This window comes from Pseudophaeobacter sp. 1A16562 (genome assembly GCF_041008785.1).
In the GTDB taxonomy this organism is placed as follows: Bacteria; Pseudomonadota; Alphaproteobacteria; order Rhodobacterales; family Rhodobacteraceae; genus Phycobacter; species Phycobacter gallaeciensis_A.
In genome coordinates this window covers 1-56680 of record NZ_JAXGFT010000019.1, presented here as the reverse complement: position 1 = coordinate 56680, position 56680 = coordinate 1, and the positions used below count along the sequence as shown (strand labels likewise).

Genomic DNA, 56680 nt, shown 5'->3' with positions numbered 1-56680 from the left:
ATCGATACCGCCGGACGCTATACCACGCAGGAAAGCGATGCGGATGCGGATAATGCCGCCTGGCTGGGCTTTCTTGGCCTGCTGAAAAAGTACCGCAAACGCCAGCCGATCAACGGGGCGATCATCGCGATTTCCCTGTCGGACCTGTCCCTGCAGGATGAGATCACCCAGAAATCCCACGCCCAAGCCGTACGCCGCCGCCTGTCCGAGCTGCGTGAAAAGCTTGGCGTGCGCTTTCCCGTCTATGTGCTGTTCACCAAGGCTGATCTGATCGCGGGGTTTCAGGAGTATTTCGATGCCCTGGGCAAGGAAGAGCGCGAACAGGTCTGGGGTTTCACCCTGCCGCTGCCCAAGGGCAAGAAAGAGGCTGCCCCGATTGCAGGCTTTGACGAGGAATTTGCAGCCCTTCTGGGGCAGTTGAACGCGCAGCTGTTGGAGAAGATGCAGGGCGAAAGCGATCACCAGCGGCGGGCGCTGGTGGCGGGTTTTCCGGGGCAGGTGGCCTCGATGCGCCGGGTGGCGCGCGATTTCCTGACCGAAGTCTTTCAGGATAACCGCTATGATCAGCGCCAGATGCTGCGCGGGGTCTATTTCACATCGGGCACTCAGGAAGGCACGCCGATCGACCGGCTGATGCTGGGTATGGCGCAGACCTTCGGCATTGGCCGTCAGGCCATCGGAACCGGGCAGGGCAGTGGGCGGTCCTACTTTCTGACCCGCCTGTTCGAAGGAGTGATGTTCCCGGAGGCCGGGCTTGTCTCTGCCGATGACAAGGTTGAGCGCCGCTACCGCTGGACCCGCCGCGCCGCCATCGCCGCCACGGTGATCTTTGCCTCGGTGACTGGGGCGCTTTGGGTGAATTCGTACCTGAAGAACGCCGCCTTGATCGAACAGGCCGCCGGGCAGGCCGCAGCCTATCAGGCGGCCGCGGCAGAACTGCCGCCCAGCCCGGTGGGCGATACCGACCTGGTCCCGGTGGCTGCTGCGCTGAACCTGCTGCGTGACATGCCCGGCAACCCGGTTCTGTCGGATCCGGAGCCGGAGCGCGCCATGACCTATGGTCTTTATCAGGGTGAGGTGATCGGAACAGAGGCGGCGCAGACCTATCGCGCCGCGCTGAACCAGCGGCTGCTGCCACGCCTTCTGGTCCGGCTGGAAGAGCAGATCAGCGCCAATATGAACAATCCGGATGTTCTCTATGAGGCGCTGAAGATCTACCTGATGCTGGGGCTTCAGGGGCCGATGAATCCCGATCTGGTCAAGGAGTGGATGCAGCTTGACTGGGAATCTGTGGCCTACCCCGGAACCGTGCGGGCGCAGCTGCGGGCGGATCTGATGGATCACCTGACGGCGATGCTGTCCCAGCCGATGACAGAAATCGCGCTGAATGGTCCGCTGGTGGAGCAGGCCCAGAATATCCTGTCGGAAATGCCGCTGGCGCAACGGGTCTACAATGGCATCATCAATTCGAACACTGCCACCAGCCTGCCGAAATGGCGGCTGACCGATATCGGCGGGCCTTCGGTGAAACGGGTGCTGGTGCGCAGCTCCGGCAAGCCGCTGAACGAGGGTGTCGAGGGCATCTTTACCTATGACGGATTTCACAACGTCTTCCTGCCCGAAGCGGTGAGCGTGTCGGAACGTGTCCAGCGCGAAGTCTGGGTGCTGGGCGACCGCGGTGGTGAGCAGATCCAGAGCGAAGCCGCGCTTCTTGCGCTCAGCCGGGATGTGCTCGACCTTTATTACAACGACTATATCACCCGGTATGATCAGGTGCTGGGGGACGTGGACATCGTGCCGCTGGAAAGCCTCAGCCATGCGGTCGAGGTGACCAATGTGCTGTCCGGGCCGACCTCTCCGATCACCAATATCCTGACGGCGGTCAGCCAGGAGACCAGCCTGGCGGAGGACCGCTCGCAACTGAACACGGAATCCCTGGGCGAAGGCGTGTCGCAGGTGGCAGCCATCGAAACCCGGTCAAGCCTGTCTATCCAAGGACAAATCCTGCTTGAGGCACTTGTCAGCTCGGCATCGACCGCCTCGGGCGAGCCGCCAAAGCCACCGGGTGCCTATGTGCAGGACCGATTCCAGTGGCTGCACGATCTGGTGGACCGCCCCGAAGGGCAGCCCTCGCGGCTGGACGACCTCATGGTCTCTCTGCAACTCGTGTATCAGGAGCTGAACAAGATGTCGTTCAGCGGCGTGACCTCGGGCGAAAGCGGGCAGGCCCTACTGCAGTTCCAGCAAACGGCCTCGCGGATCGACGGGCCGGTGCAACGCTGGGCCATGCAGATCTCGACGGGCTCTTCCGGCATTACCTCGGAAGGAACCCGCGCCTCGATCAATGCCCGTTGGCAGGCCTCGGTTCTGCCCTTCTGCGAAAAGGCGCTGGACAACCGGTATCCCTTCAACCGGCGCGCCCGTGCCGATGTGGCGATGGTGGATTTTGCAAAACTGTTTGCGCCGGGCGGGCTGATCGACAGTTTCTTTGACGAGAACCTGCTGAAATATGTCGATACCCGCAGCCGTCCGTGGACCTGGAAACGCGTCAATGATGTCGATCTGGGGATCAGTCAGGCGGTGCTGGAACAGATGCAGTATGCCGCTGAAATACGTGATGCCTTCTTTGCCGGGGGCGACACGCCGGTGGTCCAGTTCCAGATCACCCCCAAGGCGCTGGATTCAAAGGCCAAGGAGGTTCTTCTGGAGATCGACGGCACGCAGGTGTCCTATAATCACCGGATGGGCCAGCCCACGCCGGTTGCAGTGACCTGGCCGGGGACGGTCGGCCTGGCGCGGATCACCCTTTTGCCGGACAAGCGCAATATCGAGAACGTTCTGTCGCGGGATGGGCCCTGGGCCTGGTTCCGGTTGCTGGACGCCGCCGAGGTACGCCGGACCAACGTCACCGACCGGCGGCGGGTGAACTTCCGGGTTGGTGGGCGTCTGGCCCTGTTCGAGCTGCAATCGGGATCGGTCGTCAATCCCTTTGCCCTGCCGGCGATGGCAAAATTCAGCTGCCCGAAGTCGATGTGATGGAGGCAGGGTTCGGAGCCTTCGGCAAGATGCCCTCGGTCGGAGATTTTTTCCGGATCAACATGCCGGGCGGTTTTGTCCGCCTGTGGGATGGCTGGCTGCAGCAGGTGCTGCTGGCCGGGCAAAGCGCCTATGGCACGGCCTTTGATCGCAGCTATATGTCGGCGCCGATCTGGCGGTTTTCATTACCTGCGGGCCTTGCCGGGCCGGAAAAGCTGACGGGGGTTCTGATGCCCTCGGTTGACCGGGTTGGCCGCCGGTTTCCGCTGACACTGGTGGCGCCTCTGGCCACGCCGGGGCCTGCGGCGCTGGATCATTTCACCGACACAAAGCTGTTTGAGCAGCTTGAGGCGATTGCCCTGGATGCATTGGAGGACAGCATGACACAGGACAAATTATCCGCAGCCCTCGGCGCGGTGCAGCCGCCCGCCATGCGCGCGGTGGCGCCGCTGCGCACATCGGGCAACACGCTGGTGCTGACCGGCGCTGGTCAGACGGAGGATCTACCAAACACCGTGGCGGCGGCCCTGCTGGACAGCCGGGCTGCTGATACCAGCATCTGGACTGCGGTTCTGGACAGCGGCCCGCGGATGATGATGTGCCCGGGCCTGCCGCAAGGCGGGGCTGCAATGGGACTGTTCGATCTTACGGCTCCCATCTGGCAGGAGGCCCGGCCGCTATGAATCCGATGCACCCCTATCGCTATGCCGTTCAGACCCATGTCGGCCTGCAACGCAAGGTCAACGAAGACGCGGTGCTGGCGCTGCCGGACCATGACATCTGGCTGGTTGCAGATGGGATGGGGGGCCATGATGCCGGCGATTATGCCAGCCGCCTGATCGCGGACTCCGCCGCGATGATCCCCGGTGGGCTGGACCCGGCGGCCAAGATGCACGCGTTGCGCGATGCCTTGCAAGGCGCCCACCGCGCCATCCAGGCCGAAGCGACGGCGCGGGGCGGCGGCACCATTGGCGCAACCGTTGCCGCCCTGATCATGGCACAGGGCCATTTCGCCGGTATCTGGGCCGGCGACAGCCGTATCTACCGGCTCCATGGCGGGCAGATCGACATGCTGACGGCAGATCATTCCGTGGTCGCCGAATACGTCCACTCCGGCAAGATGAGCTGGGATGAAGCGGATCAGCATCCGCAATCCAACGCCATCACCCGCGCGGTTGGGGTCGGGGAGGATCTGGAGCTCGACAAGGTGCGCGGCACCGCTGAAAGCGGCGACAGGTTCCTGATCTGCTCGGATGGGCTGACGAAATATGCCACCTTCTCCATGCTGGAGGATATTCTGTCGAGCACGCCCTTGGAAACCGTCGCCGAGCGGCTGGTGCAGGTCGCACTGACCGGGGGCGGGGCTGACAATATCTCGGTGATCGTCGTCGACGTGCTCTGACGGACGCAGGTCCGACAGGCCGCAATCAGGGACGGGCTGTCACCAATATACGGCTGTCCAGCGACAGGATCCGGCTCGCATCCTCTGCCGCGCTTTGCTGCAGCGCTTCGGCAAAACCAACCGCGCTTTCCGATGTGGGACGCATGCCCGCGAACAGCGGTTCCGAGGAATGCAGGACCAGGATACGGCTTTTGCCCAGGGTGCTATCATCCACCTTGAACGCCAGCCCGCCGGTTTCTGCTGCATTCTGCAAATCAAAGGCGACGCGCACGGAAAACGGCCCGATCTCACCATCTCTGAGGTCCGCAATCGCATTCTCGGGACGTCCGATATTGGGCAACAGATGAAAGACGTTGCCAGAGACATCCAAGATTGAAACGGTCAGAAAGCCGTCGGTCATGTCTTCCGGCAGGATCACGTCGATGACCGGATTTTCCCCGACGAAGAACCGCCCCGATGGGTTCGGCGTGCCTTCCCCACCAAGGGTATAGCTGACTTTTGCCCCGCCCGCAGGCGCCTTGGGCAGGCGCTGCTCTACAACGCAAAGGGCGGGGTTCAGTACTTCGGCATCCAGAACCACCTTGCGATCACCCGCGATGGCGCGCAGCGCATCGAACAGAGCAACCCGGGTTGATGTTTCCGCCAGCCGCCCGGTGATCACGATGGAATCCTCGGGCGCAAAGCCGCCGGTTCCATCTGTGCCGGACAGTTGCAACGGGCCGCAGTCCTGATGATCAGCGATCACCGACAGGACCTCTTCCCGCGCCAGAACAGGCAGTTTGAAAACGATATCGACCGCGCCGTCCAGTGCTCCCGGCAGCCCATCTGCAAACCGCGCGTTCAACGACGCCGCCAGTTCGGCATCCTGCGTCACGCCGCTCAGTCTGCCCTGATTGTTGCTGACGGCAAGGCGCCATTCACCGAGTTGATCCAGCGGCGCAATGGTTGCCAGTACATCGTCGCCCCAGCTGTCGGCGATTGCCCCCGACGCCAGCGTGACATCCGTGGTTTCAACCATGTCCTGCAGCGCGGTGAGGCTCGCCTCAGACGGCATGTTCCCGGTTGCCCGGGCCGGGGCGCCTGCGGATTTTTCAATAATCAGCGTGAAAGGTTCGGCAACCGGCAGGGATGGTCCAGTGAGATTGCCAAACAGCCCGGCAAAATAGCCGCCAACGCCCAGACCCAGCACACTTATAAGGAGGATAACCGCCACGAGGCCACCGCGCCCTTTTGCCGGTTTTTCGTCTACCGGAGGCGTCGAGGGCGCAGGTTTTGCTGTTGGCGCGGCCGTCTTGGGAACAATGATCGTGGCTTCTTCCGCCGGGGGGGGAGCGTCGGCCTTGGGCGGCGTATCAGCAGGGCGGGGGTCCGGGTCATCGATATAGGCCAGAACCTCTGCTGCGTTTTGAAACCGGTCCGCAGGATCCGGCGCGCACATGCGGTCGATCAGCCCCTTCAAGGGTTCGGGCACACCCGAGGTATCCAGTGGCTTCTGCTTGTTTTCCACCACTTCCATGGGGTTTGCGCCCAGTGACGGCGGCGCGCCGCGAAAATTCGCCAGCAGCAAGGCGCCAAGCGAGTAGATATCCGACCGGGCGTCGGTTTGCCCGCTCATCTGCTCGGGCGCGGCATAAGAATATTTGCCGGCGAATTCATTACCGACAATCGTCTGTGCACCTGGGTTCGTATCCTTGGCGATGCCGAAATCGATGATCACGGCCTCGGCCGGGTCACCGCCGCGCAGGATGATATTGTCCGGGCTCAGATCCCGATGCACGATCTTGCGCGCATGGGCGGCTTGCAGACCCTGCGCCACGCGTTTGCAGATGATCATCAGATCATCGGCAGACATCGGTCCCTGTTTCAGCTTACGGTCCAGCCCCGGCCCGTCGACGTAATCCATCAGCAGGTAGATATGCCCATCCGGGGTGCGGTGATTTTCCGAATAGCGCACCACCGCGTCATGGCGGATTTCGCGGATGTTTTCCTCGCGGGCCATCAGGACCTGAAAGTCCTCGTTGGCAGAGAGTTCCTGTTTGAGAACCTTGATCGCCACCAGATTGCCGGAGATTTCCGAGCGCGCCTTGTAAACGTCCGAAGTGCCACCGCGACCCAGCAGCATCTCGATCCGGTAGGTGTTGTTCAGCAGATCACCGGGTTGAAAAATATCACCGGGGCGGGATTCGATCATCTGTCATGTCCCGCCTTGTACCCGCCCGAAGCGACGTTCATCCCTCAGCCCAGAGCCTGGAACTCGACACGGCGGTTTTCATCGGCCCGCGGATCGTTTTCATCAAAGGGTGCGGTTTCCCCCATGCCGATCGCTTTCAGCATGTCCTCGGGAATGCCGCAGGAGCCGATCAGATGGCGCCGAACTTCCTGCGCCCGCAGAAGAGACAGGCGTTCATTGTATTCGGCCGAGCCTGAACTGTCGGTGTGACCAATGATCTGGAACACGGTGCCCTGCATCAGCTTCATCGACTCGCACATATTGGCCAGCTTCGGCTCCTGATCCGCGCGCAGGGCCGCACTGTCGAAATCAAAGGAAATCTGGACGTTGATCTGCGATTGCCGCTCAACCGGGTTATATTCTTCCGCAGCAGCGGCAACGGTGGCCGTTTCCGCAGTGTCGTCGCTCTGCGCCGCAGAGGACGTCGCCGCGTTCGGCACGATGACCAGACCGCGGGTTTTTTGCTTCTTGAAGGCTTGGGTGATTTCTTCGACCGAGGGGCCGTCATCGGCAGACTGGGCCATAGCGTCAGGCGCCTGCAACACACCCAAACTCAGAATACAGGCAGAAATAATGCGAAACCGGACCATAACCTGTCCCTTACGTTGAAAACATATACTGAATAAAAGCCTATACCACACTTGTTGATCTGCCAATGGGCCGCCGCAAACAGCGCTGTAAAAACCCCTAAACTCTGCCCTATCCGCGACGGATGGAATTGAGGGCTTTACGAAGGCTGGCTCAGGGCATTCAATAGGGGCGTAGTATGTTGAGGGTTCTATGCGCGTCGTTTCGGCAGTTATCATCGCGACAGGCATCGTCCTGGCGCCCGTTGTCTGGTTCGGCCTGAGCTGGCTCATGTCTGATGAAGACTATGCAGGCGGGGCCGTCGATTCCACGGCGCGGATCGAACTGGAAATGCTCCGTCAGCAGATCGAGGATCTGCAACTCCGGATGAGTGACCTTCAGACAGAGATTGCGCGCCTGCCCGCGGGAGGAGCAGGCTCCAACGCCCCTTTTCTCCCGGACGCTGACGGCGAACGTCAGATCTGGGAGCAGACCGAAGGCACAGACCTTGATTATGCGCAGGTGGTACTGATCGCAGACCGGTTGAATGTAAATCGGGGCCTGAACGTGGCCGGGGGCAGGTATCTGTCCGAAAAACTGGGGCGCCCGCGTGAGGATCTGAGCGACAGCTGCCAGCCCATGACCAACCCGGAGCTGAAGGAAAAACTCGTAACCGAGCAGGTTGGTCCGATCCGTGTCAGCATGCTGCAGCCCGCGATCGAGAGCCTGCGGATCGTGTTCGAAAACATCCGCAGCGTCGACCCCGACCTCTATTCCCGGATCAACACCGCCGGCGCCCTTTGCGTGCGGCGGATCCGCGGCACGGTGAATTCCCTGTCGACGCACAGCTACGGGCTGGCGGTGGATCTCAATATCGACGGCAAGTTGGATAATTTCACCGATGGCAAAACGCAGCTGGGGCTGACGATCATGGCCGATTTCTTCTTTGATGAAGGCTGGGTCTGGGGGGCTGGTTTTGGCCGCGAAGACAGCATGCATTTCGAAATCAGCCGCCGCCAGCTGGACACCTGGATCGCAGAGGGGCGACTGTAATCAGCCCCGACGGCATCACAGTGAGCGTAGCAGGACCTTGTTGGAGCCAAGCGCCGCAGCGATTTGCTGGTATTGCACAGCTCGGGCGGTCGATTGGGCGGCGGATCTGAGCAGGATCGTCTCCGCCTCCTCAAGCGCAGAAACGGCTGCGGCAGCCGCCTGCCGCTTGCGGGTGGATGCCAACGCCACCAGCGGGCGGGAGGATTTCGTATTGGTATCCGAGTGTTGCACCACTGCGCGCGGGGCCTGCGGATCGCGGTTATCACGCGCGATCTTGCGCAGATTGGCAGCCGTCTCACCTATCGTTTTGCGCGCGTCCTGATACCCGGACAGACCGGACATGCCCTCAGCCAGCTGTTCCATGCGTTCTGCCATGCAATCGACAAGATAGGCCCCGCTGCTGCTGCAGAACTCGGGAATGGCATTCAGCCGCATAACCACTTGCTGCGGCGTCGCCACACGGTTTGCCACCGACAGGCCCGGACTGGTTGTACCCTCACCACCGTAGCTACCCTCACTGCCACCATAGGTGCCTTCGCCTGTGCCCCCGGTTTCCTGCGCCGCAACCGGGCCGACCAGAACAAGCGTCAGGATAACCAGATATCGCAGTACCCGCATGACGTCCTCCCGCTTCCGTTGATTACCCGTCCAACCCATAGGCCCGCCGGATGCCGCGCTGCGTGCCGGGACCGAAATCCCCATCGATCGAGCCTTGGTAAAAATCATTATCTTTCAGCTTGGCCTGCAAAGCCTTGCGCGTTTGATCGGTGAACATCGTCGGCCGCTCGCTGAGCAGTTTCAGAACATCCGAACTGCCGGACCGCAAAGCCGCGTAAAGATACTGCGCCGCGTCTTCGGGGTCCTTGTTGGGGATCAGACCGTCATCGATCAGGGCTGCAAAATTGAACTGGGCCTGCGGATGACGCAGATCCGCGGCCCGCTCAAAGAAGGTCAGGGCCTTTTGCGGATTGGCCGGCAGACCCAGCCCGCCCTGGTAATGCAGGAACCCAAGATCATTGATCGCATCGGCAAAATTCTGATCCGCCGCCGCCCGGTAAAGCGCCAAAGCCTTGGCCGGATCCGGTTCAACACCCGTGCCCCGCTCGTACAGCTTTGCCAGTTCAAACTGCGCTTCGGGAGAACCCGCATCCGCAGCCCGCTGCAAAAATTCAATCGCGGCGGCCGGATCAAACCGGTCCTGGTTTGGGTTGAGCCGGATATAGGCCAGCCCCAGCATCGACCGGGTGTCTCCAAGCTCGGCAAGGGCGAGAAGCTGTTCCTCCTGATCCGGTTTCAGCGCCGCCCAGGCATCAGTGCTACCCGCGCTCTCATTTCCGCCAGCCAGATAGAACGGCACCCCGGTAAGCGAACCATAGGTATGTGGTTCCTGCAGGTTTCCGGTTTTCTGAAGCACAAGATCGCGGACCTGCCGAAACATCAGGCTGATCTCCAGACCGGGCTGAACCATCTTTTCCATCAGCGCCAGCGCATAGGGGCTGTTCTCTCCCCGGCCATCCAGCGCGACCTGTCCATCCTTGGCCGCAAAAGCCACCAGCGTTCCGCGATCCGGGTTTGCCGGGGCCAGCCCTGCACGTTCGGGTGCCGTCGATGCATTCGTTGTTTCCGAAGTGTCTCCCGCCAATGCATCGCCAAGGGGGTTATCGCGGCAGCTGTCCAGGATCACGATGCGCATCTTTCGCGCCTTCTCAACAGCCGCCAACAGCCGCTTCAGCGAGGCGGACTGGCGCTCTACATCCCTGTTGCTTTGCACTTGAACATCAACCGGGATCAGGAAATTCTCACCCTGCACCTCGACCCCGTGACCGGCAAAATAGATCAGGGCCAGATCCGCAACCTCGGCACGAAAGGCAAAGCCTTCGAGCATGCGGGTCATGTCTTCGGCACCGACGTCGATGCCAAGGGTCACGTCAAACCCGATCCCTTCCAGGGTTTCCGCCATCCGCAGGGCATCGTTGCGGGTGTTGTCCAGCTTTGGCAGATACTGGTAATCAGCCATCCCCAAGACCAGCGCCGCACGATCAGTCGCGGCCACGCTCGCCACAGGCAGCATTATGGTGGCCAATGTCAAAAGTACTCGAAACACAAAGCTCATGATCGCACCGGGCAAAACTGATTACACATCTTGAGTGTAGCCGTTGCAGACGGTGAAGCAAACGATCAATCCGGAGCCTGCGCGATCTTCGTCCTGATGGATGATATTATCGCGCGGCTCAAACGGGAAACGCCGCCTGGGGCAGGCGGCGTCTTTGTTGTTCAGGCGTTTTGCAAACCGCCGGGAGAGAGTAGTCTTTCCCGCAGACGTTCCAGGGTGACCCCTTTGGCGGCAGCAGGCAGATCGGCCGGTCCGGATTTTTCCACCTGGTCCTGGACGCGCTCATAGAATCCCGACAGCCCGGCGAGTGTCTGGATTACCAGATCGAAATCCTGCAATGCACGCAGTTCCGCACTGGTAGGGCGGGTACCACGTTCCATGACCGTGAGAGCAACATCCTCCAGCTCTTGAATTTTGACTTTCAGCTGGTGCATTTCCCAAGATGAAATGGTGCAGAGATCTTTCAGGGCTTTGTCAGGATGGTCCATATCAGAGCCGCCCAACCACTTGTTCGATCGCCTGCTTCATCGTTGCAACCGTGAAGGGTTTGCGGATGATGTTGTTCAGGCCGAGTTTCTTGCCGACCTCGATGATCTCAGGAGTCGGTTTGCCCGTCACCAGGATAAACCCGACACGCTGGGTCACCTGATGGCCACGGACCGCTTGCAGCAGGCCAAGACCATCCATGCCGGGCATGTTGTAGTCGGACAAGACCAGGTGCACCGGAGTCTTCGTGATCTTCTGGAACGCGGATTGTCCGTTGTTTTCCACCATGTAGTTCTTGACGCCAAGCTCATCCAAGCATTGCGTCAGAATCCCGCGGCTCGTTGACATGTCGTCCACGACCATGACGCGAAGAGAGTCTTTCAAGCTCATTTGTTTTCCTCGTGTTTCTTCATACTGCTCAGACTATCGGGCATCCCCACCCGATGGTGTGTGAATGTAGGTGGTTATTCCTGCCGTTTTCATATGTTGGGCAGCCGGTCCGGACATTCGTTCGGAATGTCCGATAAACAGGTAGCCTCCGGGAACCAGTGATCGCTGAAACGCCTGCCAGACCTTTTGCTGCGTTGCTGTATCAAAGTAGATGGCCACATTCCGACAGAAAATCGCATCGAATTTTCCCTTAAACGGAAAGGGTTCAATGAGATTCAGCACACCAAGTGTCACCATCGACCGGATGCTTTCAGGTAGACGGCCATCGGCATCAAGTTTTGGCAGGTATTTGCGGTATTCCGCAGGGATCTGCGCAATCTCGTCCGCCGGATATTTGGCAGCCGTTGCCGTTTGCACGACAACCGGATCGATATCAGTGCCCAGGATCTTGAAATCCAGACGGTTCACTTCCGGACACATGTCCTGGATGATCATCGCCAGCGTGTAGGGCTCCTGTCCGTTGGAACATCCTGCCGACCAGATGCGCACCCGTCCGCCTTCTCGTGCCTTCTTGATGAGGTCCGGAAGAACGTCTTTGCGCATCGTTTCAAAATGATGCGGTTCCCGGAAGAACTGCGTCACATTGGTGGTCAGCAGAGACAGCAGGTTGCTGCGCTCCTTGTCGGAATTCGGCCCATTCAGGCGTGCAAGATAATCCTTGAAGTTCAAGACGTTCTGCTTTCGCAGACGACGAGCCAGGCGGGCCGAAACCAGAGGTTTCTTGCTGCTCGACATCGCCAACCCAAAATGCTTGTAGGCGAACTGGGCGATGGCTTCGAAATCCTGATCTGTCAGGGTGAAACCATCTGCCTTGGACTCTATGGGACTTCTTGCGTTCACATCAGCACCTGTTCCGGAACGGAGATAACCGCATCCAAGTTGATGATCCGGACCATGGTGTCATCATGCGAGATGATGCCTTGGATATATTCCATGGTGAATCGGCTATCGACCGGCGGCGTGTCCTGAATATCATCGGGGTTGATCGAGATGATTTCCGAAACGGATTCCGCCAGCAGGCCAACCGGCTTGCCACCGACCGCCACGACGATCACCACGTTACGCTCACTGGCCTCGGTCTGCTCAAGACCGAACCGCGCCGACAGATCATAGATCGGGATCACCGCACCGCGCAGGTTCATGACACCCAGCACGTCCGAGGGCGCGTGCGGCAGGATTGTCACCGGCGACCAACGACGGATCTCACGGATCTGGGTGATTTTGAGACAGAAAGCCTGCCCCGCCACAGTGAAGCTCACGAACTCACTGAACTGGGCGTGCTTTACTTCCTGATCGCCAGGCTTGGCTTCAACTTGCGACTGCATTGTTCATTCTCCGATCTGTGTCAAAGGCGGCTGCTGATGGCGAGGCCGCAATAATGCTTTCCGGATCCAGGATCATGGCAATCTTGCCATCTCCGAGAATGGTGGCAGCAGCCACCCCGGCAATCTCCCCACAGACTCCATCCAGGCTCTTGATGACCACCTGCCGCTGGTCGTGGATATCGTCCACCGCCAGGGCGCTGCGCTGTCCCGTTTCCGTTTCAACCAGGAGATAGACTCCGGGCGGTTGGTCATCCTGCTTGCTCAGCCCAAGGGCGCCAGCAACGTCGCAGATCGGGACGAAGTTTCCACGGATCGAAAGCAATGTGCCATCGGCGCCAAGGTTGTTGATCATGTCGTCGCTGCCGCGCATCGTCTCGACGATTGAGGTGATCGGAACCACCATCGTCTGATCCGCAACCGAGACCACCATGCCGTCCATCACTGCCAGCGTCAGTGGCAGAATGATGGTAAAGGTCGAGCCTTTGCCCGGGGTCGAGGTGATGTTGATCCGGCCACCAAGGCCCGTCACGGCGTTCTTGACCACATCCATCCCGACACCGCGGCCGGACAGGTTCGAAACCTCCTTGGCGGTGGAAAAACCGGGCAGGAACAGGAGGTTGTCAATCTCACTGTCGGTCAGATCGGCGTTTTCGGGGATCAGGCCCTTGTCGATCGCGATTTGTTTCACACGGGGGCGGTTTACGCCGGCACCATCGTCCTTGATTTCGATGCAGACACTACCGGACCGGTGCGACGCCGACAGACGGATTTCACCGACCCTGTCCTTGCCGCCACCCTCACGGTCATCCGGTTTCTCGATCCCGTGGTCCACCGCGTTGCGCAGAATATGCGTCAATGGGTCTGACAGGCGTTCGATGACTGTCTTGTCGACTTCGGTGTTTTCTCCCTCGGTGACAAGCTTGCAGGATTTTCCGGTGGCGCTGGAGGCTTCGCGCACAATCCGGGCCATACGCTGGAACAGCGGTTTGACCGGCTGTGCACGGATCGACATAACGCCTTCCTGGATATCCCGCGCCAGGTTCTTAAACCCTTCCAGCTCGGTCTCCACATCACGCACGTCCGCAACATCAAGATTGGCAATCTGCTGCGCCAGCATCGAATGGTTGATGATCAGCTCGCCGACCGCGTTGATAAGCCGGTCCACCCGCTCAAGCTCCACACGCAGAGTCGGCTTGGGACCCCGCTGCTCCGATTTCGCGGCCTCGGCCTTTGGAGATGGTGCCTTGTCACCCGCAGGCGCAGAGTCCGCCTCCGGTGTCAGAGCAGGGGCCGGCTGTTCAAAAGGGGCAGGCGTCGTCTCCCCGTCCTCAATGGACGGAGCAACACCGAATGCAGCGTCCAGCGCGGCAAGGGCCTGCGCATCCGCTTCGGCGTCACCATCGCCTTCGATCGACAGCTCGCACAGACCTTCGACGAATTCGAAAACGGCTTCCACCTTGTCGCGCGGCTCCGAGGTGATCAGAACCAGATCCCAGGCGATATAGCTTTCGGCGACGTCGATGGCGTCAAAACCGGGCAATTCAGTGTCGTCCAGCTTGACCTCAAGCTCACCCAGTTCCTTGAGTGCCTGGAACAGGAAGATGGGCTCGTTGCCGGTGCCGTACATCTCCTTCATGGGATGGAAACGGATCCGGTAGGTTTCTTCCTGAGGCACCACGGGAAGATCGATCGCTGCAGGCGCAAAGCCTGCCCCGCCCAGGCCCATCGGCTCGAACGTCAGATCTTCTTCCTCTTCGGGAATATATTCGTCCAGCGCCGCGATCAGCACGTTGTGATGCGCTTCGTCGGTTTCGCCGCCATCCCGCGCCGTCGCCACCAGATCACACAGATGGTCACTGGCACGCAGCAGAAGCTGAACAAGCTTTTCGCCCAGCTCCAGACGATTGGTTCGCACCTCGTCGAAAACGGTTTCGAACCTGTGGGCAAAGGCCACCAGTTCATCCAAGCCAAACGCCCCGGCGCCACCCTTGATCGAGTGAACAGCGCGGAAAACGGCGTTGACCACCTCTGGATCACGATCGCCACCTTCGATGGCGGTCAGACCCTCATCCGTCGCTTCAAGGAGCTCTTCGCACTCCTCAAAGAAGGTATCCTGAATCGACCCTGACATCTTACGCCGCAGCTCCGGTGACGCGCTTGAGCGCAAAAATCAAAGACGTGTCATCGAAGGGCTTAGTAATCCAGCCGGTTGCACCTGCATTGCGCGCACGGGTTTTCATTTCCGCGGCACTCTCGGTGGTCAGAACAAGAATCGGCACCTTCGAATTGATACCGTCGCCCCGGAGTTCTTCGATGACACCGAAGCCGTCCAGATTGGGCATGTTGATATCGGTAATCACCACATCCGGCGCGACGGCGGGATACATATCAACGCCTTCACGGCCATCGACCGCGCAGTGATATTCAAAGCCGGCTTCTTCCAGCGTGGCAGCAAGCAGATTCCGAATCGTGCGGGAATCATCAATTGCAAGGACTTTGGTTTTCATGCTGTTTCCTCGTCTTCAAAGCGGTTGGACTCTAAACCCAAAAGCGACAGAGACTTTCGGCACGATTCACTGATGTTTGTGACCGCAAATCCCAATTCTTCGGAACGCCACTGCTGCTCCGCACTCAGCAGAATCTGAAGGCATCGCGAGGGCATCGCCATAACCTTGGAGCAGTCGATTTCTACCGCAGAGGTGCGCGCTCCGCGCAGGAATGCAATCAGCGGATCAAGGTCCGAAAATGCATTCGGAAGGTCTAATAGGTGTTTTTGCGTTTCCGTGGTCATCTTCCGCGATTCGCACCCCCGTTGTTCGGTCACATGTTAGAGTTCGATAGGGTCATTCTTAGGCTCGGGGGTTTAATAATTGATTGCCGCAAAGGCACCGCAACACCCTTTTGCCAGCCCTCAAGCCCTCCGGGGAACGCCGTTTTGCGGACAATTTTACATGCCCGATTCTTCGTTGCGGTGAGGAGAGCCATCGCGGCCACACAGTTAGAATCCCTATACGCGCGACAGCGGCAGCATTTCCCGACGCTGCGGCCGGAAGGCTTTTTAAAATTCGAACGAATGCCGGAAATTTAAGCCGCAAATTAACCCCCGCCGGGCATTCATTCCATTGGACAGGGCCGATCCGGGCCCTGGTTTGCAAAGCGTAAGCAAGAAGGCCTTTGGAACAGTGAAAATCGCACACAAGCTCCCGCTATTCGTCGTCGCATTCGGTGCAGTCATGGCTGCGATCGTGGTTTCGATCAGCACGATCACGTCGCAGAACAGCGCAAGGACCCAGGCCCAAGAGCATTTCGAATCTCTGGTTGCCAGCCGCAAGGCAGCGGTCGAATCCCTGATGCGGGGTATTACGGCTGATCTTCTGACACTCGCCGCCGTGCCCTCCACCGGGACCGCGCTGCAACGCTTGTCCGGCGCATGGACCAATCTTGGCGATGAGGCTGCCCAGACCGTGCGTGACGCCTATATCACCAACAACCCCAATCCTCTGGGGGAACGCCATCTGCTAGATCGCGGCAAGCAGACAATTCCGTACAACATTCACCACGCCAAGTTTCACCCGGCCTTCCGTACCCTGCTGACCAGTAAAGGGTACTACGACGCCTTTCTTGTGAACCTGTCCGGCAACGTACTTTATTCGGTCTACAAAGAAGACGATTACGCGACCAATCTTTATGATGGTCCGTACAAGGATTCGGGGCTTGCGCAGCTATTCCGCAGAACTGCGGATGCGCAGCCGGGAGAAGTGTTGTTTTCCGATTTCGCGCCTTATGAGCCAAGCCAGGGCAAACCGGCCGCCTTTGTCGCCACACAGATCGTCGCCAATACCGGCCAAACCGTCGGAATCCTGGTTCTGCAGATGCCGGTGAGCATGATCAGCGCCATCATGAACGAGGCCCGGGGCATCGGGGAGACAGCCGATGCCTATCTGGTAGCCTCTGACCTGCTGGCACGGTCGTCGTCACGATTCGAGGGTGGCCATATGCTGCTGGATCCGATTGCAGAGCAGGAACACATTACCTCTGCTCTCAATGGTGAAAGCAAGTTCTATCCCTCGACGACCGGTCTGAACGGACGGGAAGTCAGCGCCTTTTCCGAACCAATTGCTCTGGCAGGCAAGGAAATGGCAATCGTTATCGAACAGGACCGCGCTGAACTCATGGCGCACGTGAACAGTGCACGCAACTTCCTGCTTCTGGTGTCACTGGCCTGTACGGCAGGGATGTCTCTGCTGGGTTGGCTTTACGCCCGGACGATTACACGGCCGCTGGACCGCATCAGCAGCAATATGGAATCGGTGGCTTCCGGCAATCTGGAAACTGAGGTCAGCGAAGCCAAGCGTGTCGATGAAATCGGGCAGATTGGCAAGACGCTGGTCTCCATGCAGGATGACCTGCGGCACGCACGCACCGCGCAGGAAGAGCGCGCCCAGCAGCAGCAGGAACAGCAACGGGTGGTAGAGACCCTAAGTTCCGGTCTGCTACGGCTGGCCCAAGGGGATTTCTCTGAAAAAATCACCGAACCCTTCACCGGCGAGCATGAACAACTGCGGTCCGATTTCAATAAAACCGTCGAAAACCTCAGCGATACGGTGTCGAAAGTGGTGGAATCCGCTTCCAGCATTCGCAACGGCGCGGCTGAGATCAGCCAGTCCTCGGACGATCTATCGCACCGCACCGAAAGCCAGGCCGCAACGCTCGAAGAAACCGCTGCTGCGTTGGATGAACTGACCGCGAGCGTAAAATCCGCTGCCGAAGGCGCACGTAGCGTCGAAAACATCATGGATGAGGCCAAGCAGGAAGCCGAAAACAGCGGCGTCGTGGTGCAAAGCGCGGTCTCGGCGATGACCGAGATCGAGCAATCCTCGACACATATCGCCCAGATCATCAGTGTTATCGACGATATCGCCTTCCAGACCAACCTGCTCGCGCTGAACGCCGGCGTCGAAGCTGCCCGTGCCGGTGAAGCAGGTCGTGGTTTCGCCGTGGTTGCCTCCGAAGTGCGCGCCCTGGCGCAGCGGTCCTCGGATGCGGCGATGGAGATCAAGACCCTGATCGGCGACAGCTCGAAACAGGTGGAACGTGGCGTGGATCTTGTCGGTAAGGCCGGGGAGGCGCTGCAGAATATTGTGCAACGGGTTAACCACATCTCGAAACTGGTGACCGATATCGCCGAGGGCGCGGCCGAGCAATCGACCGGTCTGGGTGAAATCAACACTGGCGTGGTGCAGCTGGATCAGGTGACCCAGCAAAACGCCGCCATGGTGGAAGAGGCCACCGCTGCGGGGCACATGCTGAACAGCGACGCCACCAAGCTAGCCGAACTGGTCGCACACTTCAAGATCACGGGCGGCAGCAATATCACCGCAATGCCGCAGCCTTCGGCACCCATCGCACCGACGGCTCATGGCGAAGATGATTGGGATCTGGACGAGATCACTCCGACCCCTGTCGCCGCAACGGACGGAAACGCCGCCATCGACAAGTGGCAGGACTTTTAACCTGCCATCGATCCGGGGCGCACAGGGTGCGCCTCACCAATTATGTAACTTTCGGTTGTTCACCGAACTAACGTGACTGGGTATAGAATTGACCTCTCAGAACCTATTAATAATAACAACTGACCGGACATTTGCCCGCTCTTTGCAAAGCCACATGGAAGCCGCATATCCCGGTATGAAAGTGCTTTTGGCTAACAACCTCATGATGGCCTACAACCAGGCCGAAGCGGCGCAGCCAACCTTTGCGTTTGTGGAGGATGGTTTCACCCGATTGCCAGAATTCGAAATGATGCTGGCACTGTTCTCGGCCGTGGACACCCGCTGGGTCTCGGTCATGGATAGCCCGGGTGCGACACCTGCACGCCAGTCTTCTCCGTTGCTGAACGTAGGCGCGGGTATTTTCGAACTGACAAAGGCGGACAGCCCGCGCCAGTTTGCCCAATATTACGACATGATGGTCAAGGCGCCGCGGCGCGGTGCCCCAGCGCGGACTTCTGCCTCAGCTCCGCCGCCGCCCAAACGCGATTTCAAGAAATTCATCCTGATCGGTTCCTCCACCGGCGGTGTCGAAGCGCTGCGTAGCGTATTGGTCGGCTTCACCCAGAATTGCCCACCGACGCTGATTGTTCAGCACACCGGTAAGAACTTCGGCCCTGGGCTTGTGTCGCTGCTGGACCGGATCTGCGCCGCCAAGGTGGTTGCGGCCGAGGACGGCATGCAGATTGAATCGGGACATGTCTACGTTGCCGCAGGACAAACCCGCCACATGGGGCTATCGCCCCGTAAACCTCTGCGCCTTCGCATGAAAGAAGGACCGCCAATTTCGGGCCACACTCCGTCCGTTGACGCTTTGTTCACTTCTGCCATGCCATATGGAAAGGACGTGGTCGCAACAATCCTGACCGGTATGGGCCAGGACGGAGCCAAAGGGCTTCTGGAGTTGCGCAAAGCCGGGGCAGCCACATTTGCACAAGACGAAAAATCGTCTGTTGTTTATGGAATGCCAAGGGTTGCCTGGGAAACTGGAGCCGCACAGAAACAAGTGTCTCTTGCCCGCATGGCCGGAGCGCTACTTCAGGCCTGCAAGACCTGAGCCGGGTTTTCCCCGGGCTAAACAAGGAGACCGCTGTGACGTCAGTATTCGCCAACACCACCTCCGTGACCATCCTGCAAGGGGATTACCGCGTGTCCAAGGACCCGTCGGTCGTCTTCTCGACTGTGCTTGGCTCCTGCATTGCAGCCTGCATCTATGACGCGGAGAATGGCGTTGGCGGCATGAATCACTTCCTGTTGGCGAATGCCAATGGTGGCGGTGTCAGCGCCCGCTATGGCATTCACGCCATGGAGCTTCTGATCAACGGAATCATGAAGAAGGGTGCCGAGCGCCGCAATCTGAAGGCCAAGGTGTTTGGCGGCGCAAAAATGTCGGTGAATCTGTCCGATATCGGTGCCTCAAACGCGCAGTTCGTCCAGCAGTTCCTGAAAGACGAGGGTATTCCCTGCATCTCCTCCAGCGTGGGCGGCACATCGGCCCGCCGGGTTCGGTTCCACCCGACATCCGGCAGCGCCCAGCAGACCCGGGTTGCCAACGACCGGCGTCTTGGCGAACAGGAAGTGGCGGCAGCACGTCAACCCACACCCGCACCCGCCACCCCGGCTGGCGCAGGCGATCTGACTCTGTTCTGAGTTACCGCAGGCGGTCCCGAACCGCAGCCGGATCCCATTCCGAAAAAAGCCGGTCGCAGCGTTGCGACCGGCTTTTTGCATTGTGAGCACCCACGCAGTGGAAAGCGCCAACCACGGGCGAGGGAAATTATCCCTTGCTCCGTTTCCGGCCCGGCGCTACGCCAAGTGAGATACGCAGACGTTCCACGAGGCCCGCCAATGATACTGTCCCGCACCCGCCGCCTATGTCTGGCTGCCGTGCTGGGATTTGCGTTTGCCATCGCAGCGCCCGGTCTGACCTTTGCAGGCGAGGTCACTGTGTTCGCCGCCTCCAGCCTGACCAATGCAATCAAACGTGTCCGCGAAGGGTTTGAAGCCGAAACCGGGCATACCGTTGCGGTTTCACTGGCCGGGTCCTCCGTTCTGGCGCGCCAGATCGAATACGGCGCCCCCGCGGATGTCTTCATCTCCGCCAACCCCGCCTGGATGGACCATCTTGAGCAGCGCGGCAGGATTGTTGCAGGCAGCCGGTTTGACCTGATGGGCAACAGCCTTGTGCTGATTGCACATGGGCAGCAGCAACCGGTGACACTTTCGCCCGATTTTGACCTTGCCGGACTGCTAGGGGAAAACCGGCTTGCCATGGCCCTGACCGAAGCCGTGCCGGCCGGGATCTACGGCAAGGCCGCGCTCTCATCGCTCGGTCTGTGGGACGGCATTGCCCCCAATGTAGCCCAGACCGACAACGTCCGCGCCGCGCTGGCCTTGGTCGCCACTGGAGAGGCCCCCTTCGGGATTGTCTACACCACGGATGCAAAGGCCAATGCAGACGTCAGCATTATCGCCACCTTCCCGGGCGACAGCCACCCACCGATCATCTACCCCGCTGCAGCAATTGCGCCCGGTGACAATCCTGCAGCACGCGACTTTCTCGATTATCTCCAAAGCCCCGCCGCAGGTGCCATCCTGACGGCCGAGGGGTTCACCGTTTTGCCGGAATAGCCCGCATGATGGACTGGCTCGGCCCCGAGGAATGGAACGCGGTTGCCCTGTCTTTACGGGTATCATTCTGGGCAACCCTGGCGGCGCTGCCTCCGGCCATGCTGATCGCCTATGCCTTGGCAAGGTGGGAGTTTCCGGGCAAGCAGTTGCTGAACGGTCTGGTCCACCTGCCGCTGATCCTGCCGCCTGTGGTGACAGGTTACCTGCTGCTTTTAACCTTTGGCACCCAGGGGCCGGTCGGGGGGCTGCTGCAGCAGATGGGGATCGTGCTGGCCTTCCGCTGGACCGGCGCGGCGCTGGCAGCCGGCATCATGGGGTTTCCGCTGATGGTGCGCGCGATCCGGCTGTCCGTCGAAGCCGTCGACCCAAAGCTGGAGCAAGCCGCATCCACCCTGGGCGCGTCCCGGGTTTGGGTGTTTGTTAGTGTCACCCTGCCGCTAGTGTTTCCCGGGCTGATTGCAGGCGCGATCCTGGCCTTTGCCAAGGCGATGGGAGAATTTGGCGCCACGATAACCTTTGTGTCGAACATACCGGGCCAGACCCGGACCCTGCCATCAGCGATCTACGCCTTTTTGCAGATCCCCGGCGGTGAGGCGGCCGCAACCCGATTGGTGCTGATCTCGGTTGCCCTTGCCATGACCGCCTTGCTCCTGTCCGAAGCCCTTGCCCGCAGGGCGGCCAAACGCATAAGGGACGCGTGATGCTCTCGGTGCAGCTCAGCCATAGCAGGCCCGGTTTCACCCTCGATGTCGCCTTTGAGGCGCCGCAGGGGATCACCGTCCTGTTCGGCCGATCGGGGTCCGGGAAGACCACTGTTGTCAATGCGGTGGCTGGGCTTTTGAAACCGGATGCAGGACGCGTGGCGCTGAATGGACGGGTCCTGTTTGACACCAAATCGGGTCTATGGCTGCCGCCAAACCGGCGCCGCATTGGCTATGTCTTTCAAGAGGGGCGCCTGTTCCCGCATCTGACCGTCCGGCAAAACCTTCTGTTCGGTCGCTGGTTCGCCCCAAAGGATACGCCCAGGGCGGATATCGACCGGATCGTCGAGATGCTGGGGATCGGCCACCTGCTGCAACGACGACCCGGAGGGCTGTCGGGTGGTGAGAAACAAAGGGTTGCAATTGGCCGTGCCCTGCTGTCCTCGCCGGAGATGATCCTGGCCGATGAACCGCTGACGGCGTTGGATGAGGCGCGCAAGGCGGAAATCCTGCCGTATTTCGAACGGCTGCGCGATGAAACCGATATTCCAGTGCTCTACGTCAGCCACGCCGCAGCCGAAGTGGCGCAGCTGGCCACCACGGTTGTTATCCTGCAAGACGGTAAAACGGTTCAGCAGGGACCCGCCGCGCAGATCCTGAGCGATCCCAATGTCATGCCGACCGGTGTTCGTTCCGTTGGCGCGCTGTTGGAAACCCGGGTCAAAGCGCATCACCCGGACGGGCTGACCGAACTCGACGCAGGCGGTATTCCATTGTTCCTGCCAAAGATCGCCCAGGCACCGGGTCAGATGATCCGGGTCCGGGTTGCTGCGCATGAGGTGATCCTGTCACGACAGCGTCCCGAGGGGCTTTCTGCGCTCAATATCCTGCCGGGCACGGTCCAGCAGATCCGCGCCGGTGACGGCCCCGGGGCAATGGTGTCTCTCAAAACGCCAGCCGGGCGCATCCTGGCCCGCATCACCCAGCGCTCGGCGCGGGCGCTGGAGCTCACTGAAGGCGCCGAATGTTTTGCCGTGGTGAAATCGGTCGCCATCGCGCCCAGCGATATCGGTGGCGCTTCGGGATAAGCCTGCCATAGCTTCTGCACTAGGGCACACGGACAAGTTTCACGCATCGGCTAGAGCACTGCTCGCCACGCCGAAATATTACATAACACACATTATGTGCACAATTAGGGCGACGTATCTGCGCCGACCGCACTTTGGCGACATGCACCGCGCTCACGCAACCGAAGGAAACACCGCCGTCTTTTTCACCGTGCCGTAGACAAAACTGGTGTCGATCGAGGCGATGCCGCCGATGGGATGAATGCGGTTCCGGATGAAATCCTCATAGGCTTCGAGATCGGGCACAAGCACCCTCAGCTGGTAATCCATTGCGCCGGTCATCACGTGACATTCCAGCACCTCATCGATCATCCGGATACGGCTTTCGAAGTTCTTTACATCCGCCTCGTTGTGCCGCTCCAGCCGGACGCGCACGAACACCATGATCGACAGACCATATGCCGCCGCGTCCACATCGGCGCTGTAGCCCTGCACGATCCCCTTGGCTTCAAGGTTCCGGATCCGCCGCAGACAAGGAGAGGGTGACAGATTCACCGCATCGGCAAGATCCTGGTTGGTCATGCGACCGTCCCGCTGCAACGCACGGATGATTTGTCGGTCCTTACTGTCCATGAAGCCCTCATATTGGCAGATACTGCCAATAATTACCTCAACCAAGGCAGAATTGGCAATCAAATGCCGTACAGGTCAGCACAAAGTGGCGCCATCAAGTTTCAGGAGATATCCCAATGAGCCGCGCCACAGGATTTGCCACCCGTGCCATCCACCACGCCTATAACCCGCTCGACAATGACGGCGCGCTGACCCCGCCCCTGCATCTGACCTCGACCTTCTCCTTTGAAACCGCCGAAGCGGGCGGAGATACCTTCGCCGGAGAGCGCGAAGGCCATATCTATTCCCGCATCTCGAACCCGACCTGCGATTTGCTTGAGCAGCGCATCGCCACGCTCGAAGGGGCCGAGGCAGGCCTTGCCATGGCCAGCGGCATGGGCGCGATCACTGCGGTTCTGTGGACCCTTCTGTCGCCGGGCGACGAGGTGATCGTCGACAAGACGCTGTATGGCTGCACCTTTGCCTTCATGCGGCACGGGCTGGCGAAATGGGGTGTCACCATTACCCATGTGGACATGACCGACGTGGAAAACCTGCGTGCGGCGATCAGTGACAAGACCCGCGTCGTCTATTTCGAAACCCCGGCCAATCCGAACATGCGTCTTGTTGATATCGCGGCTGCATCAGACATCGCCCACGCGGCAGGTGCGCAGGTCGTGGTCGACAACACCTATGCCACCCCCTATCTGACCCGCCCGATTGAGCTTGGCGCCGATATCGTGGTGCATTCCGCCACAAAATACCTTGGCGGCCATGGTGATGTGGTGGCCGGGCTGATCGCAGGCACTGCCGAGCAGATCACCGAAATCCGGTTGGTGGGGATGAAGGACATGACGGGGGCAGTAATGGCGCCTTTCAATGCCATGCTGATCCTGCGCGGGCTCAAGACTCTGGCCCTGCGCATGGATCGTCACTGCGCCTCTGCCCGGGTGGTGGCGGAGTATCTGGAGGCGCATCCGGCCGTCAGCAGCGTCCATTTTCCGGGGCTTCAAAGCTTCCCCCAGCACGAACTGGCCGAACGCCAGATGGCGCAGCCGGGTGCAATGATCGCCTTTGAAATCGACGGCGGTATGGCTGGCGGGATCCAGTTCATGAACGCGCTCGAGATGATCCAGCGCGCCGTGTCGCTTGGCGATGCGGAAACGCTGATCCAGCACCCGGCCTCGATGACCCATTCGACCTATACCGCCGAGGAACGGCTTGAGCATGACATCAGCGATGGCCTGATCCGCCTGTCGGTGGGGCTGGAAGACGTGGCCGACATCCTGCAGGATCTGGATCAGGCCCTGCCCACGCCCGCCAAACACGCTGCCGAATAAGGAGAGCGCCATGCCCGCCGATCTCACCCACCTGAAGACCGTCGAACAGCGGCTGCTGTGGCTGTCGCACTGGATGATCCATCACGCCAATCACGTGCGCCCCAAGGTGGACGGGATCAAGATCGGCGGGCATCAGGCCTCCTCCGCCTCGATGGTATCGATCATGACCGCGCTCTATTTTTCGGCCCTGCGGCCCGAGGACAGGGTGGCCGTGAAACCCCATGCCTCGCCGGTCTTTCACGCGATGCAATACCTGATGGGCAACCAGACCCGCGAGAAGATGGAGAATTTCCGCGGCTTTGGTGGCGTGCAGAGCTATCCCAGCCGGACCAAGGATATCGACGATGTGGATTTCTCCACCGGTTCGGTGGGCCTTGGCGTGGCGATCACCTCATTTGCTGCGATTATCCAGGATTACATCAAGGCCAAGGATTGGGGGCGCGATGCCCCGATGGGCCGCATAGTGGCGTTGGTCGGCGATGCAGAACTGGACGAGGGCAATATCTACGAAGCCCTGCAGGAAGGTTGGAAAAACGATCTGCGCAACACCTGGTGGATCATCGATTACAACCGCCAGTCACTGGACGGAATCGTACGCGAAGGGTTGTTCGGGCGGATCGAGAAGATTTTCGACGCCTTCGGCTGGGATGTGGTGCGGGTCAAACATGGCGTCTTGCAGCGGGCCGCGTTCGAGGAACCCGGTGGCGATCATTTGCGCGACTGGATCGATGCCTGCCCCAATCAGGAATATTCCGCGCTGACCTTCATGGGCGGTGCAGTCTGGCGCAAGCGGCTGATGGATGATCTCGGCGATCAGGGCGATGTGACGGCCCTGATCGAGCGGCGCAGCGACGCCGAACTGGCCGCGCTGATGGAGAACCTGGGCGGCAACTGCGTGGAGACCATGGCTCAGACCTTTGACGCCATCGACCACGATCGGCCCACCTGTTTCCTCGCCTATACGATCAAGGGCTGGGGCACGCCCATTGCGGGACACAAGGACAATCACGGCGGGCTGATGAACAAGTCCCAGTTCGCCGAATGGCAAAAGCACATGGGCGTGGCTGAAGGCGAAGAATGGGAGCCTCTGGCAGCGGTCAAAGACCCGGATGCTCTGCGCGCCTTCCTGTCTGAGGTGCCCTTCTTTGCCAAGGGTACCCGGCGCTATCAGGATGACAAACTGGCGGTGCCCGCGATTGCCGTCGACACCTCGCGCGAGGTGTCGACCCAGATGGCCTTTGGCAAGATCCTTGATGATCTCTCGAAGGGCGATAGCGCACTGGCCGACCGCATCGTCACCACCTCACCTGATGTGACCGGCACCACCAACCTTGGCCCATGGGTGAACCGGCGCAAGCTCTTTGCTCGCACCGAACAGGCCGATGCCTTTATCGAAAACCGCATTCCCTCGACCGCGAAATGGGAGTTCACACCGCAGGGCCAACATATCGAACTGGGCATTGCCGAGATGAATCTGATGCTGCTCTTGGGCGCGGCGGGCCTGTCGCATTCGCTCTTTGGCAAGCGGCTTATCCCCATCGGCACGGTCTATGATCCCTTTGTCGCCCGCGGCCTCGATGCGCTGAACTATGCTTGTTATCAGGACGCGCGTTTCATCCTCGTCGGCACCCCCTCCGGGGTGACACTGGCGCCCGAAGGCGGTGCGCACCAATCCGTCGGAACCCCTCTCATCGGGATGAGCCAGGACGGGCTGGCCTCCTTTGAACCTGCCTTTGCCGATGAGCTGGCAGTGATCATGGAGTGGGCCTTTGACTACGTGCAGCGCGATGGCGAGGGCGATCCGGATGAACGCACCTGGCTGCGGGATGAGACCGGCGGGTCGGTCTATCTACGCCTCACCACCAACCCTGTTGAACAGCCCGGCAAACGCGTCGACGAAGAATTCCGTCAGGGTGCCATCGATGGCGCCTACTGGCTGCGCAAGCCGGGGCCGAATTGCGACGTGGTAATCGCCTATCAGGGCGCAGTTGGCCCAGAGGCGATCAAGGCCGCCGGAATGGTCGGCGAAGGTCGCCGCGACATTGGCGTACTGGCGGTGACCTCGGCGGACCGGCTGAATGCAGGCTGGACAGCGGCGCAACGCGCTCGCGCCCGCGGCAATGCAGCCGCGCAATCGCATATCGAGGCCCTGATGAGGCGGCTGCCGCCCCATTGCCGGATCATCACTCTGATCGACGGGCATCCGGCCACATTGTCATGGCTTGGCTCTGTCGCCGGGCACCAGACAATCCCGCTTGGGGTGGAGCATTTTGGCCAGACCGGCACTATAGGGGATCTTTACCGCCACCACGGCATCGACGTCCGCGCCATCGTCGAAAAGGTAAATGGTTTGACAGCCGGGAAGAAGATGGCCTGAGAGGCGCACATCAAAGGGATGTATCTTCGCGAAGCGCGCAGCGGTCCAGCAGTGCCGTTACATCCTCGGCCTTGAACAATGCGGTGCCTTCGGTCTGGACCGTTGCGCTGGCGGCGGCAACGCCCCAGCGCAGCGCCTGCCCCAGAGGCTGGCCCTGCGACAGGGCCAGCGTCAGCGCCCCGGTAAAGGCATCCCCGGCCCCGATTTTACTGACCATCGGAACCTCGGGTGCGCGACAGAAAAACCGCTGCTGCCCCGTCACCAGAATGGAGCCTTCACCGCCGCGGCCGCCAACCACGAGCTCCGCCACGCCGCGCGCAATCAGCGCCTCGGCAAAGGTGTAGCTGTCATTCAGCCTCTCCATCCTGTGCCCTGCTGACTGCTCCGCCTCACGCTGATCCAGCCGCAACAGATGCACCGGATCGGAAGGTGAGGTGAGCAGATGTTCCAGCGCAGTCTTTGAGGTATCGACTACCAGCTTGCTCCGGCTCGGGGTCAGGGCCGCCAGAACCTTTTGCGGGAAATCGTCACCCAGACCGGGCGTGACGCCACCGCTAAGGACCACATAACCATCCCTTGGCGCAGCAGAGGCAATCGCATCGAGCAGACGCGCGCCGTCAGCCTCACTCATCTCCTCACCCGGAACACTGAAGCGGAACTGTTCCCCGGTCGATGTATCCGTCACCGCAAAACTCTGCCGCGTTTCACCACCGGCCTGCACGGGATCCACCGGGACGCCCTCCGCTGCCAGAAGCTGCAACAGCCGCTCCCCCATGGCGCCGCCTACGGCAACCAGCGCCAGAACATCGCCGCCCAGCCTGTGAATGGCCCGGGCCACATTGACACCGCCGCCGCCCGGATCGGTGCGCGGAGTATCACAATAAAGCTTGGGGCCTGCCACCACGTGGGCGATCGAGGTGGCCAGATCAACGGCAGGGTTCAGCGTGATTGTCAGGATCTTGGACATTGGTTTCCCAGCAGGCAGGTCAGAGCACAGCCTCTGCACATCTAATTCTTTTCTGTCGCGCCACCAATCCCGGACGGTCTGAGCCGCCGGGTGGATATGGCGGCTAAGGCTCTTCCCTGCGCAGCTGTTTTCTAAGCCAGGCCTCGAACCGTTGCACCGGTTTTGGCGCCGCCCCGTATGGACGCACGAAATAATAGCGTTTGCGGGAGGTCAGATGCGGACCGGGAATGCGCATCAACTCACCCGAGGCGATTTCCTGATCCACCATATCATATGGCACGATCGCTGCGCCCAGCCCGGCCACCGCTGCAGCGATAACCATCGAATGCTGGTCGAAATAGCGCCCGTCCTGACGCGGCGCACCGATGATCCCAGCTCGTGCGAACCAGTCCCGCCAAGCTTCTTCGCGGCTTTCCAGATGCAGCAGCGGCACCCCAGGCCAATTCGGATTGCCCGCAAGATCCTGCCCGGCAAAGAAATCCGGCGCGCAGACCGGGATCATCTGCTCGCCGAACAATTCGGTCATCAAGGTACCGGGCCAATTGTCGAGCCCGTAATGAATGGCCAGATCAAAAGAGGTGCGGCTGAAATCAAACGGCTCCAGCCGGGTGGTGAAATTCAGCTCGATCTCGGGGTGGCGGGCAAAGAAATCCGGCAACCTTGGGATCAGCCAGCGATTGGCGAATGTCGGCAGGACGGCGATCCGCAGCGCCGAACGCCCGGCCCCGGCGGCAACCGCTTTTTGCAGGCTGGCCTTCAGCGATCCCAGATCCTGCGCCAGATCGGTGGCAAGCCCCTGCCCGGCCGGGGTCAACACCACACCGCGCCCGACACGCTGGAACAACTCGAACCCCAGGACCGTTTCCAGCTCTTTCACCTTCTTGCTGACGGCGCTTTGGGTCAGCCCCAGTTCCTCGCCGGCGGCGGTGAAATTCTGATGCCGGGCCGCGCTTTCGAAGCAACGCATATGGGTCAGGCTGGGCAGCCGCATCACGACACCTCCTGCGGGCCGATCTGCCCGATCAGCCAGTCACGGAATTTCAGCAAGGGATAGTCAGTCGCCCGATCCTGTGGCCAGACCAGAAAATACGACCCCAGCATAACCGGCGCGCCCGGCACTGCCAGTTGCAGCCGACCCTGGGCAATTTCCGCCTCGGCAATGAAGGTCGGCAGCAGGGCAACGCCAAGCCCATGTACCGCCGCCTGTGTCATCGCCGAGGATTGATCGAACAACATGCCGCGCAGTTTTTCCGCCGGAACATCATGCAGGGCAAACCATTGCTCCCAGCTGTCCGGGTGGGTCTCCAGATGCAGCAGCGGGAAATTGAGCAGCTCCTCCGGCGTTGCGGCCGGGGCATGCATCAGTCCGGGCGCGCAAACCGGCAGCACGTGTTTGGGCATCAGGGGCAAATATTCGACGCCCGGCCAATCACGTGTGCCATAGTGAATCGCAGCCTGTGTGGTGCTGCCCTCAAAACTGAACGGCAGGTTATGAGTCTGAAGGTTGACGGTAATCCCCGGATGCCCTGCCACGAAATCCTTCAGCCGCGGCGCCAGCCAGTGCAGCCCGAAGGAGGGCAGGATCGACAGGTTCAGACTGCCCCCATCCGGGTTGGCCCTGAGTTTCACCGAGGCCTGCGCAAGCCGGGTCAGGATACCGCGTGCCTCCTGTGCGAACCCTGCCCCCGCCGGTGTCAGCTGCATCCGCATCTGATCACGCGCAATCAGATCAACCCCCATCTGCTCTTCCAGCTGTTTCAGTTGGCGGCTGACCGCGCTTTGGGTCAGCGACAGATCCTCAGCCGCCGCCGAGGCGCTGCCCAGACGGTCCACCGCTTCGAGGGCAAGCAGGGATGGAATGGAGGGTAAAAAGCGACGCGGCGCGATCATATGACTTTACCTCATACCGGCAGGAATTAGTTTCATGTGCAAACCACTCCTTTCAATGACAAACAAGGGAAAACGCCAACACCTGATCATCAAAGATAGTTCTTTCCCTCATGATCAGCATTCTCTGACAAGGACTCCTTCCATGGACTACGCAGATATCCTGACCGCCGCTGGCCTGACCAAAGACGAACTCTGGGGTGGAACGCTCAGCGTGACCACGCCGGTCGATGGCAGCGAAATCGCCAAGTTGAAGATGCACAGTGTGAGCGAGGCAAAAACCCAGATCGAAGACGCGAAACAGGCATTCACGGCCTGGCGGCAAGTGCCTGCCCCGCGCCGCGGTGAACTGGTCCGCCTGCTTGGCGAAGAGCTGCGCCGCGAGAAAGAAAACCTTGGCCGACTGGTGACGCTGGAATGCGGCAAGATCTATCAGGAAGGCCTTGGCGAAGTGCAGGAGATGATCGACATCTGCGATTTCGCGGTTGGCCTGTCGCGCCAGCTTTATGGCCTGACCATTGCATCCGAGCGCCCTGGCCACGCCATGCGCGAAACCTGGCACCCGATGGGCACCTGCGGCATCATCACCGCCTTCAATTTCCCGGTCGCGCCCTGGTGCTGGAACGCGGCGCTGGCCCTTGTCTGCGGCGATCCGGTGATCTGGAAACCTTCCGAGAAGACCCCCCTGACGGCGCTGGCGGTTCAGAAGATCTGCGAGCGGGTTTTGGAAACTTTCGGCGACGAAGCTCCAAAAGGCCTGATTCAGACTCTGGTTGGCGAACGCGATCTGGGCGAAGCGCTGACAGCCTCCAAGGATGTTGCGATCATCTCGGCCACCGGTTCAGTGCCGATGGGCAAGGCGGTGGCCGCCGATATGTCCAAACGTCTGGGGCGCACGATTCTGGAGCTGGGCGGCAACAACGCGATGATCGTGGCCCCTTCGGCGGATCTGGAAATGGCCCTGCGCGCCATCGTGTTCTCCGCCGTTGGCACCGCCGGGCAGCGCTGCACGACCCTGCGCCGCCTGATCGTGCACAAGGACATCTATGACCAGCTGATCCCGCGCCTGATCAAGGCCTATGAGGGTCTGCCGATTGGCGACCCTCTGGCCGACGGCACCCTGGTCGGCCCGCTGATCGACCGTCCCGCGCTGGACGCCATGGACGCTGCGTTGGCGCAGGCCAAGGCCGAAGGTGGAAAGGTGCACGGCGGCGGGCAGGCGCAAAAGGACAGCCATGGCGATGCAGCCTATGCCCATCCGGCCATCGTGGAAATGCCGGAACAATCGGCGATCATGCATACCGAAACCTTCGCGCCGATCCTTTATGTGGTGAGATACGACGATCTGGATGAGGCCATCGCCCTGCAGAACGACGTGCCTCAGGGGCTCAGCTCCTGCATCTTCTCCACCGATGTGCGCGAGACCGAATATTTCCTCTCGGCAGCGGGTTCGGATTGCGGTATCGCCAATGTGAACATCGGACCCTCCGGTGCCGAAATCGGCGGGGCCTTTGGCGGAGAAAAGGAAACCGGCGGCGGCCGCGAAAGCGGATCTGACGCCTGGAAAGGGTATATGCGCAGGCAGACGAATACCGTGAACTATTCACGCGATCTGCCGCTTGCACAGGGGATCAAATTTGACATCTGATCTGGCGTCCAGTCTTTGGCATGACACCTGCCGGGAGCAGATCCTGGCGCCGCAGCTGACCGAAGAGGTCACTGCGGATCTGGTGGTGATCGGCGGCGGCTACACAGGGTGTGCCGCCGCGCTGAAGGCTGCGGGACTAGGCGCCGATGTCCGCCTGATCGAGGCGGGCAGTTTCGGCAGCGGTGGGTCGGGGCGCAATGTCGGTCTGGCCAATGCCGGCCTCTGGCTGCCCCCCGAGGATATCAACGCCGAAATCGGCGAGGCGGCCGGGCGCCGCCTGTCCGACCTGCTCGCCGGGGCACCGGATATGGTCTATGACCTGATCGAAACCCATCAGATCGCCTGCGAACCGGTCCGCAAGGGCACGCTGCACTGCGCCCATGCCCCCAGCGGCATGAAAGATCTGCAACGGCGCTTCGACCAGCTGTCGCGGATCGGCGCTCCGGTGAAACTGCTGGACGCAAGCGAAGCGCAGGCAAGGGTCGGGTCCGAACAGGTGTTCGGCGCGCTGTTTGATCCACGCGCTGGCACGATCCAGCCGCTGGCCTATGCCCGCGGTCTGGCCCGGGCCGCTGCGGGCGCAGGTGCAAAGGTCCACGCAGAGACCCCTGCCCTATCGGCCACACGGCAGCAGGATATCTGGGACATCACCACCCCCAATGGCCGCATTCGCGCCAAGCATATGATCGTCGCCACCAACGGCTACGCCCTGCCTATCGAAGGGCTGAAAACCCCGGCCATGATCCCGGTGCATTATTTCCAGGCCGCAACCGATCCGCTGCCGGACAGAGTTCGCAAGGCCATCCTGCCCGAGCTGGAAGGATGCTGGGATTCGGCGCTGGTCATGTCCTCCTGGCGGCTGGATCAGGAAGGTCGCCTGATCATCGGCGGCATGGGGGCGCTGAACCATCCCGGCAGCGGCATTCACCTCGGCTGGCTGCGGCGCAAACTGGCCGATCTATTCCCGGCGCTGGCCGACACGCCCTTGCGACAGACCTGGTTCGGGCGGATCGCAATGACCACGGAACACCTGCCGAAGATCCAGCATCTGGACGGCGGCTATGCCTGTTTCGGCTATTCCGGGCGCGGCATCTGCCCCGGCACACTGTTTGGCACCCGCATGGCCGAGGCACTGCTGACTGGCGAGACATCCTGCCTTCCGGTAGACCCGGTGGCCAGCCACAGCCTGCCCTTTGCCGGGCTCAAACAAGCCTATTACGAGACCGGCGCGACCCTGACGCATCTGGTCAAGAACCGGTTCTGAAAGGGGCAGACCAGGGTCCCCCGCCCTGCCCCTTTCCGGAATACCTAGTGGCAGCTCGCCATGGCGCTGCCCAGTTCGGACAACAGTTCCGTGTAGAAATCCGGCCCAGGCGGGATGTGGCTGCCCATGGGGTCAATCACTACCGTTTTTGCCCCGGTCCCATCCAGCACCGTATCGACCAGTCCCGGATTGAACTGCGGCTCGGAAAAGACACAGGCGACGCCATGGGACGCAACCGCATCGCGGATCTCGGCGATGCGCGCGGGGCTTGGGTCCGAAGCATCGCCTAGCGAAATCGCCCCGGATGAGGTCAACCCAAAACTGTGCTCGAAATACTGGTAAGCGTCGTGGAAAACGATGAAGGAGCTGGCGCGCAGTGGCTCCAGAACCGCATCAAGGCGCCCCACGGTTTCCTTGATTTCCGCCTGACCGGCCTTGGCGTTGGCCATGTAGATCTCTGCGTTTTCGGGGTCCAGCGCGGCCAGCTCTGCCGCAATGACCGATAGCCACAGCTCTGCGTTTTCCGGCGCCAGCCAGGCATGGGGGTCGATGCCTTCATGCGCGTGGCCAGCGTGATCCTCGTGATGCGCGTCGCCGTGTTCATCATGCGCCATGTGATCATGATCGTCACCATGCTCGCCTTCTACGGCGTGATCCTCATGTCCATCGTGATCTTCGCCAGCGTGACCGTCGTGATCATGCTCGGCTTCATGATCGTGATCATCGTGATCAAAGGTCGTGCCCGACCGGAACTCCAGCTCCAGCGTGCCATCGACCTCCAGCAGTTCGGTCACCCGCGCCCGCCCAGCCAGGGTCTCAAGCGGGCCTTCCAGCCAGGGTGTCAGTGCTTCGCCAATCCAGAACACCGCATCAGCGCGGTCCAGCGCCAGCGCTTCGGAGGGGCGCATTGCGTAGCCATGGGGTGACGCACCGGGCGGCACCACCAGATCCGGCTCTCCCACTCCCTGCATCACACGGGCGACCAGCCCATGCACCGGCGCGATATCAACCGCCACCCGCGGCACCTCGGCCAGCGCCATCCCTGCCCCAAAAACAGCAGGCAGCGCCGCTGCGTAAGATAAGCCTTTCATTCCGACAGTCCTCTCGTCCCGAGTCGATGTAATTGTATAACATTACGCGGCTTGATAAACGTCATAACATAACATATCAAGACCCAAATCGGTGCCTGTTACTGCCCCTTCAATTGCCCTGTGCGGAGACCCCTGATGGATTCGATCGGCTTCGAAACCCACGATCACAGCAGCTGTATCCACGACTGCATTGCCGCAGTGGATGCCCGGTGCAAGGCAAAGGGCCTGCAATTCACCCCCGTACGGCGGCGGGTGCTGGAAATCCTGCTGCAAGAGCACCGGGCGCTCGGCGCCTATGACATTCTGGACCGGCTGCGCGAAGAGGGACTCGGCTCGCAGCCCCCGGTCGCCTATCGGGCGCTGGATTTCCTGGTCAAGAATGGCTTTGCCCACAAGATCGAACGGCTGAATTCCTTTGTGGCCTGCACCCATCCGGGCGACAGGCACGCGCCGATCTTCATGATCTGCCGAATCTGCGATGCCGTGGCCGAAGTGCATACCGATCCTACCAAGGGACAGCTCGGTGCCGCAGCAGAGGAAGCCGGGTTCCTGATCGAACGCACCGTCGTCGAAGCCGAAGGGATTTGCCCAAAATGCCAGAAGGCACAGGCTGCATGAGCCTTGTATCCCTGAAAGGCCTGTCCGTTCAGTATGGCGGCAACACGGTGCTGTCCGATGTGAACCTGAATATCGAAGCGGGTGAGATCCTCACCATCGTCGGGCCGAACGGATCGGGAAAATCCACGCTCTTGCGCAGCATCATCGGCGCCCTGAAGCCCAGCCGGGGCAGCATCACCCGCGCGCCCGGCCTGCGCATCGGCTATGTACCGCAAAAACTGCATATCGATCCCACCCTGCCGTTAACCGTGCGCCGGTTTCTGAGCCTGCCAACCCGCGTCAGTGACGCTCAGGCCGAAGCCGCATTGACACAGGCCGGTGCCGACCGGCTGGCCACGCGGCAGATGTCGGGCCTGTCGGGCGGGCAGTTCCAGCGCGTCCTTTTGGCCCGGGCGCTGCTGACAAACCCGCAACTTCTGATTCTGGATGAAGCCACCCAAGGCCTTGATCAACCCGGCTCCGCCGCCTTTTACCAACAGATCGCAACCGTACGGGCTGAACTCGGCTGCGCGGTGTTGATGGTCAGCCATGAATTGCACGTGGTCATGGCCGCCTCTGACCGGGTGATCTGCCTCAACGGCCATATTTGCTGCGAGGGGGAGCCGGAACACGTGGCCTCTGCCCCGGAATACCGGGCGCTGTTTGGCACCGGAACCCAAGGAGCGCTGGCGCTTTACCGGCACGAACACAACCACTCGCACGACCATTCCCACGATCATGGCCCTGGCTGCGACCACGATCACGGCCCCTCCGACGCAAACAGGGGCGTTGCAGATATGGACAAGGTATCATGAGCTTTCTCGACAGTTTCCTGATCCGCGCCGCACTTGCCGGGATCGGTGTCGCGCTGGCGGCGGCGCCGCTGGGCTGTTTCGTGGTCTGGCGCCGGATGGCCTATTTCGGCGATGCCACGGCGCATGCTTCCATCCTGGGCGTAGCTTTGGCGCTGGCTTTTGATACCTCGGTCTTTGCGGGCGTGCTCGTTACCTCGCTAATGATGGCGACAGCGGTTTCGAGCCTCAGCAACCGGGGCTATGCCATGGACACGCTGCTGGGCGTTCTGGCGCATTCTTCGCTGGCCTTTGGCCTAGTCGCGGTCTCCTTCCTGCATGGGGTCCGGATTGATCTGATGGCCTATCTGTTTGGCGATATTCTGGCCGTCAGCCGCGTTGATCTGGCGATTATCTGGGGCGGCGCGGCGCTGGTTCTGCTGTTGCTCTGGGCGCGGTGGTCGGCGCTTCTGACGGCGACCCTGAACCCGGATCTGGCCTATGCCGCCGGGATCGACCCGAAACGAGAGCAGATGGTGCTGACCATTGCCCTCGCGCTTGTCGTCGCGGTGGCGATCAAGGTGGTCGGCGTCTTGCTGATCGCCGCGCTCTTGCTGATCCCGGCCGCCGCCGCACGTCCCTTTGCCTCGACCCCGGAACGAATGGCGCTGATTGCGGCAACGATCGGCGCCTTGTCCGCCCTCGGGGGGCTGCAACTGGCTTTTACCTTTGACACGCCGACCGGGCCGACCATTGTCTGCCTCGCCGCGATCCTGTTCGCACTCTCGAGTCTGGGTCACGCCCTGCGCCAGCATATCATCGGTCGCAATTGATCCGTGGGCCTGCGCAGACCGTGTGATTTCCTGTTGCATGGTTCAGCACATATGTTCTGTTTATCCCATGAACCCCCAACTTGATCCGAAACAGACCGCCCGCCTGCTGGCCACGCTGAAAGAGAGCATTTCCCACATGCCGCCCAAACTGGCGGCGGCGGCGAAATATATCATCGATAACCCGGGTGATTTCGCGCTCGACCCGGTGCGCCTTACCGCCACCAAGGCCGGGATCAGCGCCAATACGCTGGTGCGTCTTGCTGAGCATCTGGGGTTTGACAGTTTCGAAGCCCTGCGCACCCCCTTCCGCGCCGCTCTTGTCACCGGGCAGGAGGCGGGGCTGGGAGAGGATTGGCTGGCGCAGATGCAGGCGTCGGATGCGCCCTCGGCTGCCCTTCAGGCGCGCGCGGCCCGCAACGAGATCAACATCGTGGCGCGTTCTTTGCGGCTGATGACCCCCGAACGCACCGCTGCCATTGTTGAGACGCTGACCTCGGCACGGCGATGTTACGTCACCGCCACCCGCGCCTCATATGCACTGGCGCATTACTTTCACTACGTGGGGCGGATGGCACTGCCGGATCTGGATCTGGTGCCGCGCCATATGGGCTCGGCGATGGACGATCTGATCGACCTCTCGGCGGAGGACTGCCTGATCGCCATCACCTTTGCCCCCTATTCCTCGGGGACCATTCAGGCCCTGCGCATGGCGGCAAAGAGAGGCGCCAAGGTCGTGCTGATTTCAGACAGCGAGGTGATCGCCCCCGGCATCCATGCCGATCATGTGCTGGCCGTCGCGTCGAATTCGCTGCATGCCTTTGGCGCCTATGGTGGTGCCATGGCGGTGCTGGAATGCCTGCTGACACACCTGATCACGGCAGGCGGCGACACCGCCCGCCGCCGGATCGCGGCCTATGAGGACCTGCGTCAGGACAGCGGCGCCTACTGGAGTGGCCCCAAACTGCCCCGCACTGGCCGCTGACGGGATCAGAACCGCAGCGACAGGCAGGACATGCCGCCGTCCAGTTTCGCGCAGTCGCGGTTGTCGATCTCCACGACCTCGAACCCTTCGCGGTCCAGCATTTCGGCAGTGCGTGGGAACCCCCCCGCCATCAGCACCAGATTGTTGAACCGGATCGCGTTGGCCGCTGCCTCTTCGCCATCGGCCACGTGCAGAACTCGGTAACCTTCGAAACAGCCCGAGGCATCCAGCCGACGGGTGGACAAGATCGTTTCCGCATCCATCAGGGAACAATCGGTCTTGAAGTGCAAAACCCCCTCGGGCGTGAAAACCTCGCGCAGGGAGTGGCCCCATTCCGTCGCGATCTCTGCCAACTCGGCAACGCCCGGCGCATCCGTGCGATCCGAGCGGCCCACCAGGATCTCGCGACCGGTCACCAGAATGTCCCCGCCTTCGATATGGCCGGGTCCCTTGATTTCGCGCAGATCTTCGTAACACCCCCGCAGGGCCGGAGCCATTTCGGCCACCTCCCCCATGCGGGACGGCGCGCCGGGGCGCATCAACACGGCGCCCTGCGGCAGGCACAGCGCGGTGTCCTCGACAAAGACCGCATCGGGATAGGCCTCCAGCGGCTCCAACTCGATCACTTCGGCGCCGGTGCTTTTGAGGGCCGCCACATAAGACGCATGGGCCTTCAGCATGGTCTCCAGATCCGGGGTGCCGATATCCTCGGCGCGCAGCCCGTTGACGATGCTGGCCGCCGGACGGCGGGTGATAGCGCGGGTAAACTCAAACGAAGGGTTGGTCATATTCTAGTCCTGTGTCGGCACAAAAACAGGTGCCGCGATTTCAATCATGGAAGGGCCGGTTTTCGGCGCCGCGCGCAAAGCAGCGGCGACCTCGGCCGGGGTTTGAGCCACCGCCTGATGCGGAATGCCAAAGGATCGGGCGGTTGCGGCAAAATCGGGCGGCGTGGGATCACAGCCAACCACTGTCACGCCAACGTCCTGCATCGAGGTCGCGATTTCGCGGTAGCCGTGGTTGTTCCAGACCACGAATGTGACCGGCAGACCTTCCTCGACCGCGACCATGACTTCGGGCAGCGAAAACTGCGCACCGCCATCTCCGACGATACAGATCACCCGCGCGTCAGGCGCCGCAATCGCGGCCCCGATGGCTGCGGGAATGCCATAGCCGAGCGCGCCATATCCCGTTGCCGCGTTGAACCAGCCGCCGGGGCGGTCGTGATCGTAGTAAAGGTTCCCGGCATAGATCGGCTGCGTCGAATCCCCCACCATGATCGCGCCAGGCAGTGCATCGCGCATGGCATCCAGCACGGCGACCTGATCGCGATACTCCGGTCCCAGCTCTTCCAGCGCGGCATCGCGGGTGCGGGCCGCCCGCGCGGCGCCGTCATTACCCGCCTGCCCGTCCGGCATCGCTGCCAGAAGCGCAGTCAGAAAGCCCCCTGCCCCGCTTTGAATGCTGAGCTCAGCAGGGTGACGCTGCAATTGCTGGTCACAAAGATCGACCCGGATCAGCCCAGCCATCGCAGGCATGGTGCCGGTTGCGTACATGTCATAATCCGTCGGTCCCATCTCGGTACCGATGGCCAGAACCACGTCGGCCTCTTCGATCAGTGCCCGTGTTGCCTGCAGGCTGGGGCTCGCCGGAACGCTCAGGGCATGATCGAAAAGCACCCCACGGGCGTTGACCGTCTGTACCACCGGAGCATCCAGCCGTTCAGCCAGGCGCCGCAATTGCGCCGCTTCCGATTTGGCCCCGCCGCCTGCAAGGATCACCGGGCGCCGCGCGGCGTTCAGCCGTCGCGCGGCCTCGGCAATCTGATCGGCATCCGCCTCTGGATAGTTCGCGTTTGACTGGGGAGCCGCCGCGCCTTCGGGTGCAGCAGTACCGGCGATATCCAGCGGGATCTGCACATGCACAGGACCGGGTCGCGGGCTCTGTACGTGATCGAACACCCGGTTCAGCGCTGGGGTCAGCGCTTCTGGACTGTCGACATGTTCGGACACCAGTGCCACCGTCGCCGCCAGCGCGTGCTGGTCGGGCAATTCGTGCAGATGCCCCATACCCTTCCCCAGCGACGGGGCCGCATTGACCCCAGAGACTACCAGCATCGGCACGGAATCCGCCCGCGCCTGCGCCATGGGCGTCAGCGTATTGGTCAATCCCGGCCCGGTGATAACAAAGGCTACGCCTGGCTGTCCCGACACGCGGGCGTAACCGTCTGCCATGAACCCGGCGCCCTGTTCGTGGCGCGGCGTCACATGACGGAGCCCCGACGCGGCAAGCCCCCGGTAAAGTTCCACCGTGTGCACTCCGGGAATACCGAACACACAGGTCACGCCGCGCGCCTTCAGATCTGCGACAAGCTGTTCTCCGACGCTGGTCATGCGACCTCCTGCGCCTTTTGGGCGGCATGGGCCACGATCCGGTCAAGCGCTTTGTCGAAACCTGCATCTTCGATAGTCAGTGCCACCCGCACCCAGGTCTTCAGGCTTTCCCCGAAAGAAGAACCCGGCATCACGGCAACCCCACCGTTTTCCAGCAGGTCCATCGCATAGGCATCACCATCCATGCCGGTGGCAGAGACATCGATCATCGCGAACATGCCGGCTTCGGGACGGTGCACGGTCAGTCCTGTTTCCGCATGCAGCCGATCCGCCAGACGTTCGGCGCGGGCAGAGAACCGGCTCACCATGCCTGCCGCCACAGAAGATCCCTCGCGCACAGCCTGTTCGGTCATGTCCGCGATGAAAGGCTGGTTGCCGAACAGCATGGTTTCGGAAAACGGCAGCAAGGCATCGCAGAACTCCTTGGAGGCGACACACCAGCCGCTGCGGAATCCCGGCGCGGCGTGGGATTTGGAAACCGAGGATACGGCGATCACCCGGTCCGCGATATCGGCCTGCGCCAGCGGCGATGTAAACTCAGCACCATCGAACACCAGTTCGGCGTAAACCTCGTCCGAGATGATCCAGAAATCATGCTCCACGGCAAGTTTGCCGATGGCCGCGATATCCTCTGGCGTCAAAATCGACCCTGTGGGATTGTGCGGTGAGGTCAGCAGCACCGCGCGGGTCCGCGGTGTGATACGGGCGGCGATATCTTCGGCCTGCATGCGAAACCCGTGTTCGGGGCGCAGGGGCACGGGCACCATATTGGCGCCGGTTGCGCGAATGACACCTTCGTAAGTGGCATACATCGGATCCCCGACGAGCACCTCATCGCCGTGCTGCGCGACCCCGGTCATCACTGCGAACAGCGCGGTCTGGGTGCCCGGGAAACAAAGGAAGTTGTCCGGCTCGAACGCCCGGCCGATCTTGCTGCTGTATTGCGCGGCCAGCGCCCGGCGTAGATTCATTTCGCCGCGCCCATCGGAGTATCCAGTACGGCCAGATTGCATGGCGCGGGCCGCAGTATCAAGCAGCGCCTGCGGCACTGGCACGTCCGGCTCACCGATGGTCATCTCGACCAGATCGGCGCCTGCTTCGGCCATGGCGCGTGCTTTCAGGTGTATTTCCCATTTTGCACCGCCCAGCCCTGCCAAACGCGTGGTCACATCTGTTGTTTTCATGGCCGATCAGCCTTTTCCTGAGGTGTCATTTTCAATTCTAATCCGGTAATGGCGCCGACGGAGCGCACCCCGATTTCGGGCAGCTCTCCCGGCTCAAAAGCATCCGGCAAGGCGCCACCTTCGAGCCACAGACCGTCGATCACCGCGTTACAGGCAATGGCGAGATGGCGCAGACCAGGCGGCGCGACGGAGCGTCCGGTCTCACGCAGCGCAGCATCGATCAGCGCCTCAAGCCGGTCCCGGAAATCGGCATAGGTCTGCGCGTGAATCTGGCGCATGACCGGATCCTGCTGCACCTTGTTGAGGAAGCTGGCCCAAAGACCAATCGAACGCGGATCGACAACCGGCGGCGTAAGCGAGGCCACAACAAAGGCCGACAACCTGCTCACCGCACAGCCGGTGACCTGCGTGGCCGGGGCCTCGGTCAGATCCGTCATATAGGTCATGTGATGTTCGTAGGCAGCGCTGATCAACTCTTCCTTGGAGGAGAAGTAGTGCCGGATCAGACCTTGCGTCACATCGGCACGCTCGGCGATGGCCCGGACCGTCGCCCCGCGCACGCCATTTTCGGCAACCAGCTCAAGCGTAGCCGCGATCAGGGCGGCCTTTCGGGCCTCTGCAGTCTCCCGCTTAAATTTCCGGCGTTCTTCGGTCACGGTCTCTCCGGCCTGACGATTTCAAATTATACACTTGCATAATTACTATTGTTCGTCCTTACTACAAGCCGAAAAGTAAGGACCGCGAAAAATGCCGCAAAGCGCCGCTGCCAGCACAGCTGCTCAGACACCCCCTGCCCCCGACGCCGCCACCGAGGCGATCCGGGTCACGGATCTGCACAAATCATTCGGGCATCTGGAGGTTCTGAAGGGGGTTTCACTGACCGCGCAGAAAGGCGACGTGGTCGCCATCATCGGCGGCTCCGGCTCTGGCAAATCAACTATGCTGCGCTGCATCAATTTTCTGGAACAACCCACGTCCGGCAAGATCATCATCGGCGGCGAGGAGGTCGCCATGCGCAGCGATGGTAGCCCGGCGAATCGCCGCCAAATCGAACGGATCCGCACCCGTCTGGCCATGGTGTTCCAGCAGTTCAACCTCTGGACCCACCGCACCCTTCTGGAAAACGTGATCGAAGTGCCGGTGCATGTGCTGAAACAACCGCGCACCGAAGCGATCACCAAGGCCCGCCAGTTGCTGGAACGGGTCGGGCTTGCCGACAAGGCAGATACCTTTCCGGCCTTTCTATCCGGCGGACAGCAGCAGCGGGCGGCGATTGCGCGCGCGCTGGCGGTTGATCCGTCGGTCATGCTGTTCGACGAACCCACATCGGCGCTGGATCCTGAACTGGTGGGCGAAGTGCTGACGGTCATCCGCGACCTTGCCGCCGAAGGGCGCACCATGCTGCTGGTGACCCACGAAATGAAATTCGCCCGCGAGGTCGCGGATCACGTTGTCTACCTCTACCAGGGGCGGATCGAGGAACAGGGCCCGCCAGAACAGGTCTTTGGCAACCCGCAATCCCCCCGTCTGCAACAGTTTCTGAAATCCGTCCACTAAGGGCGGCAAGGCCGCAAAGGCCAATCATCTCAACTCAGGGAGAATACCTATGACATTCAAATCATTGCTTTCCGCGACAACCGCCGCGCTGGCGCTGGCCGCGACCATGGCCACAGCCGAAGAAGTGAAGATCGGTATCGCGGCCGAACCCTATCCGCCCTTTGCTTCGGCTGACAGCTCCGGCAACTGGGTTGGTTGGGAAATCGACGTCATCAACGCGGTTTGCGCCGCTGCTGAACTGGACTGCGTGATTACTCCGGTTGCATGGGACGGCATTATCCCGTCGCTGACCGGCAAGCAGATCGACGCCATCATGGCCTCCATGTCGATCACCGAAGAGCGCATGAAAACCATCGATTTCTCCGACGCTTACTATAACACCCCCACGGTGATCGTTGCGGACAAGTCCATGGACATTGAGCCGACCCCTGAATCGCTGGCAGGCAAGATCCTGGGCGTGCAGGCCTCGACCATCCACCAGGCCTATGCGCAGGAATACTTCAAGGACGCCGAAATCCGCGTCTATCAGACCCAGGACGAAGCCAACCAGGATCTGTTCGCCGGCCGCATCGACGCGACCCAGGCCGACAGCATCGCCATGGCGGATTTCGTCGGTTCTGACGCAGGCGCCTGCTGCGAGATCAAAGGTCCGGTCAAAGACGACCCTGCCATTCTGGGCAAAGGTGTCGGCGCCGGCGTGCGCAAGGGTGAAGAGGATCTGAAGGCGGCGCTGAACAAAGGGATCGCCAAGATCCTTGCCGACGGCACCCACGCCGAAATCACCTCCAAATACTTCACGACCAGCATCTACTAAGGCGCTACCGTGACTGACTTCCTGAACGCGCTTGGTCTGGCTGACAGCGCAGCACTGCTATCGCTGTCGGCTCCAGGCTGGGGAAGCAACCTGCTGCGCGGGTTGGCAAATTCTCTGCAAATCGCCTTTGGTGCTTTTGGACTGGGGCTTCTGATCGGGCTGTTCGGGGCCTATGGAAAACTTTACGGCGGGAAGGTCACGCGTGACCTTCTGGCCGTATACACCACCGTGATCCGCGCCGTTCCCGAACTGGTGCTGATCCTGATCCTCTATTACGTGGGCACCGATCTTATCAACAAGGCGTCCGCGCTGCTTGGCGGTGGGCGGATCGAGATCAACGGGGTCGCCGCCGGCATCTGGGTTCTGGGGATCGTGCAGGGCGCCTATGCGACCGAAGTGCTGCGCGGCGCCATTCAAGCCGTCCCGCCCGGCCAGATCGAAGCGGCCCGCGCCTATGGGATGCCTGCATTGATGACCATGCGCCGGGTCACCATCCCGGCGATGATGGCCTTTGCCACGCCGGGTCTGGCCAATCTGTGGCTGATCGCGACCAAGGACACCGCATTGTTGGCCGTTGTCGGTTTCAACGAGCTGACGCTGGAGACCAAACAGGCCGCCAGCAGCACCCGCGCCTATTTCACCTTCTTCCTTGCTGCCGGGGCGCTCTACCTGCTGGTTACGCTCTGCTCCGGGGTCATCTTTGGCCGGGTTGAGAAATGGGCCCGCCGTGGTCAGCCGTCGCTAAAGGAGGGCCGCCAATGACCAGCCTGCGCGCATTTTTCCAACCGCATCGGATCGTGATGCTGGCGCTTTTTGCGGCCTTTGTTGTCTGGTGCGCCGTCAGCCTGCGCTGGGACTGGCTGCCGAAATACATGCCGCTGGCGATCGAGGGCATGTGGACCACGCTTTGGATCCTCGTGGTGACAACCATCCTCGGCTTTTTTCTGGCGGTGCCGCTGGGGATCGCCCAGGCGGTGGGGCCTTGGTATCTGTCCGCCCCGGCCCGGATGTTCTGCACGGTGATACGCGGCACCCCGTTGCTGCTGCAGATCTGGCTGCTTTATTATGGGCTTGGCTCCTTGTTTCCGCAGTTTCCCTGGATCCGTTCCTCTGAACTATGGCCGTACCTGCGGCAGGCCTGGCCCTATGCGGTGCTGGCGCTAACGCTGTCTTATGCCGGGTACGAGGGCGAGGTGATGCGGGGCGCATTCTCTGGCGTCGCCCGTGGACAGCTGGAGGCAGCCAAATCCTTTGGCATGCCCCGGATGACCATGTTCCGCCGTATCTGGCTGCCTCAGGCCGTGCGCAACGTGCTGCCGACGCTTGGCGGGGAAACCATCCTGCAATTGAAGGCAACGCCGCTGATCGCCACCATCACGGTTATGGACATCTACGCGGTGTCCTCCCGCGTTCGCTCCGACACCTTCATCGTCTATGAGCCGCTCTTGCTGCTGGCGCTGGTCTATATGGTGATTGCAGGGATCATCAGCCTCATGTTCGGCTATTTCGAACGTCAGGTGCCCGGCGGGCATCGCCGATAGGTTCATCTACCGTTCTAGGCGCCCTCCGATGCGGGGGCGCCTTTCTTCACGACACGACGGTAATGTCTGTAATGTCGCTGTCCACATCACGGCAGGCGGTCAGCAATCTGCGCTTCAGGTGCGACATGACATAGGTCGCATGGAACCGGCTCGGCGCGCGCAGCACCAGGCGGCCCCCTGCCCTGCTCTCCCGTGTCAGAGCCTGTATCCACGCCGTATAGGTCGCCATATCCTCGGAATGCAGCAAGCCCTTGGCGAGGCTCCATTCGGTGCCATCAGACAGATCCGGCGCCGGTGCGTTGGCCTCGCTGCGTAAGGGCACCACATTGGTTGGCTGTTCGTCGCTACCGCTCATCCTGTAGTCAAAATCAGGGCCTACGGCGGCCCAGCGGTCCCGGGTGTCATCCAGTATCCGGTCCAGCCCCAGACCGTACTGAGAGACCCTGCCCCGCGCGCCCTGCCGTTTGATGACCAGCCATCCCATGGAGCGCAGCTTGGCCATCTCCCGCTTCACGGTGCGCTCGTCCACATCCCAGAGCCGGGCAATCTCGCGCTGGCCTACAGCGAGTTCATCCCGTTGCCAGTTATAGCGAGCTGTCAGAAGCGTCAGTAAACGAAGAACAAGTCGTTGGGAGGTCGGACTCTGTGCCAGCGCATATGCTCCCATGGCAGTGAGAACATCGTATTTGATCGCCGCCGCATGACGACCCGCTGGTCTTTTGGCAAGCATTGCCATCCCCGTTCCCGCCATGGCTGCTGTCTCGTTTTGAAAAGCAGCCCGTTGCCTCATATGCTGTGTTATCTTGTCTGAGAGAACGCAGCCGTCGTGTTGGTCGGTTTCGATCCGAACTCAACGTTTTTCTGTATCTTGGCTTAATTTGCGTCCGGAGTTCCGATTCTGTCAAGAACCCATCGGGTTGGTCGGGCATACCTAAACCTTTTTCTGATAAGAAAATTGGTATCAATGGTATTGGGGGACGCCCTGTATGTCCCCTATTGGATGCAAAATGTCCCCCAATAAGTTGGGGAGTGTTTCTTTATGTCCCCCAATATCTGCGCCAATGACCGCCAAAAACCAGGACGTTTTGCCATGTGCCTCCGAATCGGCGGAGCGGTGACACAGGCGTTTGTTCTCAGCCTTCTGAACAAGGTGTCCCCGCAGGGACAGGACGCAAATCCAGACAATAATAGGTTTTGCGTTTTTTGCAAATCCGGCGTAAATGGGTTTTGAGGCAGAATTAGCGTCCTGGGCAAACGGGACCTATGCCACTTTGATGTAGGAGCAGTCATGTTTACACACGAAGACCTGGCCCAGTTGCAGGCGCAGTCACTCAAGATGCAAAGCTGGATCCGGCAGCAGACCTTTTCCCCCGAGATGGAAAAGACCCTGCGCAGATTTTCCAGCTGGGAAGTTGCAGAGCTGATTTTCAAGGTCAATCAATCCACCCTGCGCGGGCGGTTGGCGGCCGACCCCTCCCTGCCGCAGGGACAGGTCGAAGAAGACGGGCGCCAGCGCTGGTATTCCCTGGAAGAGATCAACGAGCTGCGCCGCCGGATCAAGATCAACCGCAAGTCCCTGCTGCCGCAGCGCCCGGCGGGCAAGCGCGCTCTGCGGGTGGCGATCTCCAACTTCAAGGGCGGCGCCGGCAAATCCACCGTGGCACTGCATTTCGCCCATGCGGCGGCGCTGGACGGATACCGGGTGCTCTGCCTCGATTTCGACCCGCAGGCGACCCTCTCTCACTCCATGGGGCTGAGCGACGTGACCGAGGACTATACGGTCTGGGGTATCATGGCGCGGGATCTGGTGCGCGAAACCGAACGCATGAATGCATCAGCCCGGGGCGCCGAAACCGGGGCCGCCCTGCCCGAACGTCGCCTGCCGGGATCGATCACCGGCATGGGTCTGCAGGATCTGCGCATCGGGGATTTCATCAAGCCGACCAGTTGGCCGACGATTGATCTGGTGCCCAGCTGCGCCAATGCGGCCTTTGTCGAATTTGCCAGCGCGCAGTACCGCTATCTCAATCCCGAATGGTCGTTCTTCGCGGCGGTGTCGCGCTACCTCGATCAGCTACCGGCGGATGAATATGACCTGATCATTTTCGATTGCCCGCCGGCGATTGGCTATCAGTCGATGAATGCGGTCTTTGCGGCCGACATGCTCTACATCCCGTCGGGGCCGGGCTATTGGGAATACGATTCCACTACCTCCTTTATCGGACAGCTGTCCGAAGCGCTTGAGGATCTGTCGGCCTTCAACGGGGTTGTCCCCGCGGGGACGTTCTCTTTGCCGAAGGTGTTTCAGGACGTCCGCTTCCTTTTGACGCGCTATGAATCCGGCAACGATCTGCACCGCGCGATGCGTAGTGCCTTCATGAAGGTTTTCGATGGCAGGATGACTGAGCATCCGATCGAAATGACCCGCGCGGTCGAACAGTCGGGACGGTTCCTGAGCTCGATCTACGAGATCGATTACCGGGACATGACGCGCGAAACCTGGCGGCGTGCGCGGGCGTCATTTGATCAGGCCTATGATGAATTCAAGACAAACGCGGTCGCCGCCTGGGAAAAGCTGGAGGATGAAGCATGAGCAAGCGCAGAGTTTTCGACATCGATTTTCCAGAAGACTCCCCTGCCCCGGCTCCGGCCGAACCGCCCCGGCAGAACACGGCCGAGGGATCAGGTTCCGGCGCAGCGCGGCGCGGTCCGATGGCGACGGCTATCACCGAGAACGCAGATGCCCTGCGCCAGCGCGCCGAGGCAGAGAAAACGATCCGAGCGGAAAATGACCGGCTGGCGCATGAGTTCGTGCGGCTCAAGAAACTGGGGCTGGTCGTGGACCGGATCCCGCTGGGGAAGATCCGCACTGACAAACTGGTCCGGGACCGCTCTGTCAGCCGGGATCCCGAATTGGATGAGCTGAAGGATTCGATCCGCTCGATCGGGCTGTCGAACCCGATCCGGGTCGAGGAAGACGGGGGTGTCTATCAGCTGGTTCAGGGCTTTCGGCGTCTGTCGGCTTATCGTGCTCTGCTTGAGGAAACGGGCGATGACAGCTTCGCAGCCATTCCGGCGGGGCTGGTGGCCAAGGGGGAAACCCTGCAGGGCCTCTATCGCCGGATGGTCGATGAAAACCTGGTGCGCCGGGATATCTCCTTTGCCGAGATGGCGCAGCTGGCCGTGTCCTATGCGCAGGATCCCGAGACGGAGGCGGACAGCATTGATGAGGCCGTGCGGCTTCTCTATGCCTCTGCCGGTCGTCAGAAACGCAGCTACATTCGCCATTTTGCCGACCTGCTGCTCATGATCGGGACCGAGCTTACCTTCCCTGAGGCGATCCCGCGCGCGTTGGGGCTCGATCTGAAGAAGCGGCTGGCGGATGATCCAAAGGCGCAAGCGCAGTTGCAGGCACAGCTGCGGTCTCTGCGGCCTGATACGGCAGAGGCAGAACTGGTGCTTTTGCGGGGTGTCCTGACATCGCCGACATCCGAAGCTTCCAGCAGTCCCGCTGGTGGGACCGCGCCGAAATCGGCCAGTGCAAAGACGACCCTGCGCTGCGCTGTCCCCGCGGGGACGGTGCGGTGTCAGGCCCGGGATGGGAAGATCGAGATGGCGATGGAACGGGATTTTTCCGCCATCGACCGGCGGCGGCTGGAAGAGGCAATCTCGGCCTTCTTCACCACGCTGGACCGGGGCGCGGAATAGATCCTAGCCACAGGGTGAAGTGTCTTGGAGAAAGCAAAAGGGCTGTCCCCGCGGGGACAGCCCTTTCTTTTTTGCCGGTTTGCCGTGGGTCAGTTCAGAACCTTGAAATCAATCCGCCGGTTCTTGGCCCGGTTCTGCGCGGTGTCGTTGGACACCAGCGGCGTGGTTTCACCATAGCCGACCGGTTTCAGTCGATCCGCCCCAATGCCTTTGCGGGTCAGATAGCTCACCACCGCATCGGCGCGTTGCTGGCTCAGTCGCATGTTCCAGGCCGCCTGGCCCTGACTGTCGGTGTGACCGCCAACCTCAAGAATGATCGAGGGGCAGCGGCTGACGATATCGTACAGGCTGTCCAGAAAGATGATCGAGGTTCGGTCCAGCCGCGCGGTGGACGGGGCAAAGTTCACGCTGCGGCTGCGGGACAGAATATCGAACCGGCCAAGGCAGGCCTCACGGCTGAAATCTCCGGCGGTTTCCAGCGCGGCCGAGGCTCCGGACACAGGCGCGGCGATGGCTGGCGCCGTTCCGGGGGAGGTGCGTTGGAAGGTCAGGTTGAGATTGACGATCCCCAGCGGTGTGATGGTGACATTGGCGGCTTCCTCCAGCTTCTCGCGCCCGGCCATCAGGTTGAAATCCTTCAGCTGCAGGATGACGGGATCGACCGAGGAAATATTGACCCGGTCATTGTCCAGCAGGGTTACCGCAACCCGCGGGGACAGGTCGACATCGGCGCCATGCAGCGACAGGGTGACGGGAACCTGCATCAGCTTGCGGCGCACTGTGGGCAGGTCCGCCAGCTGCGCCGGATCCAGAACCGCGGTGACGGTGGCCTCGGGATGGGCGAAGGTTTCAAAGAACAGGAACCGCATCCGCACATTGCGCAGGTCGATCTTGGTGTCGACCGAATCCAACGCGATCTTGATCTGGGCGATGCCTTTTTCGGTGATCTGTCCGCTGAAGGCCGCGAATTCGCTGGTCTCGGCGATGGTGCCTTTCTTGACCGACAGGAAGGTGATGGTGGAAATTTCCGGATCCAGTTGCCAGCCGTGTTCGAGCGGATCGGCCGCAAAAACCGTGCGGGGCAGGGTGAAAAGGACGAGGAAAATCGGAAGAATGAGCAATCGGAACATGGGACAAGCCACTCCTGGCGGAACTAGGACACTGTTCCCCGCATAGCACGAAATAGTAGGGAACTGCTGCTAGCATAACAGGAAACTTGTGGTGTGGCGCAAGGATGGCGATACTTTCGGCAGGAATTTCCCGGCCTTGCGATCCTTTGTGGATGCTGCGACGGTGTGAAAAGGTGTTGGAGAAAAGTAAATGCGCGCGATGTTTGCGGCGATCCGAATTGGTCTCGCTCTTCTTTTGGTTGTGTTTTGGGGAGCCAGTCATGCGAGGGCGGAAGAACGTCTAGCCCTGGTCATTGGCAACTCTGCCTATGCATCCGTCACCGCGTTGGACAACCCCGACCGGGACGCACAGCTGATCGCGCAGACGTTGGAACAGCTTGGATTTACGGTCACTGTTGAGACGGATCTGACACAGGTCGGGATGAAGCGAGCGATTGCCCATTTCGGGCGCAGCCTGCGGGCGGCGGGGGAAGATGCCACCGGATTGTTCTATTACGCCGGGCACGGGGTGCAAAGCTTTGGCAACAACTACCTGCTGCCGGTCGATGTTGCGCTGGCCGATGCCGCGGATCTGGACCTGATGGCGGTCGAAGCGCAATCAGTGCTGCGGCAGATGGCTTCGGCGCGCAATCGAACCAACCTTGTGATTCTGGACGCCTGCCGCAACAACCCGTTCGAAAATGTGCCGGATCTGGACGAAAGCGGTCTTGCCGAAATGAAGGCTCCGACCGGCACCTTCCTGGCCTATGCGACGTCTCCGGGTGGGGTGGCTCTGGATGGGGACGGGGACAACAGCCCGTTTACCCAAGCATTGGCGACGCAAATTCAGGTGCCGGGTCAGCCGGTCGAGCAGGTGTTCAAGGACGTGCGCCGCGCGGTACTGGAGCAGAGCCGGGGGCAGCAGACCCCCTGGGATACCTCATCGCTGGTCAGCGACTTCGTCTTTGCCAAGGCTCCTGAGGAACGAGCACTCACACCGGCAGAGACTGAGGAGCTGCAGCTGTGGCGCTCGGTCGAGGCGACGCGGGATCCGGTGCAGCTGATGCTGTTCCTGCGCGGCTATCCCGACGGGGCCTATACCCAGGAGGCGCGGGACATGCTGAAGGACGTCATGGCAGAGGAACTGGCCGGTGGTGGCACCGCGGCGCCTGCGCCCACGTCACAAGGTCCCGACGAGGCCGAAACAGCCATGTTCAATGCGGCGCAGCAGGATGGCAGCCTCAGCGCTTATGAGGCCTACCTGCAAAATTACCCGACTGGCACCTATGCCGAGATCGCCCGCACCGAAATCGCGGCGCTGACGGCCGGTTCCGGCACGGATCCAGAGGCCGGGGGAGAGCCCGAGGTCGTCGCGGCGCCTGCCGAAGATCCGGGGCCGAAACCGGCGGATTCCGGACCGGTCACCTATGCCAGCCCCCTGGATGCAGAGGTAGCAGCGCTTGCGGGCAAAAGCCTGGCCGATGTGGTCGATCTGTCGCCCATGTTCCCCCCGATCGAGGGGCTGCCGGAAAGCTATTGGAAAGAGCAGACCTGCAGCGCCTGCCATCAATGGAACCGGGAACGCCTGTGCGATCAGGGCAATACCTATCTTAGCCTCAACATGCAGCGTTCCCTGTCCAAGCAGCATCCGTTCGGCGGCGCCTTGAAACGCACGCTGAAATCCTGGGCCGCCGGGGGCTGCCAATAGGGGATCACCTATCACGGTGGTAGATTGGGTGCCTGCCTGCTTTGCATGATGTTGGGCGGGATCAGGGCGCGTGCGTGGTGACAAGGAAGTAAACCCATTCTCCCTTAAAATCAGCATGTTGCTCTCTCGCTTCTGTCACACGCTCGCGCAGCCAAGCCAGATAGGGTTCGGCCGGTTCGCTGATAGGACGCAGCCCGGAATAAAGCGGATGCGAGGCGGCAAAGGCGACCGCGATTTCCTGCCCGTAGGGCGGGCCAACGGCGATCTGCAGGCCGGGATCTGTGTCTTCCTTGGCGCCAACGCGCAGCGGATCTTTGGCAGGGGTCTGCTGTAGTGCGATGGTTTCATTCGGGACCAGATGCAGCACCTGCCCGCCTGCATCGAAATAATCGACATAGACATAGGCGGGGTAATCCGGCGCGGTCAGATCGAAGAACAGCCGGTCGCCGCCTGCATAGGTCAGGACCCGTGCGTGGGCGTCGTCCCCGACCAGCAGGGGATTGGTGATCTGATCCGTGCTTTGCGGCAGGCCGACCTCTCCGATCCCGGCAAGGGCGCCGCATTGCGGGCGCGGTAGCAGGCGCATCTGGTCGGATACGGTGATGTCCTGCCCCATCTGCGCCTGCAACGCGGCAAGAACCGGTGCCCGCATTCCATCTTCCGGAATATGACCCCGCAGGGACAGCGTGGCGGTATCCGGGTCAAAGGCAACCTGCAGCCGGGAGCAGGGCACGGCGGCCAGACTGCCCAGCAGTCCATCCCGCAGGCTGTTTCCCTCTGCCGCAGCGACGGTGGGCGCCATGAAGCTTTGGAAGGCGGCCAGCGAGACCGGGTCGACCCCGTCAGGTGCGCCGCCTTGAAAGGCAAGAGAGGCAGTGACCTGATCGCTTTGCGGTGTGGCGGTGGGCAGAACCGTAGCTTTGGGCGGGAGCGTTTGCGCCGCATCCACTGATGGCGATGCCTGCGGCACCGGCGCCGTGTCAGGGGCGAACTGAGCAATGGGCTGCGCAGCCGGGGCCGCCGTTTTCACGTCGAGCGAGGGCTCTGCAGCCGGTGCAATGCGGGCAGGCGGTAGATCGGTTGCGGCGAGCGCCACATCGGCAGACGGTGTGGTCGATATGGATGGTGTGATCTCGGGAGATAGGCTGGCAACCGCAGCTGGTTTGACTTGCGCTGACGCAACGGGCTGCGCCGCAGGTGGGGCTTGCGCGATAGCTGCACTTTGTGCGGGCGCGGCTGCCGGAACCGGAGCAGGGGAGGGGGACGAGCTCGCAAGGGCCTGTGGTTGCGGCTCGGCCGGGCGCGCCTCTGATTGCGGCAGCGGATTGGCCGCCAGCCCCTCTTGTTGCGGATCAGCCTCTGCGGCGGCCTCGCCTTCGGGCTGCTGCGGGATTGCCTCGCTGCGGTTCAGCCGTTGCGCCGCCATTGTCAGGCTGCTTTGGGGCGTGGGCTGTTTGACCAGATCATCGGGTCGCAGGCTGAACACCAGCGCCCCCGCCATGGCCGCATGGGCCAAGCCAGATGCGACAAGACCCGCACCCCATATGGAGGCCCGCGATGTCATCCGCCGGTCTCGGGGGTGACGACCAGAACCACATCGCGGAAGCCGAGCTGTTGCGCGCTGCTGACCAGAGGCAGGACATTGCGCAGCTCTGCCGCGCGGTGGGCGTTGATCCGTAGGCGCAGATCCGGGTTATCCTGCAAATGCTCGCTCAGCACGTCGGGCAGATCTTCGGGGCGCATGTCATCGCCATCCAGCGCCAGGGCGCCCTTCGCCGATACGGCCAGCGTGATGCCGCCAGCGGGCATATCGCGTCCGGTTTCGGCATGGGGCGGGGTGACTTCAAAGGGGGCGGTGGCGTCCATCCGCCCGATCAGCATGAAGAAAATGAGCAGGAAGAACACCACATCGATCAGGGCAATGATCGTTTCGGATTGGGCTGCGCGGGCAGGGCGGGTCAGCTTCATGGCTGCACCTCCAGCCTCAGGACCCGTAGCTGCTGCACATCGGCTTGTGCGGCCTTGTCCATCACGCTGATCAGAGCCTGCGTCGAGGCCGCGCCGGAGGGCAGGATCAGAACCTGTGTCAGAGGGTCGGCGGCAATGGTGCTGCGCAGGAGGCTGTCCAACTCGGAGCCGGACAGGGGCCGACCCCGGATCACCGGAATGCCATCTGCGCCGAGGCGAATCATCACCGTATCGGTTGGCGTCGCGGCAGGGCCTGTTGCCCCGTCGGAGGCCCGCAGGGCCGGGATCATATCAAGGTTCAGATAGGTTGAGGTGACCATGAAAAACACGAGCAGGATCAGCATCACGTCGATCATCGGCACCAACGAGATCAGCGCGCGGGGTCTGGAGGCTCGTTTCAGGATCATGGGGCTACCATCCGATCAGCGGCTGGCGTCGGCCAGCATCAGCCTGCCCACGGCGCTTTCGATGGTCTGGGCCGCGCGTTCGATCCGGGATGCGAAAAGCCCTGCCGCGATGGCCGCCGGAATGGCCACCAGCAGCCCTGCCGCGGTGGTCAGCAGCGCCTGCCAGATCCCGCCGGCCAGAACCGAGGCGTTTGCAGCGCCCTGAGCCAGTTCAAGCTCCTGAAAAGACTGGATCATGCCCAGAACGGTGCCCAGAAGCCCCAGCAAGGGCGACACCATGGCGATGAGTTCCAGCAACCGGATCAGGCTGTTCATGCCCGCGACCTCTTCGTTGCCGCGCCGCTCCAGTTCGGACATCAGCAGAGGGCCTTTGAGGCCGCTGCCCAGGGCGTCCATCGCATAGGTCATGACACGGTCGGCCGGGGCGCGGCCCGCTGTTATTGCGTCTTTGGCGCTTTTCCGGTCGCCGCCGCTCCAGAGGTCGGTCGCTTCTGCCCGCGCCGCCTCTCCGCTGCAGACGGACCAGAGCTGGATCAGCTTCACCGCGATCACGGTGAGGGACAGCAGCGACATCAGCGCCAACAAGGCGATGACTGGCCCGCCAGTGCCCAGCATTTCCCAGGTGGCGGCCATCTTATTTCACCAGCTGCGCAGCTGCGCGCGATTCAAGGTTGAGGATCGGAAAGCAATCCATCTGCTCTTCGTTCTGCGGCTGGCAGGAGGTGATGTCATGCAGCAGGATCTCGGAAATGTTGCTGCAGGCGATGTCGGGAATTTCAAAGAGTTTCAGGGTTGTGCGTTGAACGGGCAGGGGGGCGGCATCCACCGACAGAAGCCGGTCGATAACACCGCCAGCATCAAGGATCGCCAGAGACATTTCAAACCCGGCAAAGCTTTTCCCGGTTTGATTACGGAACAGGAAGAAGGCGCGGCACCCACCGCCGTCGATCTCTTCGGTCTTGTTCAGCTCCACCAGCAGCGGGCCCGTGTCGGCCATGGCATTGCGGGGCAGGGCAATGAGCGTAACCGCGACCATCACGGCCGCGACGTGCAGGAATTTGAGGGGCATGAAAGTCTCCAGTTCTTCAAAATGTAATTAAAAACTCGACTGCGCCCGGGTGGGGGGTCAGACAAGCGTGGTCAGGGCTTTTTCGATGCGGTCCATGACCGATTGCGCGCCGCTGAGATCGCGTTTCTTCAACAGGCGCGCGGCAACATGTACGGCCCGGTCCAGACGGTCGCGGGCCGGGCCTGGGGCGCGGGCAACATTGGCCCTGAGGGCTTGGGCGCGTTTGACCTGCGCGCCAAGCGAGCGCTGGTCCATTTCCCGTTGGCCGCGGCGCATGCTTTTGTCGGCACTTTCGCGGTCCTTTCCGATTCGGGCGATGGCCCGTTCGATCACCACGATCAGGGTTTCGGCCTCTTGCAGACGGCCCGCATTGATCAGCTTGACCGATTTGGATAGGGCGCGTTTCAGTTTCAGCTCCAGTGGCCCCGGAGCCAGTGCAATCCTTGGCTGGATGCGCTTCAGGCGCCGTGTCAGAGGTGCCACCGCACTGGCATCAATGCCGGTGGCCGAGACATCATCGACATCAGCCTGCCCCTTGCTTTCGCCTTCGGGTTTGAGACTGTCCAGAAGGTTGCCGCCGTCATCATAGAACAGCACGTTCACCTTGGGCCGGTTCCTTTGCAGGAACTTTTTCAGCGCCGTGATCATCTTGCCCGGGGCCTGTTCGCAGATCATTTCCATCTCGCCGTCCCGCACAACATAGGTGCCCCAGGCCATGGGGTTTGTTCCTCCGGCCTGCTTTACCGGGTTGCGCAAGGTTTCGGGTTTTTTGCCGGGCTGGATCATCAGTAGCGGATCCTTGGAGCCATCCAGGCAGAAGGCAAAGCTCATCCGCTTCTTGGCGCCTTCCCGCACCATCGTCCTGACATCGTCACCGTTAACCCGGTCTGCACACATGACCACCACTCGCAAAAGGACGTGAAAACAATTGACTTTAAGAATTCGATAAGGCTCACTTGACGTCAAGTTATTGTTTTAGAGTGGCGCGGTTCACACCGCTGCATGGGTATCGATTGAATACTTGTTGTAGCGGGGCGGACTGCGTTTGACCGGGTTTTGGGAGGTCAGATGGATCCGGCGGTACTGCTGCAGCCAAAGGAAGAGGATGCACCAAGCGGTGCAAATCTCGAGTATGACCCGGCCTTCACGGACATGGAGCTTGCTGCTCAGCCGGGGGAAGAAACCGTTATCGGCGATGAGCGCACCGAGGCGACGGATCCCGATTACCGCGAAGTCGCGGTCAAGGCGACAGAGGTTCTGGAGCGCAGCCACGATCTGCGGGCTGCCGTGTTTTTGGCCGATGCCTTGCTGCAATCCGAAGGTCTGTCCGGTTTTGCGGATGTGACCACATTCATGCGCGGCTGTCTTGAGCAATACTGGGACACCTGCCACCCCGAGCTTGATGAAGACGACGGCGATCCGATCATGCGGATCAACGCGGTTCAGGATCTTTGCGGTCAACCCGGTGGCATGGCAGGGCCTTCACCGGTCTACCGGTCTCTGCGCCGCACGCCTCTGAGCGACAGCCGCGGATTTGGCCGCTTCTCCCTGCGGGAGATGGAAGTGGCCGAAGGGATTGCGACGGCGCCATCGGACATGGAGCGGGTGCCGGATCAGGCGACCATAAGTGCTGCCTTTCAGGACAGCGATCCCGAAGGGGTCGCGACCCGGCTGGCGGCGGCTGAAACGGCGGTCGAGAACGTTAAGGCAATCTCTGCGGTGTTCGACGAACAGACACCGGGGCAGGGGCCAGAACTGGATCCGCTGATCAAGCTGCTGCAACAGATTGCCAAACGGTTGCGCGACTATGGCAATGTCGAAGAGGGCGCCGAGGCGCCGGAGGCCGATGCGGCAGAAGAGGCCGAGGCCGGAGCTGCCGTGGTAGCGCCCGCTGCAGCTGCCGGGATTGCGCCGGGGGCGATCAACTCACCGGCGGATGTGTCCAACATGCTGGACCGCATCATTGGCTATTACGCACGCGAGGAACCATCGAGTCCGGTGCCATTACTGCTGGAGCGGGCAAAGCGTCTGGTGGGGGCCGATTTCCTCACCATCATGAACGACATGGCGCCACGCGGTCTGGAGAATGTGCAGTTGATCGGCGGCATTGAGGACGACGATTGAAACAACAGGGACAGTGGCGTGTGACGACAGGTCGAAAAGATCACCGCATCGTGCCACGGAATTGACGAGTAAGGAGACCTAGATGGCCGGAAGTTCACA

Annotated in this window: 54 protein-coding genes (1 of these 54 cut by a window edge); 26 read left to right on the top strand and 28 right to left on the bottom strand. The window is 61.3% G+C overall.

Annotated elements, in window-relative coordinates; all coding sequences use genetic code 11:
* The 3 genes in view from tssM to SM764_RS20320 are tightly spaced (each overlapping or abutting the next) and all read left to right on the top strand, a layout consistent with a single transcriptional unit that may run on beyond the window.
* A protein-coding gene (gene tssM / locus SM764_RS20330) for a type VI secretion system membrane subunit TssM (protein ID WP_274839917.1) crosses the window boundary here: on the top strand, positions 1-3036 show its 3' portion. 540 nt of this gene lie to the left of the window's left edge; the window shows 3036 of its 3576 coding nt (coding positions 541-3576); its start codon lies off the left edge, out of view; its stop codon occupies positions 3034-3036.
* Positions 3036-3719 (top strand): type VI secretion system-associated protein TagF, encoded by a 684-nt coding sequence (tagF, locus tag SM764_RS20325; protein WP_274830712.1) that lies wholly within the window; start codon positions 3036-3038, stop codon positions 3717-3719. The genes tssM and tagF overlap by 1 nt, the downstream gene beginning before the upstream one ends.
* A complete protein-coding gene (locus SM764_RS20320; protein ID WP_274830711.1) occupies positions 3716-4438 on the top strand; it encodes a PP2C family protein-serine/threonine phosphatase in 723 nt (240 codons plus the stop codon). Before tagF ends, SM764_RS20320 begins: the two co-directional genes overlap by 4 nt.
* Before the next feature lie 25 nt (positions 4439-4463).
* On the opposite strand, the gene SM764_RS20315 is transcribed toward SM764_RS20320, so the two are convergent.
* Together SM764_RS20315 and SM764_RS20310 are read right to left on the bottom strand one after the other, a co-directional pair.
* The gene (locus tag SM764_RS20315; RefSeq protein ID WP_369002611.1) at positions 4464-6629 is read right to left on the bottom strand and encodes a serine/threonine-protein kinase; all 2166 of its coding nucleotides are present in this window, start codon (positions 6627-6629) and stop codon (positions 4464-4466) included.
* A 44-nt stretch (positions 6630-6673) separates the two neighbouring features.
* A complete protein-coding gene (locus tag SM764_RS20310) occupies positions 6674-7192 on the bottom strand; it encodes an OmpA family protein (RefSeq protein WP_274830709.1) in 519 nt (172 codons plus the stop codon).
* Positions 7193-7448: 256 nt separating this feature from the next.
* On the opposite strand from SM764_RS20310, the gene SM764_RS20305 reads away from it, so the two are divergent.
* Positions 7449-8288, top strand: coding sequence for a M15 family metallopeptidase (locus SM764_RS20305; protein ID WP_369002610.1), 840 nt, complete (start codon positions 7449-7451; stop codon positions 8286-8288).
* A gap of 15 nt (positions 8289-8303) precedes the next feature.
* Here the strand turns inward: SM764_RS20305 and SM764_RS20300 are convergent, their stop codons facing one another.
* The 9 genes from SM764_RS20300 to SM764_RS20260 all read right to left on the bottom strand — a co-directional run bounded on the left by SM764_RS20300 (position 8304) and on the right by SM764_RS20260 (position 15453).
* Positions 8304-8906 (bottom strand): hypothetical protein, encoded by a 603-nt coding sequence (locus tag SM764_RS20300; RefSeq protein WP_369002609.1) that lies wholly within the window; start codon positions 8904-8906, stop codon positions 8304-8306.
* Between the two features lie 22 nt (positions 8907-8928).
* On the bottom strand, positions 8929-10401 hold the full coding sequence (locus tag SM764_RS20295) for a caspase family protein (RefSeq protein WP_369002608.1): 1473 nt from the start codon (positions 10399-10401) through the stop codon (positions 8929-8931).
* A 161-nt stretch (positions 10402-10562) separates the two neighbouring features.
* Complete coding sequence (locus SM764_RS20290) at positions 10563-10889, bottom strand: DUF8776 family protein (protein WP_274830705.1); 327 nt, start codon at positions 10887-10889, stop codon at positions 10563-10565.
* Position 10890: 1 nt separating this feature from the next.
* A complete protein-coding gene (locus SM764_RS20285) occupies positions 10891-11277 on the bottom strand; it encodes a response regulator (protein ID WP_274830704.1) in 387 nt (128 codons plus the stop codon).
* A 33-nt stretch (positions 11278-11310) separates the two neighbouring features.
* On the bottom strand, positions 11311-12177 hold the full coding sequence (locus SM764_RS20280; RefSeq protein WP_274830703.1) for a CheR family methyltransferase: 867 nt from the start codon (positions 12175-12177) through the stop codon (positions 11311-11313).
* On the bottom strand, positions 12174-12662 hold the full coding sequence (locus SM764_RS20275) for a chemotaxis protein CheW (RefSeq protein WP_274830702.1): 489 nt from the start codon (positions 12660-12662) through the stop codon (positions 12174-12176). The genes SM764_RS20280 and SM764_RS20275 overlap by 4 nt, the downstream gene beginning before the upstream one ends.
* Positions 12646-14793: a chemotaxis protein CheA gene (locus tag SM764_RS20270; RefSeq protein ID WP_274830701.1), complete on the bottom strand. Its 2148-nt coding sequence runs from the start codon at positions 14791-14793 to the stop codon at positions 12646-12648. Before SM764_RS20270 ends, SM764_RS20275 begins: the two co-directional genes overlap by 17 nt.
* A gap of 1 nt (position 14794) precedes the next feature.
* On the bottom strand, positions 14795-15169 hold the full coding sequence (locus SM764_RS20265) for a response regulator (protein WP_369002607.1): 375 nt from the start codon (positions 15167-15169) through the stop codon (positions 14795-14797).
* Entirely contained in the window at positions 15166-15453 is a 288-nt protein-coding gene (locus SM764_RS20260; RefSeq protein ID WP_274830699.1) for an STAS domain-containing protein, read from the bottom strand. The genes SM764_RS20265 and SM764_RS20260 overlap by 4 nt, the downstream gene beginning before the upstream one ends.
* 442 nt (positions 15454-15895) lie before the next feature.
* Here SM764_RS20260 and SM764_RS20255 point away from each other — a divergent pair, with 442 nt between their 5' ends.
* The 6 genes from SM764_RS20255 to modC all read left to right on the top strand — a co-directional run bounded on the left by SM764_RS20255 (position 15896) and on the right by modC (position 22631).
* The gene (locus SM764_RS20255; protein ID WP_274839909.1) at positions 15896-18175 is read left to right on the top strand and encodes a methyl-accepting chemotaxis protein; all 2280 of its coding nucleotides are present in this window, start codon (positions 15896-15898) and stop codon (positions 18173-18175) included.
* A 154-nt stretch (positions 18176-18329) separates the two neighbouring features.
* Complete coding sequence (locus tag SM764_RS20250; RefSeq protein ID WP_274830766.1) at positions 18330-19268, top strand: CheB methylesterase domain-containing protein; 939 nt, start codon at positions 18330-18332, stop codon at positions 19266-19268.
* Between the two features lie 35 nt (positions 19269-19303).
* Complete coding sequence (locus SM764_RS20245; protein ID WP_274830765.1) at positions 19304-19861, top strand: chemotaxis protein CheD; 558 nt, start codon at positions 19304-19306, stop codon at positions 19859-19861.
* A 198-nt stretch (positions 19862-20059) separates the two neighbouring features.
* The gene (gene modA / locus SM764_RS20240) at positions 20060-20842 is read left to right on the top strand and encodes a molybdate ABC transporter substrate-binding protein (RefSeq protein ID WP_369002605.1); all 783 of its coding nucleotides are present in this window, start codon (positions 20060-20062) and stop codon (positions 20840-20842) included.
* An 8-nt stretch (positions 20843-20850) separates the two neighbouring features.
* Entirely contained in the window at positions 20851-21543 is a 693-nt protein-coding gene (gene modB, locus SM764_RS20235) for a molybdate ABC transporter permease subunit (protein WP_274834948.1), read from the top strand.
* The gene (modC, locus tag SM764_RS20230; RefSeq protein ID WP_274830763.1) at positions 21543-22631 is read left to right on the top strand and encodes a molybdenum ABC transporter ATP-binding protein; all 1089 of its coding nucleotides are present in this window, start codon (positions 21543-21545) and stop codon (positions 22629-22631) included. The genes modB and modC overlap by 1 nt, the downstream gene beginning before the upstream one ends.
* 153 nt (positions 22632-22784) lie before the next feature.
* On the opposite strand, the gene SM764_RS20225 is transcribed toward modC, so the two are convergent.
* Complete coding sequence (locus SM764_RS20225; RefSeq protein WP_274830762.1) at positions 22785-23243, bottom strand: Lrp/AsnC family transcriptional regulator; 459 nt, start codon at positions 23241-23243, stop codon at positions 22785-22787.
* Positions 23244-23359: 116 nt separating this feature from the next.
* On the opposite strand from SM764_RS20225, the gene SM764_RS20220 reads away from it, so the two are divergent.
* Both SM764_RS20220 and SM764_RS20215 read left to right on the top strand, forming a co-directional pair.
* Entirely contained in the window at positions 23360-24562 is a 1203-nt protein-coding gene (locus tag SM764_RS20220; RefSeq protein WP_369002604.1) for a methionine gamma-lyase, read from the top strand.
* A gap of 10 nt (positions 24563-24572) precedes the next feature.
* The gene (locus tag SM764_RS20215) at positions 24573-26939 is read left to right on the top strand and encodes a thiamine pyrophosphate-binding protein (RefSeq protein ID WP_369002603.1); all 2367 of its coding nucleotides are present in this window, start codon (positions 24573-24575) and stop codon (positions 26937-26939) included.
* Positions 26940-26949: 10 nt separating this feature from the next.
* Here the strand turns inward: SM764_RS20215 and SM764_RS20210 are convergent, their stop codons facing one another.
* The 3 genes from SM764_RS20210 to SM764_RS20200 form a co-directional block, all read right to left on the bottom strand.
* On the bottom strand, positions 26950-27906 hold the full coding sequence (locus tag SM764_RS20210; protein WP_369002602.1) for a 1-phosphofructokinase family hexose kinase: 957 nt from the start codon (positions 27904-27906) through the stop codon (positions 26950-26952).
* Between the two features lie 103 nt (positions 27907-28009).
* On the bottom strand, positions 28010-28897 hold the full coding sequence (locus SM764_RS20205) for a LysR substrate-binding domain-containing protein (protein WP_274830758.1): 888 nt from the start codon (positions 28895-28897) through the stop codon (positions 28010-28012).
* Entirely contained in the window at positions 28897-29796 is a 900-nt protein-coding gene (locus SM764_RS20200) for a LysR substrate-binding domain-containing protein (RefSeq protein ID WP_369002601.1), read from the bottom strand. Before SM764_RS20200 ends, SM764_RS20205 begins: the two co-directional genes overlap by 1 nt.
* 142 nt (positions 29797-29938) lie before the next feature.
* Between SM764_RS20200 and amaB the strand changes: the two genes are divergently transcribed.
* Both amaB and SM764_RS20190 read left to right on the top strand, forming a co-directional pair.
* Positions 29939-31441 (top strand): L-piperidine-6-carboxylate dehydrogenase, encoded by a 1503-nt coding sequence (gene amaB / locus SM764_RS20195; protein WP_369002600.1) that lies wholly within the window; start codon positions 29939-29941, stop codon positions 31439-31441.
* Entirely contained in the window at positions 31431-32705 is a 1275-nt protein-coding gene (locus SM764_RS20190; RefSeq protein ID WP_369002599.1) for an NAD(P)/FAD-dependent oxidoreductase, read from the top strand. The genes amaB and SM764_RS20190 overlap by 11 nt, the downstream gene beginning before the upstream one ends.
* A gap of 44 nt (positions 32706-32749) precedes the next feature.
* On the opposite strand, the gene SM764_RS20185 is transcribed toward SM764_RS20190, so the two are convergent.
* The gene (locus SM764_RS20185) at positions 32750-33796 is read right to left on the bottom strand and encodes a zinc ABC transporter substrate-binding protein (RefSeq protein WP_369002598.1); all 1047 of its coding nucleotides are present in this window, start codon (positions 33794-33796) and stop codon (positions 32750-32752) included.
* 135 nt (positions 33797-33931) lie between these two features.
* Between SM764_RS20185 and SM764_RS20180 the strand changes: the two genes are divergently transcribed.
* From SM764_RS20180 to SM764_RS20165, 4 genes are all read left to right on the top strand, one after another.
* Positions 33932-34414 carry a Fur family transcriptional regulator gene (locus tag SM764_RS20180; protein WP_274830753.1) on the top strand — a complete coding sequence of 161 codons (483 nt, stop codon included), beginning with the start codon at positions 33932-33934 and terminating at the stop codon, positions 34412-34414.
* Positions 34411-35208 (top strand): ATP-binding cassette domain-containing protein, encoded by a 798-nt coding sequence (locus SM764_RS20175; protein WP_274839934.1) that lies wholly within the window; start codon positions 34411-34413, stop codon positions 35206-35208. The genes SM764_RS20180 and SM764_RS20175 overlap by 4 nt, the downstream gene beginning before the upstream one ends.
* A complete protein-coding gene (locus tag SM764_RS20170) occupies positions 35205-36017 on the top strand; it encodes a metal ABC transporter permease (RefSeq protein WP_274830751.1) in 813 nt (270 codons plus the stop codon). The genes SM764_RS20175 and SM764_RS20170 overlap by 4 nt, the downstream gene beginning before the upstream one ends.
* 67 nt (positions 36018-36084) lie before the next feature.
* Positions 36085-36999, top strand: coding sequence for a MurR/RpiR family transcriptional regulator (locus tag SM764_RS20165; protein WP_369002597.1), 915 nt, complete (start codon positions 36085-36087; stop codon positions 36997-36999).
* A gap of 5 nt (positions 37000-37004) precedes the next feature.
* Here SM764_RS20165 and SM764_RS20160 read toward each other — a convergent pair whose 3' ends face one another.
* From SM764_RS20160 to SM764_RS20145, 4 genes are read right to left on the bottom strand one after another with little or no spacing between them, the layout of a single operon-like run.
* Positions 37005-37787 (bottom strand): dimethylarginine dimethylaminohydrolase family protein, encoded by a 783-nt coding sequence (locus tag SM764_RS20160; RefSeq protein ID WP_369002596.1) that lies wholly within the window; start codon positions 37785-37787, stop codon positions 37005-37007.
* A gap of 3 nt (positions 37788-37790) precedes the next feature.
* Complete coding sequence (locus SM764_RS20155; protein ID WP_369002595.1) at positions 37791-39392, bottom strand: 5-guanidino-2-oxopentanoate decarboxylase; 1602 nt, start codon at positions 39390-39392, stop codon at positions 37791-37793.
* On the bottom strand, positions 39389-40576 hold the full coding sequence (locus SM764_RS20150; protein WP_274866631.1) for a pyridoxal phosphate-dependent aminotransferase: 1188 nt from the start codon (positions 40574-40576) through the stop codon (positions 39389-39391). Before SM764_RS20150 ends, SM764_RS20155 begins: the two co-directional genes overlap by 4 nt.
* Complete coding sequence (locus SM764_RS20145) at positions 40573-41232, bottom strand: TetR/AcrR family transcriptional regulator (RefSeq protein ID WP_274830746.1); 660 nt, start codon at positions 41230-41232, stop codon at positions 40573-40575. The genes SM764_RS20150 and SM764_RS20145 overlap by 4 nt, the downstream gene beginning before the upstream one ends.
* A gap of 91 nt (positions 41233-41323) precedes the next feature.
* Here SM764_RS20145 and SM764_RS20140 point away from each other — a divergent pair, with 91 nt between their 5' ends.
* The 4 genes from SM764_RS20140 to SM764_RS20125 are packed head-to-tail and all read left to right on the top strand — an operon-like array spanning position 41324 to position 44488.
* A complete protein-coding gene (locus SM764_RS20140; protein ID WP_369002594.1) occupies positions 41324-42133 on the top strand; it encodes an ABC transporter ATP-binding protein in 810 nt (269 codons plus the stop codon).
* 49 nt (positions 42134-42182) lie between these two features.
* Positions 42183-42947, top strand: a complete 765-nt coding sequence (locus SM764_RS20135; RefSeq protein ID WP_274830744.1) for a transporter substrate-binding domain-containing protein — start codon at positions 42183-42185, stop codon at positions 42945-42947.
* A gap of 9 nt (positions 42948-42956) precedes the next feature.
* Positions 42957-43709, top strand: a complete 753-nt coding sequence (locus tag SM764_RS20130; RefSeq protein ID WP_274830743.1) for an ABC transporter permease — start codon at positions 42957-42959, stop codon at positions 43707-43709.
* Positions 43706-44488: an ABC transporter permease gene (locus tag SM764_RS20125; protein ID WP_369002593.1), complete on the top strand. Its 783-nt coding sequence runs from the start codon at positions 43706-43708 to the stop codon at positions 44486-44488. Before SM764_RS20130 ends, SM764_RS20125 begins: the two co-directional genes overlap by 4 nt.
* A 46-nt stretch (positions 44489-44534) precedes the next feature.
* On the opposite strand, the gene SM764_RS20120 is transcribed toward SM764_RS20125, so the two are convergent.
* A complete protein-coding gene (locus tag SM764_RS20120; RefSeq protein ID WP_369002592.1) occupies positions 44535-45218 on the bottom strand; it encodes a hypothetical protein in 684 nt (227 codons plus the stop codon).
* Between the two features lie 558 nt (positions 45219-45776).
* Between SM764_RS20120 and SM764_RS20115 the strand changes: the two genes are divergently transcribed.
* Both SM764_RS20115 and SM764_RS20110 read left to right on the top strand, forming a co-directional pair.
* Positions 45777-47081, top strand: a complete 1305-nt coding sequence (locus SM764_RS20115) for an AAA family ATPase (RefSeq protein ID WP_369002591.1) — start codon at positions 45777-45779, stop codon at positions 47079-47081.
* The gene (locus SM764_RS20110) at positions 47078-48196 is read left to right on the top strand and encodes a ParB/RepB/Spo0J family partition protein (protein ID WP_369002590.1); all 1119 of its coding nucleotides are present in this window, start codon (positions 47078-47080) and stop codon (positions 48194-48196) included. Before SM764_RS20115 ends, SM764_RS20110 begins: the two co-directional genes overlap by 4 nt.
* An 89-nt stretch (positions 48197-48285) precedes the next feature.
* On the opposite strand, the gene SM764_RS20105 is transcribed toward SM764_RS20110, so the two are convergent.
* Positions 48286-49326 (bottom strand): OmpA family protein, encoded by a 1041-nt coding sequence (locus SM764_RS20105; RefSeq protein WP_369002589.1) that lies wholly within the window; start codon positions 49324-49326, stop codon positions 48286-48288.
* A 190-nt stretch (positions 49327-49516) separates the two neighbouring features.
* Here SM764_RS20105 and SM764_RS20100 point away from each other — a divergent pair, with 190 nt between their 5' ends.
* A complete protein-coding gene (locus SM764_RS20100; RefSeq protein WP_369002588.1) occupies positions 49517-51013 on the top strand; it encodes a caspase family protein in 1497 nt (498 codons plus the stop codon).
* Between the two features lie 61 nt (positions 51014-51074).
* Here the strand turns inward: SM764_RS20100 and SM764_RS20095 are convergent, their stop codons facing one another.
* Genes SM764_RS20095 through SM764_RS20070 form a run of 6 tightly spaced genes read right to left on the bottom strand, consistent with a single transcriptional unit; the run spans position 51075 to position 55354 of the window.
* Positions 51075-52577 carry a DUF4384 domain-containing protein gene (locus SM764_RS20095; RefSeq protein ID WP_369002587.1) on the bottom strand — a complete coding sequence of 501 codons (1503 nt, stop codon included), beginning with the start codon at positions 52575-52577 and terminating at the stop codon, positions 51075-51077.
* A complete protein-coding gene (locus tag SM764_RS20090; RefSeq protein ID WP_369002586.1) occupies positions 52574-52981 on the bottom strand; it encodes an ExbD/TolR family protein in 408 nt (135 codons plus the stop codon). The genes SM764_RS20095 and SM764_RS20090 overlap by 4 nt, the downstream gene beginning before the upstream one ends.
* The gene (locus SM764_RS20085) at positions 52978-53388 is read right to left on the bottom strand and encodes an ExbD/TolR family protein (RefSeq protein ID WP_274840688.1); all 411 of its coding nucleotides are present in this window, start codon (positions 53386-53388) and stop codon (positions 52978-52980) included. Before SM764_RS20085 ends, SM764_RS20090 begins: the two co-directional genes overlap by 4 nt.
* A gap of 15 nt (positions 53389-53403) precedes the next feature.
* Positions 53404-54021 (bottom strand): MotA/TolQ/ExbB proton channel family protein, encoded by a 618-nt coding sequence (locus SM764_RS20080; protein WP_369002585.1) that lies wholly within the window; start codon positions 54019-54021, stop codon positions 53404-53406.
* Between the two features lies 1 nt (position 54022).
* A complete protein-coding gene (locus tag SM764_RS20075; protein ID WP_369002584.1) occupies positions 54023-54457 on the bottom strand; it encodes a hypothetical protein in 435 nt (144 codons plus the stop codon).
* A gap of 57 nt (positions 54458-54514) precedes the next feature.
* Positions 54515-55354 (bottom strand): hypothetical protein, encoded by an 840-nt coding sequence (locus SM764_RS20070; RefSeq protein WP_274830731.1) that lies wholly within the window; start codon positions 55352-55354, stop codon positions 54515-54517.
* A gap of 171 nt (positions 55355-55525) precedes the next feature.
* Between SM764_RS20070 and tssA the strand changes: the two genes are divergently transcribed.
* Positions 55526-56581, top strand: a complete 1056-nt coding sequence (gene tssA / locus SM764_RS20065; RefSeq protein WP_369002583.1) for a type VI secretion system protein TssA — start codon at positions 55526-55528, stop codon at positions 56579-56581.
* The last annotated feature ends 99 nt before the right edge of the window (positions 56582-56680 follow it).

Excerpts from the sequence above, each read along its gene's own strand:
- SM764_RS20215 (WP_369002603.1), top strand. The coding sequence starts at position 24,573 with ATGCCCGCCGATCTCACCCACCTGAAGACCGTCGAACAGCGGCTGCTG.
- SM764_RS20180 (WP_274830753.1), top strand. The coding sequence starts at position 33,932 with ATGGATTCGATCGGCTTCGAAACCCACGATCACAGCAGCTGTATCCAC.
- SM764_RS20125 (WP_369002593.1), top strand. The coding sequence starts at position 43,706 with ATGACCAGCCTGCGCGCATTTTTCCAACCGCATCGGATCGTGATGCTG.
- SM764_RS20150 (WP_274866631.1), bottom strand. The coding sequence starts at position 40,576 with ATGAAAACAACAGATGTGACCACGCGTTTGGCAGGGCTGGGCGGTGCA.
- SM764_RS20275 (WP_274830702.1), bottom strand. The coding sequence starts at position 12,662 with ATGCAGTCGCAAGTTGAAGCCAAGCCTGGCGATCAGGAAGTAAAGCAC.
- SM764_RS20270 (WP_274830701.1), bottom strand. The coding sequence starts at position 14,793 with ATGTCAGGGTCGATTCAGGATACCTTCTTTGAGGAGTGCGAAGAGCTC.
- SM764_RS20320 (WP_274830711.1), top strand. The coding sequence starts at position 3,716 with ATGAATCCGATGCACCCCTATCGCTATGCCGTTCAGACCCATGTCGGC.
- modB (WP_274834948.1), top strand. The coding sequence starts at position 20,851 with ATGGACTGGCTCGGCCCCGAGGAATGGAACGCGGTTGCCCTGTCTTTA.
- SM764_RS20285 (WP_274830704.1), bottom strand. The coding sequence starts at position 11,277 with ATGAGCTTGAAAGACTCTCTTCGCGTCATGGTCGTGGACGACATGTCA.
- SM764_RS20220 (WP_369002604.1), top strand. The coding sequence starts at position 23,360 with ATGAGCCGCGCCACAGGATTTGCCACCCGTGCCATCCACCACGCCTAT.
- SM764_RS20090 (WP_369002586.1), bottom strand. The coding sequence starts at position 52,981 with ATGAAGCTGACCCGCCCTGCCCGCGCAGCCCAATCCGAAACGATCATT.
- SM764_RS20305 (WP_369002610.1), top strand. The coding sequence starts at position 7,449 with ATGCGCGTCGTTTCGGCAGTTATCATCGCGACAGGCATCGTCCTGGCG.
- SM764_RS20200 (WP_369002601.1), bottom strand. The coding sequence starts at position 29,796 with ATGATCGCGCCGCGTCGCTTTTTACCCTCCATTCCATCCCTGCTTGCC.
- modA (WP_369002605.1), top strand. The coding sequence starts at position 20,060 with ATGATACTGTCCCGCACCCGCCGCCTATGTCTGGCTGCCGTGCTGGGA.
- SM764_RS20085 (WP_274840688.1), bottom strand. The coding sequence starts at position 53,388 with ATGATCCTGAAACGAGCCTCCAGACCCCGCGCGCTGATCTCGTTGGTG.
- SM764_RS20120 (WP_369002592.1), bottom strand. The coding sequence starts at position 45,218 with ATGCTTGCCAAAAGACCAGCGGGTCGTCATGCGGCGGCGATCAAATAC.
- SM764_RS20310 (WP_274830709.1), bottom strand. The coding sequence starts at position 7,192 with ATGGCCCAGTCTGCCGATGACGGCCCCTCGGTCGAAGAAATCACCCAA.
- SM764_RS20260 (WP_274830699.1), bottom strand. The coding sequence starts at position 15,453 with ATGACCACGGAAACGCAAAAACACCTATTAGACCTTCCGAATGCATTT.
- SM764_RS20300 (WP_369002609.1), bottom strand. The coding sequence starts at position 8,906 with ATGCGGGTACTGCGATATCTGGTTATCCTGACGCTTGTTCTGGTCGGC.
- SM764_RS20080 (WP_369002585.1), bottom strand. The coding sequence starts at position 54,021 with ATGGCCGCCACCTGGGAAATGCTGGGCACTGGCGGGCCAGTCATCGCC.
- SM764_RS20100 (WP_369002588.1), top strand. The coding sequence starts at position 49,517 with ATGCGCGCGATGTTTGCGGCGATCCGAATTGGTCTCGCTCTTCTTTTG.
- SM764_RS20135 (WP_274830744.1), top strand. The coding sequence starts at position 42,183 with ATGACATTCAAATCATTGCTTTCCGCGACAACCGCCGCGCTGGCGCTG.
- SM764_RS20255 (WP_274839909.1), top strand. The coding sequence starts at position 15,896 with ATGGCTGCGATCGTGGTTTCGATCAGCACGATCACGTCGCAGAACAGC.
- SM764_RS20165 (WP_369002597.1), top strand. The coding sequence starts at position 36,085 with ATGAACCCCCAACTTGATCCGAAACAGACCGCCCGCCTGCTGGCCACG.
- SM764_RS20290 (WP_274830705.1), bottom strand. The coding sequence starts at position 10,889 with ATGGACCATCCTGACAAAGCCCTGAAAGATCTCTGCACCATTTCATCT.
- SM764_RS20175 (WP_274839934.1), top strand. The coding sequence starts at position 34,411 with ATGAGCCTTGTATCCCTGAAAGGCCTGTCCGTTCAGTATGGCGGCAAC.
- SM764_RS20295 (WP_369002608.1), bottom strand. The coding sequence starts at position 10,401 with ATGAGCTTTGTGTTTCGAGTACTTTTGACATTGGCCACCATAATGCTG.
- SM764_RS20075 (WP_369002584.1), bottom strand. The coding sequence starts at position 54,457 with ATGCCCCTCAAATTCCTGCACGTCGCGGCCGTGATGGTCGCGGTTACG.
- SM764_RS20265 (WP_369002607.1), bottom strand. The coding sequence starts at position 15,169 with ATGAAAACCAAAGTCCTTGCAATTGATGATTCCCGCACGATTCGGAAT.
- SM764_RS20210 (WP_369002602.1), bottom strand. The coding sequence starts at position 27,906 with ATGTCCAAGATCCTGACAATCACGCTGAACCCTGCCGTTGATCTGGCC.
- tagF (WP_274830712.1), top strand. The coding sequence starts at position 3,036 with ATGGAGGCAGGGTTCGGAGCCTTCGGCAAGATGCCCTCGGTCGGAGAT.
- SM764_RS20250 (WP_274830766.1), top strand. The coding sequence starts at position 18,330 with ATGGAAGCCGCATATCCCGGTATGAAAGTGCTTTTGGCTAACAACCTC.
- SM764_RS20205 (WP_274830758.1), bottom strand. The coding sequence starts at position 28,897 with ATGCGGCTGCCCAGCCTGACCCATATGCGTTGCTTCGAAAGCGCGGCC.
- SM764_RS20110 (WP_369002590.1), top strand. The coding sequence starts at position 47,078 with ATGAGCAAGCGCAGAGTTTTCGACATCGATTTTCCAGAAGACTCCCCT.
- amaB (WP_369002600.1), top strand. The coding sequence starts at position 29,939 with ATGGACTACGCAGATATCCTGACCGCCGCTGGCCTGACCAAAGACGAA.
- SM764_RS20155 (WP_369002595.1), bottom strand. The coding sequence starts at position 39,392 with ATGACCAGCGTCGGAGAACAGCTTGTCGCAGATCTGAAGGCGCGCGGC.
- SM764_RS20315 (WP_369002611.1), bottom strand. The coding sequence starts at position 6,629 with ATGATCGAATCCCGCCCCGGTGATATTTTTCAACCCGGTGATCTGCTG.
- SM764_RS20160 (WP_369002596.1), bottom strand. The coding sequence starts at position 37,787 with ATGACCAACCCTTCGTTTGAGTTTACCCGCGCTATCACCCGCCGTCCG.
- SM764_RS20140 (WP_369002594.1), top strand. The coding sequence starts at position 41,324 with ATGCCGCAAAGCGCCGCTGCCAGCACAGCTGCTCAGACACCCCCTGCC.
- modC (WP_274830763.1), top strand. The coding sequence starts at position 21,543 with ATGCTCTCGGTGCAGCTCAGCCATAGCAGGCCCGGTTTCACCCTCGAT.
- SM764_RS20115 (WP_369002591.1), top strand. The coding sequence starts at position 45,777 with ATGTTTACACACGAAGACCTGGCCCAGTTGCAGGCGCAGTCACTCAAG.
- SM764_RS20070 (WP_274830731.1), bottom strand. The coding sequence starts at position 55,354 with ATGTGTGCAGACCGGGTTAACGGTGACGATGTCAGGACGATGGTGCGG.
- SM764_RS20105 (WP_369002589.1), bottom strand. The coding sequence starts at position 49,326 with ATGTTCCGATTGCTCATTCTTCCGATTTTCCTCGTCCTTTTCACCCTG.
- SM764_RS20185 (WP_369002598.1), bottom strand. The coding sequence starts at position 33,796 with ATGAAAGGCTTATCTTACGCAGCGGCGCTGCCTGCTGTTTTTGGGGCA.
- tssA (WP_369002583.1), top strand. The coding sequence starts at position 55,526 with ATGGATCCGGCGGTACTGCTGCAGCCAAAGGAAGAGGATGCACCAAGC.
- SM764_RS20095 (WP_369002587.1), bottom strand. The coding sequence starts at position 52,577 with ATGACATCGCGGGCCTCCATATGGGGTGCGGGTCTTGTCGCATCTGGC.
- SM764_RS20170 (WP_274830751.1), top strand. The coding sequence starts at position 35,205 with ATGAGCTTTCTCGACAGTTTCCTGATCCGCGCCGCACTTGCCGGGATC.
- SM764_RS20225 (WP_274830762.1), bottom strand. The coding sequence starts at position 23,243 with ATGGACAGTAAGGACCGACAAATCATCCGTGCGTTGCAGCGGGACGGT.